At 72.4% G+C, this 56,323-nt stretch carries 52 protein-coding genes, 1 tRNA gene and 4 pseudogenes (1 of these 57 cut by a window edge); 29 read left to right on the top strand and 28 right to left on the bottom strand.

Annotated elements, in window-relative coordinates:
* The 4 genes in view from RM555_RS27130 to RM555_RS27115 are tightly spaced (at most 55 nt apart) and all read right to left on the bottom strand, a layout consistent with a single transcriptional unit that may run on beyond the window.
* Window positions 1-198, bottom strand: the 5' portion of a protein-coding gene (locus RM555_RS27130; RefSeq protein WP_311414397.1) for a 2-hydroxymuconic semialdehyde dehydrogenase. Its footprint begins 1,284 nt before the window's first position; 198 of the gene's 1,482 nt are visible here — the first part of the coding sequence; its start codon is at window positions 196-198; its stop codon lies off the left edge, out of view.
* A 23-nt stretch (window positions 199-221) separates the two neighbouring features.
* On the bottom strand, window positions 222-1,559 hold the full coding sequence (locus RM555_RS27125; RefSeq protein ID WP_311414388.1) for an FAD-dependent oxidoreductase: 1,338 nt from the start codon (window positions 1,557-1,559) through the stop codon (window positions 222-224).
* 55 nt (window positions 1,560-1,614) lie between these two features.
* Window positions 1,615-2,925: a kynureninase gene (gene kynU / locus RM555_RS27120; RefSeq protein WP_311414387.1), complete on the bottom strand. Its 1,311-nt coding sequence runs from the start codon at window positions 2,923-2,925 to the stop codon at window positions 1,615-1,617.
* 20 nt (window positions 2,926-2,945) lie between these two features.
* The gene (locus RM555_RS27115) at window positions 2,946-3,845 is read right to left on the bottom strand and encodes a tryptophan 2,3-dioxygenase (protein WP_311414386.1); all 900 of its coding nucleotides are present in this window, start codon (window positions 3,843-3,845) and stop codon (window positions 2,946-2,948) included.
* A gap of 179 nt (window positions 3,846-4,024) precedes the next feature.
* Between RM555_RS27115 and RM555_RS27110 the strand changes: the two genes are divergently transcribed.
* From RM555_RS27110 to RM555_RS27100, 3 genes are all read left to right on the top strand, one after another.
* Window positions 4,025-4,480, top strand: coding sequence for an Lrp/AsnC family transcriptional regulator (locus RM555_RS27110; RefSeq protein WP_311414385.1), 456 nt, complete (start codon window positions 4,025-4,027; stop codon window positions 4,478-4,480).
* A gap of 89 nt (window positions 4,481-4,569) precedes the next feature.
* Complete coding sequence (locus RM555_RS27105; RefSeq protein WP_311414384.1) at window positions 4,570-5,091, top strand: hypothetical protein; 522 nt, start codon at window positions 4,570-4,572, stop codon at window positions 5,089-5,091.
* 12 nt (window positions 5,092-5,103) lie between these two features.
* On the top strand, window positions 5,104-5,955 hold the full coding sequence (locus RM555_RS27100; protein WP_311414383.1) for a class F sortase: 852 nt from the start codon (window positions 5,104-5,106) through the stop codon (window positions 5,953-5,955).
* A gap of 43 nt (window positions 5,956-5,998) precedes the next feature.
* On the opposite strand, the gene RM555_RS27095 is transcribed toward RM555_RS27100, so the two are convergent.
* From RM555_RS27095 to RM555_RS27085, 3 genes are all read right to left on the bottom strand, one after another.
* Window positions 5,999-6,556, bottom strand: a complete 558-nt coding sequence (locus RM555_RS27095; protein WP_132239323.1) for an HNH endonuclease — start codon at window positions 6,554-6,556, stop codon at window positions 5,999-6,001.
* A 961-nt stretch (window positions 6,557-7,517) separates the two neighbouring features.
* Window positions 7,518-8,159: a hypothetical protein gene (locus RM555_RS27090; RefSeq protein WP_311414382.1), complete on the bottom strand. Its 642-nt coding sequence runs from the start codon at window positions 8,157-8,159 to the stop codon at window positions 7,518-7,520.
* Between the two features lie 17 nt (window positions 8,160-8,176).
* Window positions 8,177-8,869: a papain-like cysteine protease family protein gene (locus RM555_RS27085; RefSeq protein ID WP_311414381.1), complete on the bottom strand. Its 693-nt coding sequence runs from the start codon at window positions 8,867-8,869 to the stop codon at window positions 8,177-8,179.
* Window positions 8,870-9,310: 441 nt separating this feature from the next.
* On the opposite strand from RM555_RS27085, the gene RM555_RS27080 reads away from it, so the two are divergent.
* The 3 genes from RM555_RS27080 to RM555_RS27070 all read left to right on the top strand — a co-directional run bounded on the left by RM555_RS27080 (window position 9,311) and on the right by RM555_RS27070 (window position 12,516).
* On the top strand, window positions 9,311-10,384 hold the full coding sequence (locus tag RM555_RS27080; RefSeq protein WP_396888851.1) for a mechanosensitive ion channel family protein: 1,074 nt from the start codon (window positions 9,311-9,313) through the stop codon (window positions 10,382-10,384).
* Between the two features lie 232 nt (window positions 10,385-10,616).
* Complete coding sequence (locus RM555_RS27075; RefSeq protein ID WP_311414380.1) at window positions 10,617-12,029, top strand: MFS transporter; 1,413 nt, start codon at window positions 10,617-10,619, stop codon at window positions 12,027-12,029.
* A 97-nt stretch (window positions 12,030-12,126) separates the two neighbouring features.
* The gene (locus RM555_RS27070; protein WP_192581484.1) at window positions 12,127-12,516 is read left to right on the top strand and encodes a globin; all 390 of its coding nucleotides are present in this window, start codon (window positions 12,127-12,129) and stop codon (window positions 12,514-12,516) included.
* A gap of 88 nt (window positions 12,517-12,604) precedes the next feature.
* On the opposite strand, the gene RM555_RS27065 is transcribed toward RM555_RS27070, so the two are convergent.
* The 4 genes from RM555_RS27065 to ettA form a co-directional block, all read right to left on the bottom strand.
* Window positions 12,605-13,192 carry a type III secretion system chaperone family protein gene (locus RM555_RS27065; RefSeq protein WP_311414379.1) on the bottom strand — a complete coding sequence of 196 codons (588 nt, stop codon included), beginning with the start codon at window positions 13,190-13,192 and terminating at the stop codon, window positions 12,605-12,607.
* A 149-nt stretch (window positions 13,193-13,341) separates the two neighbouring features.
* Window positions 13,342-14,067, bottom strand: a complete 726-nt coding sequence (locus RM555_RS27060; RefSeq protein ID WP_396888849.1) for a hypothetical protein — start codon at window positions 14,065-14,067, stop codon at window positions 13,342-13,344.
* Window positions 14,064-14,510, bottom strand: coding sequence for an acyl-CoA thioesterase (locus RM555_RS27055; RefSeq protein WP_311414378.1), 447 nt, complete (start codon window positions 14,508-14,510; stop codon window positions 14,064-14,066). The genes RM555_RS27060 and RM555_RS27055 overlap by 4 nt, the downstream gene beginning before the upstream one ends.
* Window positions 14,511-14,531: 21 nt before the next feature.
* Window positions 14,532-16,208: an energy-dependent translational throttle protein EttA gene (ettA, locus tag RM555_RS27050; RefSeq protein WP_311414377.1), complete on the bottom strand. Its 1,677-nt coding sequence runs from the start codon at window positions 16,206-16,208 to the stop codon at window positions 14,532-14,534.
* Between the two features lie 332 nt (window positions 16,209-16,540).
* On the opposite strand from ettA, the gene RM555_RS27045 reads away from it, so the two are divergent.
* Together RM555_RS27045 and otsB are read left to right on the top strand one after the other, a co-directional pair.
* Window positions 16,541-17,941: an alpha,alpha-trehalose-phosphate synthase (UDP-forming) gene (locus RM555_RS27045; protein WP_132239329.1), complete on the top strand. Its 1,401-nt coding sequence runs from the start codon at window positions 16,541-16,543 to the stop codon at window positions 17,939-17,941.
* Between the two features lie 38 nt (window positions 17,942-17,979).
* The gene (gene otsB, locus RM555_RS27040; RefSeq protein ID WP_396888850.1) at window positions 17,980-20,541 is read left to right on the top strand and encodes a trehalose-phosphatase; all 2,562 of its coding nucleotides are present in this window, start codon (window positions 17,980-17,982) and stop codon (window positions 20,539-20,541) included.
* 139 nt (window positions 20,542-20,680) lie between these two features.
* On the opposite strand, the gene cobA is transcribed toward otsB, so the two are convergent.
* The 3 genes from cobA to cobC form a co-directional block, all read right to left on the bottom strand.
* Window positions 20,681-21,964: a uroporphyrinogen-III C-methyltransferase gene (cobA, locus tag RM555_RS27035; RefSeq protein ID WP_311414375.1), complete on the bottom strand. Its 1,284-nt coding sequence runs from the start codon at window positions 21,962-21,964 to the stop codon at window positions 20,681-20,683.
* Between the two features lie 76 nt (window positions 21,965-22,040).
* A complete protein-coding gene (locus RM555_RS27030; RefSeq protein ID WP_311414394.1) occupies window positions 22,041-23,207 on the bottom strand; it encodes a nicotinate-nucleotide--dimethylbenzimidazole phosphoribosyltransferase in 1,167 nt (388 codons plus the stop codon).
* Entirely contained in the window at window positions 23,207-24,280 is a 1,074-nt protein-coding gene (cobC, locus tag RM555_RS27025; RefSeq protein ID WP_311414374.1) for an Rv2231c family pyridoxal phosphate-dependent protein CobC, read from the bottom strand. The genes RM555_RS27030 and cobC overlap by 1 nt, the downstream gene beginning before the upstream one ends.
* A gap of 121 nt (window positions 24,281-24,401) precedes the next feature.
* Here cobC and RM555_RS27020 point away from each other — a divergent pair, with 121 nt between their 5' ends.
* A complete protein-coding gene (locus RM555_RS27020; RefSeq protein WP_311414373.1) occupies window positions 24,402-26,534 on the top strand; it encodes a transglycosylase domain-containing protein in 2,133 nt (710 codons plus the stop codon).
* A 52-nt stretch (window positions 26,535-26,586) separates the two neighbouring features.
* Here the strand turns inward: RM555_RS27020 and RM555_RS27015 are convergent, their stop codons facing one another.
* On the bottom strand, window positions 26,587-27,156 hold the full coding sequence (locus RM555_RS27015) for a GNAT family N-acetyltransferase (RefSeq protein WP_311414372.1): 570 nt from the start codon (window positions 27,154-27,156) through the stop codon (window positions 26,587-26,589).
* Window positions 27,153-28,541 (bottom strand): cobyrinate a,c-diamide synthase, encoded by a 1,389-nt coding sequence (locus tag RM555_RS27010; protein WP_311414371.1) that lies wholly within the window; start codon window positions 28,539-28,541, stop codon window positions 27,153-27,155. Before RM555_RS27010 ends, RM555_RS27015 begins: the two co-directional genes overlap by 4 nt.
* A gap of 211 nt (window positions 28,542-28,752) precedes the next feature.
* On the opposite strand from RM555_RS27010, the gene RM555_RS27005 reads away from it, so the two are divergent.
* Window positions 28,753-29,580, top strand: coding sequence for an SURF1 family cytochrome oxidase biogenesis protein (locus RM555_RS27005; protein WP_311414370.1), 828 nt, complete (start codon window positions 28,753-28,755; stop codon window positions 29,578-29,580).
* Window positions 29,581-29,590: 10 nt separating this feature from the next.
* Here RM555_RS27005 and RM555_RS27000 read toward each other — a convergent pair whose 3' ends face one another.
* The 4 genes and pseudogenes from RM555_RS27000 to RM555_RS26985 all read right to left on the bottom strand — a co-directional run.
* Entirely contained in the window at window positions 29,591-31,171 is a 1,581-nt protein-coding gene (locus tag RM555_RS27000) for an ATP-dependent DNA ligase (protein ID WP_311414369.1), read from the bottom strand.
* A gap of 86 nt (window positions 31,172-31,257) precedes the next feature.
* The gene (locus RM555_RS26995) at window positions 31,258-31,464 is read right to left on the bottom strand and encodes a hypothetical protein (protein ID WP_121399432.1); all 207 of its coding nucleotides are present in this window, start codon (window positions 31,462-31,464) and stop codon (window positions 31,258-31,260) included.
* Between the two features lie 77 nt (window positions 31,465-31,541).
* Entirely contained in the window at window positions 31,542-32,894 is a 1,353-nt protein-coding gene (locus RM555_RS26990) for a dipeptidase (RefSeq protein WP_311414393.1), read from the bottom strand.
* Window positions 32,884-33,612: pseudogene (locus RM555_RS26985) on the bottom strand (hypothetical protein); the annotation flags it as partial. The pseudogene RM555_RS26985 and the gene RM555_RS26990, both read right to left, overlap by 11 nt.
* Before the next feature lie 190 nt (window positions 33,613-33,802).
* Between RM555_RS26985 and RM555_RS26980 the strand changes: the two are divergent.
* On the top strand, window positions 33,803-34,204 hold the full coding sequence (locus RM555_RS26980) for a rhodanese-like domain-containing protein (RefSeq protein WP_311414368.1): 402 nt from the start codon (window positions 33,803-33,805) through the stop codon (window positions 34,202-34,204).
* 220 nt (window positions 34,205-34,424) lie between these two features.
* Here the strand turns inward: RM555_RS26980 and RM555_RS26975 are convergent, their stop codons facing one another.
* From RM555_RS26975 to RM555_RS26965, 3 genes are all read right to left on the bottom strand, one after another.
* Window positions 34,425-35,969, bottom strand: coding sequence for a cobyric acid synthase (locus RM555_RS26975; protein ID WP_311414367.1), 1,545 nt, complete (start codon window positions 35,967-35,969; stop codon window positions 34,425-34,427).
* Entirely contained in the window at window positions 35,966-36,979 is a 1,014-nt protein-coding gene (locus tag RM555_RS26970; RefSeq protein ID WP_311414366.1) for a cobalamin biosynthesis protein, read from the bottom strand. Before RM555_RS26970 ends, RM555_RS26975 begins: the two co-directional genes overlap by 4 nt.
* A gap of 167 nt (window positions 36,980-37,146) precedes the next feature.
* On the bottom strand, window positions 37,147-37,782 hold the full coding sequence (locus RM555_RS26965) for a single-stranded DNA-binding protein (protein ID WP_396888848.1): 636 nt from the start codon (window positions 37,780-37,782) through the stop codon (window positions 37,147-37,149).
* Between the two features lie 100 nt (window positions 37,783-37,882).
* On the opposite strand from RM555_RS26965, the gene RM555_RS26960 reads away from it, so the two are divergent.
* The 3 genes from RM555_RS26960 to RM555_RS26955 are packed head-to-tail and all read left to right on the top strand — an operon-like array spanning window position 37,883 to window position 39,593.
* Complete coding sequence (locus RM555_RS26960) at window positions 37,883-38,170, top strand: hypothetical protein (RefSeq protein WP_311414365.1); 288 nt, start codon at window positions 37,883-37,885, stop codon at window positions 38,168-38,170.
* Between the two features lie 2 nt (window positions 38,171-38,172).
* Window positions 38,173-38,799, top strand: coding sequence for a helix-turn-helix domain-containing protein (locus RM555_RS31095; RefSeq protein WP_396888847.1), 627 nt, complete (start codon window positions 38,173-38,175; stop codon window positions 38,797-38,799).
* Window positions 38,796-39,593, top strand: a complete 798-nt coding sequence (locus RM555_RS26955) for a hypothetical protein (protein WP_311414364.1) — start codon at window positions 38,796-38,798, stop codon at window positions 39,591-39,593. Before RM555_RS31095 ends, RM555_RS26955 begins: the two co-directional genes overlap by 4 nt.
* A gap of 254 nt (window positions 39,594-39,847) precedes the next feature.
* Here RM555_RS26955 and RM555_RS26950 read toward each other — a convergent pair whose 3' ends face one another.
* Both RM555_RS26950 and RM555_RS26945 read right to left on the bottom strand, forming a co-directional pair.
* Window positions 39,848-39,994, bottom strand: coding sequence for a hypothetical protein (locus RM555_RS26950; protein ID WP_311414363.1), 147 nt, complete (start codon window positions 39,992-39,994; stop codon window positions 39,848-39,850).
* A gap of 1,056 nt (window positions 39,995-41,050) precedes the next feature.
* Window positions 41,051-41,236 carry a helix-turn-helix transcriptional regulator gene (locus RM555_RS26945; RefSeq protein WP_311414362.1) on the bottom strand — a complete coding sequence of 62 codons (186 nt, stop codon included), beginning with the start codon at window positions 41,234-41,236 and terminating at the stop codon, window positions 41,051-41,053.
* 336 nt (window positions 41,237-41,572) lie between these two features.
* Here RM555_RS26945 and RM555_RS26940 point away from each other — a divergent pair, with 336 nt between their 5' ends.
* The 8 genes from RM555_RS26940 (at window position 41,573) to RM555_RS26905 (ending at window position 46,686) form a co-directional block, all read left to right on the top strand.
* Window positions 41,573-41,872 (top strand): hypothetical protein, encoded by a 300-nt coding sequence (locus RM555_RS26940; RefSeq protein WP_311414361.1) that lies wholly within the window; start codon window positions 41,573-41,575, stop codon window positions 41,870-41,872.
* Complete coding sequence (locus tag RM555_RS26935; protein ID WP_311414360.1) at window positions 41,872-42,129, top strand: flavin reductase; 258 nt, start codon at window positions 41,872-41,874, stop codon at window positions 42,127-42,129. Before RM555_RS26940 ends, RM555_RS26935 begins: the two co-directional genes overlap by 1 nt.
* A gap of 521 nt (window positions 42,130-42,650) precedes the next feature.
* Window positions 42,651-43,640, top strand: a complete 990-nt coding sequence (locus RM555_RS26930) for a hypothetical protein (protein WP_311414359.1) — start codon at window positions 42,651-42,653, stop codon at window positions 43,638-43,640.
* 286 nt (window positions 43,641-43,926) lie between these two features.
* The gene (locus RM555_RS26925) at window positions 43,927-44,169 is read left to right on the top strand and encodes a hypothetical protein (RefSeq protein ID WP_311414358.1); all 243 of its coding nucleotides are present in this window, start codon (window positions 43,927-43,929) and stop codon (window positions 44,167-44,169) included.
* Between the two features lie 93 nt (window positions 44,170-44,262).
* Complete coding sequence (locus tag RM555_RS26920) at window positions 44,263-45,258, top strand: hypothetical protein (protein WP_311414357.1); 996 nt, start codon at window positions 44,263-44,265, stop codon at window positions 45,256-45,258.
* A 458-nt stretch (window positions 45,259-45,716) separates the two neighbouring features.
* Window positions 45,717-46,076 carry a hypothetical protein gene (locus tag RM555_RS26915; protein WP_311414356.1) on the top strand — a complete coding sequence of 120 codons (360 nt, stop codon included), beginning with the start codon at window positions 45,717-45,719 and terminating at the stop codon, window positions 46,074-46,076.
* Window positions 46,073-46,411 carry a hypothetical protein gene (locus tag RM555_RS26910; protein WP_311414355.1) on the top strand — a complete coding sequence of 113 codons (339 nt, stop codon included), beginning with the start codon at window positions 46,073-46,075 and terminating at the stop codon, window positions 46,409-46,411. Before RM555_RS26915 ends, RM555_RS26910 begins: the two co-directional genes overlap by 4 nt.
* A gap of 29 nt (window positions 46,412-46,440) precedes the next feature.
* A complete protein-coding gene (locus RM555_RS26905; RefSeq protein ID WP_311414354.1) occupies window positions 46,441-46,686 on the top strand; it encodes a hypothetical protein in 246 nt (81 codons plus the stop codon).
* A gap of 632 nt (window positions 46,687-47,318) precedes the next feature.
* Here RM555_RS26905 and RM555_RS26900 read toward each other — a convergent pair.
* Both RM555_RS26900 and RM555_RS26895 read right to left on the bottom strand, forming a co-directional pair.
* Entirely contained in the window at window positions 47,319-48,872 is a 1,554-nt protein-coding gene (locus RM555_RS26900) for a recombinase family protein (RefSeq protein ID WP_311414392.1), read from the bottom strand.
* A 21-nt stretch (window positions 48,873-48,893) separates the two neighbouring features.
* A pseudogene (locus tag RM555_RS26895) lies at window positions 48,894-49,058 on the bottom strand (single-stranded DNA-binding protein); the annotation flags it as partial.
* Between the two features lie 374 nt (window positions 49,059-49,432).
* On the opposite strand from RM555_RS26895, the gene RM555_RS26890 reads away from it, so the two are divergent.
* Window positions 49,433-49,849 carry an HPF/RaiA family ribosome-associated protein gene (locus RM555_RS26890; protein WP_311414353.1) on the top strand — a complete coding sequence of 139 codons (417 nt, stop codon included), beginning with the start codon at window positions 49,433-49,435 and terminating at the stop codon, window positions 49,847-49,849.
* A gap of 97 nt (window positions 49,850-49,946) precedes the next feature.
* Window positions 49,947-50,984: an alpha/beta hydrolase gene (locus RM555_RS26885; RefSeq protein ID WP_311414352.1), complete on the top strand. Its 1,038-nt coding sequence runs from the start codon at window positions 49,947-49,949 to the stop codon at window positions 50,982-50,984.
* A 27-nt stretch (window positions 50,985-51,011) separates the two neighbouring features.
* Here the strand turns inward: RM555_RS26885 and RM555_RS26880 are convergent, their stop codons facing one another.
* On the bottom strand, window positions 51,012-51,713 hold the full coding sequence (locus RM555_RS26880; protein ID WP_311414351.1) for a hypothetical protein: 702 nt from the start codon (window positions 51,711-51,713) through the stop codon (window positions 51,012-51,014).
* 164 nt (window positions 51,714-51,877) lie between these two features.
* Here RM555_RS26880 and RM555_RS26875 point away from each other — a divergent pair.
* From RM555_RS26875 to RM555_RS26855, 5 genes and pseudogenes are all read left to right on the top strand, one after another.
* Window positions 51,878-51,950 (top strand) — tRNA-Arg (locus RM555_RS26875).
* 102 nt (window positions 51,951-52,052) lie between these two features.
* A pseudogene (locus tag RM555_RS26870) lies at window positions 52,053-52,678 on the top strand (tyrosine-type recombinase/integrase); the annotation flags it as partial.
* Window positions 52,679-52,752: 74 nt separating this feature from the next.
* Window positions 52,753-53,583 (top strand): IS5 family transposase, encoded by an 831-nt coding sequence (locus RM555_RS26865; RefSeq protein WP_311414391.1) that lies wholly within the window; start codon window positions 52,753-52,755, stop codon window positions 53,581-53,583.
* A 34-nt stretch (window positions 53,584-53,617) separates the two neighbouring features.
* A pseudogene (locus RM555_RS26860) lies at window positions 53,618-54,334 on the top strand (GntR family transcriptional regulator); the annotation flags it as partial.
* Window positions 54,335-54,389: 55 nt separating this feature from the next.
* On the top strand, window positions 54,390-56,132 hold the full coding sequence (locus RM555_RS26855; RefSeq protein ID WP_311414349.1) for an ATP-dependent nuclease: 1,743 nt from the start codon (window positions 54,390-54,392) through the stop codon (window positions 56,130-56,132).
* Window positions 56,133-56,323 lie beyond the last annotated feature (191 nt).

Genomic DNA, 56,323 nt, shown 5'->3' with positions numbered 1-56,323 from the left:
CCGGCCCCACGGCCCGCGCAGCGCGGCCCGCGCGGCGGCGACGGCGTCGTCCACACACCCCTGGTCGGCCTCCACCACCTCGAAGACCGGCTCACCGGTGACCGGACTGCGCTTCGTGAACCGCCGCCCCACATCGACGAACTCACCACCGACGAAATTGCGCAGGAGCGGCGGGCCGTCGGGCGCCGTCCCGGCCATCAGCCGCGGATCCCAGGTGACGGTCATCGACGCCTCCCTCGGTTGATCGCCACGCCGACCGCGCCGGCCAGCAGCGCCACGGCGCCGGCCGCCACCGCCCCGAGCAGGCGGTGCTGCCGGCGGACCCGGCGACGCACCTCCGCGTACGGGGTGGTCGAGAAGGACACCAGCTCGTAGCGGGAGACGTACCGGCCCGGCAACACCCGCTCCAGCGCGTGCTCGACCTTCCGGCCGGCCTGGAACAGCGGCGAGGCGACCTTGTCCCGCATCTCCACGAAGTTGGCCAGCGCCATCTGCGCGATGGCCTCGGCGTTGTCCTGCCGGCGCTGCTGGAACAGCGGCAGCGCCTCGGACCAGTCGTCGACGCACTCGTCCAGGCAGCGGTCCAGCTCGACGACGTCCTCGAAGGCGCAGTTCGCGCCCTGGCCGTAGAACGGGACGATGGCGTGCGCCGCGTCGCCGAGCAGGCCGACCTTCCCGTACGCCTGCCAGGGGGTGCAGCGGACGGTGCCGAGCACGCCCACGGGGTTGTGCTGGTAGTCGTCGACGAGGCCCGGGGCGAGCGGCGGCAGGTCCGGGTAGTGCTCGGCGAAGTGCCGCTCGATGGCCGCCGGGCTGCCCAGCGAGGCGAAGCTGGCGGTGCCGTGGGTGGGCCAGAAGAGCGTGCAGGTGAAGGAGCGGTCCGGGTTCGGCAGCGCGATCATCATCGAGGTGCCGCGCGGCCAGATGTGCAGTGCCTCCGGGTCGAGGGCGAAGTCCCCGCCCAGCGGCGGGATCGTCAGCTCCTTGTAGCCGTAGTCGAGGAAGTCCACGCTCTCGGTCAGCAGCCCGTACGCCAGCAGCTGCCCGCGCACCGCGGAGCCGGCGCCGTCGGCGCCGAGGACGACCGACGCGGTGGCCGCGACCGTGCCCTGCGGGGTCTCGAAGGTCATCTCGCCGCTGGTCGGGTCGAGCCCGACGAGCCGGTGGTCGAAGGCGACCCGCACCCCGGGCAGGCTGGTGGCCGCGTCGAGCAGGGCGTTGTTCAGCGCGCCCCGGCTGATCGAGTTGATCGCCCGGTCGCCGGCGGCGCTGTACGACTGGAACTGCGCCTCGCCGTCGACGGGGTGGATCATCCGGCCGCGCATCGGCAGCCCGTCGGCCAGCACCTGCTCGTCCAGGCCGATCCGGCGCAGCGCGTCGAGGCCCCGCTCGGAGAGCGCCAGGTTGATGGAGCGTCCCCGCTCCACCGTGCCGGCGCGCGGGTCGGGCCGCCGCTCGTAGAGCGCCACCGGGTAGCCGCGCCGGGCCAGGAAGCAGGCCAGCAGGCAGCCGGCCAGGCCCGCGCCGACCACCGCGATCTCGTCCCGCTTGTCGGTCATGAGCTCATCTCCGTTCGCGACTGCGGGGCTCGCAACCCCGGCTCACTCCTCGCGCTCACCATGAGTTCACCTCCACCGTGGCGGCCAGCGACCCGGCCACCCGCCAGCAGTCGTGGAACGTGGAATAGAGCGGCACCGGGGCGAACCGGATGATGTCCGGCTCCCGGGCGTCGGCGATCACGCCGTGCTCGTGCCGCAGCCGTTTGGCCAGCCCGGCCGCGCTGCCCGCGCCGATGCGCACCGAGAGCTGGCAGCCGCGCCGCTCCGGCTCGCGGGGGGTGACCACGGTCAGCGGACGGTTCGCGGTCACCTCGTCCAGCAGTCCCGCCAGGTAGGCGGTGAGCCGGACGCTGCGCTCGCGCAGCGCGGGCATCCCGACGGAGTCGAAGAGCTCCAGTGAGGTCCGCACCGGGCCCATCGCGAAGATCGGCGGGTTGGAGATCTGCCACGCCTCGACGGTGGCCGGCGGCCGGGAGACCGGGGTCATCTCGAACCGGGTGGCCGCCTCGGTGCTCCACCAGCCCTCGAAGCGGGGCAGGTCGGGGTCGCCGAGGTGCCGCTCGTGCACGAAGACGCCGGCCAGCGCGCCGGGGCCGGAGTTCAGGTACTTGTAGGAGCACCAGGCGGCGAAGTCGACGTCCCAGTCGTGCAGGGCGAGCGGGACGTTGCCGGCGGCGTGCGCGAGGTCCCAGCCGACCACGGCCCCCGCCGCGCGGCCGGCGGCGGTGATGGCCGGGATGTCCATCAGCTCACCGGTGAGGTAGTTGACCCCGCCGAGCAGCACCAGCGCCACCGTGTCGCCCTCGGCGGCCAGGTAGGCGGTCACGTCCTCGGTGCGCAGGGTGTCCTCGCCGGCGCGCGGGCGCAGCCGGACGACCGTGGTGTCCGGGTCGAGGCCGTGGAAGCGGGCCTGGCTGCGCACGGCGTAGCTGTCCGAGGGGAAGGTGCTGTCCTCGATGACGATCCGGGTGCGCGCCCCGGCCGGCCGGTAGAAGCTGACCATCAGCAGGTGCAGGTTGACCGTCAGGGAGTTCATCACCACGACCTCCGCCGGGGCGGCGCCGACCAGTCGCGCGGCCGGCGCCGTCAGCAGCTCGTGGTACGGCAGCCAGGGGCGCTCGCCCTCCAGGTGTCCCTCGACGCCGAGGCGGCTCCACGCGTCCAGGTCGGCGGCGAGCTCGTCGCGGGTGGCCCGGGGTTGCAGGCCGAGGGAGTTGCCGGCCAGGTAGGCGGCCTCGGGGTACCGGCCGCCGTCGGCCGGCGGCACGTGGAACAGGTGGCGGTGCCCGGGATCGGCGGCGTCGAGGCGGCGCGCCTCGGCCTCACCGGCGGCGAAACCGGACGGATCGGATGCGGGGGTGGTCATGGGGTCGTCTCGCTCTCGGGTCACATCGCTGTCCGGGCCGACCACAGCTCGGGGAAGACCACCCGGGCCATGCTCCGCTGCAACCACGCCAGTCCGGCGGAGCCGCCGCTGCCCACCTTGGCGCCCATTGTGCGCTGCACCGCCTTGACGTGGTGCTGCCGCCAGTCGCCGAACTGCTCGGCCACCTCGGTCAGCGCCTCGCCCAGCATCCGCAGGTGGTTCTCCGGCCCGGGCTCGGCGTAGATGCGCACCCAGGCGGCCTCCACGGCGGCGTGCGGCTGGTGCTCGGCGTTGACGTCCCGGTCCAGCAGGTCGGCCGGAACCTCGTGGCCGTGGCGGGCCAGCAGGGCGACCACGTCGTCCCAGAGGCTCGGTGCCGCCAGGGTGGCGCGCAGCTCGGCGTACACGTCGGTCTGCCGCCGGAACGGCCGGATCAGCGTCTCGTCGCGGAGGCCGAGCAGGAACTCCAGGTGGCGGTACATCGCCGACTGGAAGCCGGAGCCCTCGCCCAGCAGGTTGCGGAACCGGTTGAAGTCGGCCGGGGTCATCCAGCGCAGCCCGTTCCAGGCCGCGTTCAGCCCCTCCAGGTGCAGCGCGGCGCGGCGCAGCGGGGCCAGCGCGTCCCACACCCGGTCGGCCCGCAGCAGCCGCTGCGTCTCGCGCAGTTCGTGGCAGGTCAGCTTGAAGTACAGCTCCATGATCTGGCTGACCATCAGGAAGGACATCTCGCCGGGGTCGTCGCTCAGCGGCTGCTGCAGCTTGTGCAGCGTGCTGGCGTGCACGTACGCGTCGTACGGCACCCGCTCGGCGAACTCCAGCGTCGGTTCGCCGCCGTTGCGGGCGGCGCGGGCCGCGCGCTGCCGCGGGGTCACCGGGCGCACCGCCGCCTTGGCGGGTACGCGCACGTCCGTCTGCTCCACCGGTGGCCTCCCTCTGCTCCGTCACCCGGGACGGCCGACGGTCGGCCGTTTTCGGGATGTCGACATGATCTCTCGGCGGAACCCCCGGATGGAATGCCGGATCAACGGCGCTCACCCCGTCTGACCTGCTACGCAGAAGGCATGAGCCGGATTCGGCTTCGAGAAAGTAAGGTCGCCTCATGGACGACATGGACTGGGCGCTGCTGCGGGAACTGCAGGCCGACGCGCGCCTCTCCTTCAGCGAACTCTCCCGACGGGTGCACCTGTCGCCGCCGGCCGTGGCCGAGCGGGTGCGCCGGCTGGAGGAGTCCGGGGTGATCACCGGCTACCACGCCCACGTCGACCTGACCCGGGCCGGCCGCACCGTGGTCGCGCTGATCCGGATGTCCTGTTACGGGGCGCGGTGCATCCTGCACGACCCGGACGTGGCGAACTGGCCCGAGATCCTGGAGATCCACCGGATCACCGGCGACGCGTGCAGCATGCTGAAGGTGGCCGCCGGGTCGATCGGTGACTTCGAGGGCGTCATCGACCGGCTCGCCCCGTACGGCCAGCCGTCCAGCACGATGGTGCTCTCCACCCCGCTGGAATGGCAGCCCGTCACCCCGCTGCCCCCCGCCGACCGGCCGCGCTGACCTGCCCCGGGTTTGCCCCCCGGCCAGCGGGAAAGCAGGCCCCTGTTGCCCGGGGAGGATTCCGGTGATCGTCACCGGAAGGGGGGATCATGCCGGTGCTCACAGCGTTCCAACGTGCCCTGACCCGCGCTCTGACCGTCTTGGGGCTGGTCGGGGCCTTCGTCCTGACGACCGTCGCACCCGCCTGGGCGGGTGAGAACACCTTCGTCGAGGTGGTGCCCAACAGCGCGCAGGCCGGCACCCGGGTCAGCATCCGGGCCGGTTGCGACAACGCCAACAACCGCCAGGCCGACGTGCACTCCGACGCCTTCGGGCGGGTGATGCTACGACCGGACAACGGCTTCCTGACCGGCCAGGTCGCCATCCCGGGCAGCAAGGAGCCCGGCGACTACCCGGTGGACCTGCGCTGCGACAACGGCAAGACCGCGACCACCACGCTCACGGTGCTGAACATGGAGCAGCCGAGCAAGGGCCCGGCCACCGGGGGCGGCGGCACCGCCGGCGTCTCGGGCACCGGCTCGATGCTGATGATCGGTGGCCTCGCGGTCGTGGCCCTTGCCGTGGGCTTCGGCTTCTTCGGCAACCGCCGCCGGACCGGGTCCGGTTCCTGACCCGCCGTCGCCATGGCCGGCTCCCTGAGGCGTACCAGGCGATCGGATCCGGGCCGGGTCCGGGCGACCACCCGGCGGGCGCTGCGGGCGTCCCGCCGGGCGGCGGCCGCGACCGCCCGCCGGCTGCGCCGGGTGGCCGGGGAGGCGGTGTCGGCGAGCGTCGCCACCACCGACCCGGCCGCCGGTCCGCTGCCCGCCCGGCCCCGGTACCGCCGGATCCCGGTCGGCCGCCGCCGGCTGGCCCCGGGGCGGGGGCCGGGCCTGCCGGTCCTGGTGATCGGGACGTTGATGGCGCTGATCGTCACGATGCTCGGCGTGGAGCGGATCGCCGGCGTGAGCGTGCTGCCGGAGCGGTTCCTCGCGGGGCTGCGACCCGCGCCGAAGAAGTTCCCGGTGCTGCCCGCCAGCCGGCCCGTCGGCATCGCCATCGACCCGATCGACGTCCGGGCGCCCGTGCACGGGGTCGGCATCGCCCCGGACGGCAGCATCGCGGTGCCGGACGCCGCCCGCGCCCAGGAGGCCGGCTGGTACGACCAGGGGCCGACCCCCGGGCAGTACGGCCCGGCGGTGATCGTCGGGCACGTCGACACGACCAGCGGGCCGGCGGTCTTCCACAGACTGCGGGACCTGGACGACGGCGACCGGATCGAGGTCGCCCGGCAGGACCGCTCGGTGGCCGTCTTCGAGGTGGACTCCGTCGAGCGCTTCGACAAGGACCGGCTGCCGGTGGACGAGGTCTTCGGCGACTTCGACCGCCCCCGGCTGCGCCTGATCACCTGCGGCGGGCGCTGGGTGGGCGGGCAGACCGGGTACGCCGACAACGTGGTGGTCTTCGCGTCCCTGGTCCGGGCGCGCACCGCCTGACCGGCCCGCCCGCGCGCCGCGTCGTGCGGGCGCGGGCGACGGGTCAGGCGGCCTCTGGCTCCCGGCTCAGGCGGCCTTCGGGCTCGCGCAGGTCGAGCCAGTCGGACCAGCGGGGGTCCGGCGCCCGGTGGCCGAGCACCCGCCAGGCGGTGCCCTTCGGGGCCGCCGGCAGCGCGTGCAGCCGCCAGCCCAGCTCGGCCGGCGTCTTGTCGCCCTTGGTGTGGTTGCACCGGGCGCAGGCCGCGACGACGTTCTCCCAGGCGTGCCGGCCGCCCCGGCTGCGCGGGAAGACGTGGTCGATGGTCTCGGCCGGACCCCGGCAGTAGGCGCACCGCCAGCCGTCCCGGGCGAAGATGGCGCGGCGGGAGAGCCCGACGTGGGTGCGGTAGGGCACGCGTACGAAGCGGGTGAGACGGACGACCGACGGCACCGGCAGCGCGTCGCGGGCGCTGTGCAGGATGCCGTCGCCGTCGGCGACGCAGACCGCCTTCGCGGAGAGCACGAGAATGGCGGCGCGGCGCACCGACACGACACACAGCGGCTCGTAGGTGGCGTTGAGGACCAGCGCACCGGAGCCCACCGTGGGTCGTATGTCAGGCATCGCGTTCACCCTCCCGGTTCAGCGGCCCCCTGCTCGCCACCGCCGACCGGAAACGGGCGCAGTCGCCCACCACGGCCGACGCCGGCCGGATCACCGACGTCCGTGCGCCCATCGTCCCTGATCGGCTCCCGGATTGCACGCACTAATGTGACAAGCCAAGTGAGCATCACCCGGAAACGGGCAGATCTGGCCCCTGAGCAGGGCGGGGCCCTCAGCGACTCTCGACGTTTTACACCCGTTTTCGATCTCACGTTGTGCCGGACCTCTGCCCGACGATCTTGCTTATGCATTGAAGTTGATAAGATTGATCAAGCCAAGTCAAGATCACTGGAGTGCCTGACGTGAAGAGGCAAGCCCCCTCGAAACGCTGATGTCAAGATCCGCTAGCCCCGCTGGTCGCGGTCGCACTCCGCCTGCCCCTAGCGTGCTGCTGTGGGCGTGGTTCAGAACAGCGGAAGCGTACGTCTGCGCAAGATCGAACGCCCCCGAGGCGTCTAGTGGTTGGATCTCCAGCAGGTCCTTCAGGACCGTGACGGGACGTGGCTGCGGAGCCGGCCGGTTCACCATGGGGTGCTCCGCACGACAGTGGCACTCTTCCGGTACCCGTCGTGGTGTTGCTCGCGGCGCGGATGACGCCAAGCTCGCACGCTCCACGGCCGAAGATCGCGCCAGGGCACTCCGACGCCGGGACGAGCCCAGCCGGCTCCACCCCGGCGCACCCGTCGTGTCCACCGCCGCGCACGTCCGGTCGAGGCTGGCGCCAGAACTGCTCGTGCTCCCGGCGGTGATCGCCGCCGGCCCGGCTGCTCGCAGCCGTGTCCATGCCTCTCCAATACCGCGCCGCGTGCGCCGGGACGTGACCGGCCGCCAGGCCGCATGCGCGGACCGGAGCTGACGCGGCGGCGGGCCGCAAGCGGCCCGCCGCTTGACCAGGTGAAGGAAATCCGAACACACGCTCCAGCTAACGACCCGGTAGACCCGGGTTCCTATTTCTACCTGCCGGCGGCTGTGGCGTTCGTGGGCCGTCTCCGGGGCTGGGGACTCGGCGGGCTCTGTAATCGCGGGCCGCAGCGATGAGTTCCCGGAAGAACACGGATGGTGGTGTGATCTTGCCTTCGTTTCCGATTGGGGAGGGTGCTAGCGGTATGAGCAGGTCGGTGTGGGGCGAGTGCAGCCACAGGGCCATCTGGTAGAGCTCCGGGATCCGCAGGAGTCGCAGGTCGAACCCGGCCGCTTCGAGCTGCGGCAGGGCCCGCGCGGCTTTGATCGCGGTGGCAGTGGCTCCCACCGATGAGCTTCGGTAGAAACTCGGCGGGAAGGTGCGTTCCGGCGTCTCGGAGACTTCGGCGCCGGCGATCACGTTGCCGCCGGACTCCAGCAGGAAGCGCCACCCTACCGGCTGCGCCCGCTCCAGACCGCCATCGGCCTCGATATCGTCGGGTGCCAGGACGAACACCTGGTGCGGGGTGGACACCTCCACGTCTTCCGGGGCGACCTCGCCCAGCAGTTTCGGACCGCCCCCGCCAGCCCTGGCGACATCGCCGAGCTTGGAGCGCGCTTCCTCCCGGATCCGACCCGGCGGCTCAGGCATGTTCAACGGCATTGCGAACCTCTCTTGGGCTAGTTTCTCCGAGTCTTGAAAGTTCGGTTCCATGTGCCGTTCACGCCGCCTGGATACCCGCCGAAAAGCGTGTCCCATTCGACCCAGAGGATGGGGCTGTCTTCCAAGCCGTCGTGCTGCCCTCCCGTGTCCTCCCAGGGGTCATGCACGAATACGTGTACCAGTTCGTTGCTGCCTGCTCGGTAGCTGTACCCCCAGATGTTGACGATGTGGCCGCTGAGCCCACCGCGCCAGCCTATGTTCATGACGATCGGGCGTCCGGCGTCTATCTCCGCCTTGACCTCTTCCTTCGTCAACGCGTTGAACCTTTTGAGCTCACCCCAGGTGATGGTGTTGGTGTCACGGGAGAACTTGTCAGGGTCTTCACCGGCGGGAACCGGAACATCGTGCCCGGCCACTCGCAGCGCCGCCTCGTCCGGCCAGTGGCCGTTGTTGCAGTCCCAGGGGCCGCCGTCAGGCGCACAACAGTCGTACGTCGGCTGATCAGGGTGTTGTGCGTGCCATTCAGCAAAGATCTGGTCCATCACCGGGGTGGCGAGCTGGCACTGGGTAAAACGCTCTGCGGCGGCGTAGTAGTTCGCGACGCTGACCGTCGTCGCGTTCCAGCACCAGTTGGTCTTCTTTTGGAATTGCATCCAAGACGAATACGGGCCGATGAACTTGACCATCACGTCCGTGTCCAGCTGTGGCATACGTCGTCCCTTCGCTGCGCCGGTTGTGCCGTCGCCGGGGTTTCGGGGTTCTGACGGTAGAGCGCGGAAAGAGGGTAGTCAATACATCACAGACAGTGGCCGGATTACGGGCGAAGCCCACATCGGACAAATCGCCGGGCGATTGTCCTAGATCCGATACAACGTCAAGCGTCAAGTAAAGAGGTTCTGTCACAGTTACTGCAAAGGGCTCCGTAGGCCCACGGCCTACCTGCGACCGCCTCCGACAAGGGTCTCAGCGAGAATCTTTGCAGCGGCGTTAACCTTGTGCACTTTCTCCGCGGATTGTGGCGGGCACCGAAGTGGGTGCCAACCGAGAATGAGGTACTCAAGGTTATTGCGGTGGCACCTGAGGCACGGCGCCGTGACCCCGGGCCGCCGGGCGAAGTCACGCCGCGGAGGGTCGGCGGGATCCGGCCCCGCCTGGTGGGGTACGAAGACAGCGTGACCGCTGTCAGCCTGACGCCGCCCGCCCTGCCCGCCGTCGAGGCGCCGGATCCGGCCCCGTCGCCGACCTGCCTGGACGACGCCCTCTGCAAGAGCGTCTACGACATGACCGGCTCGGTGTGGTTCGCCGAGGGCAGCTACTGGATCCTGCTCAAGCCGCTGCGGATCGTGATGATCCTGCTGCTGGCGGTCGCCGCCCGGTGGCTGGTGCACCGCACGATCCGCCGGCTGGTGCGCACCACCACCGACGCGGGCGTGCCGACCATGCTGCGTCCGCTGCGCGAGCGGATCCCCACCGCCGCCGTCGAGCCCGGCGAGTTCGTTCCGGAGCGGCGCCGGCAGCGGGCCGAGGCGATCGGTTCGGTGCTGCGCAGCCTGAGCACCGCGTTCATCTTCGGCATCGCGCTGCTGATGATCCTCAAGGAGTTCAGCTTCGACCTGGCCCCGCTGCTGGCCAGCGCCGGCATCGCGGGCGTGGCCCTCGGCTTCGGCGCGCAGAGCCTGGTCAAGGACCTGATCGCCGGCCTGTTCATGCTGATCGAGGACCAGTACGGCGTCGGCGACACCGTGGACCTCGGCGAGGCGACCGGCGTGGTGGAATCGGTCGGGCTGCGGGTCACCACCGTCCGCGACGGGCGGGGCGTGCTCTGGTACATCCGCAACGGCGAGATCGTCCGGGTGGGCAACAAGAGCCAGGGATGGGCACTGGTGGTGGTCGACCTGCCGATCGGCTTCGCCGGCACGGAGGAGGCCACCGCCGTGCTGCGTACCGCCGCCGCCTCGGTGGCGATCGACCCCGACCTGGCGCCGGAGATCGTCGAGGCGCCGGAGGTGCTGGGCGTCGAGCAGATGACTGTCGACGGCGCGGTGATCCGTACGGTGGTCAAGACGACCGCGGACGGGCAGTTCGCCGTCGGCCGGGAGCTGCGTCGCCGGCTCGCCGAGGCGCTGGAGAACTCCGGCATCACCGCGAAGATCGCCGCCGCCCGGTTCTACCCCGGCATGCCGGTCCCCACCCCCGGCGAGACCGGGCAGGGCGGCGCCACCTGAGGCGCCCAGAACGCCGGGCGGCGGGGGTCGCGAGCCGGGTGGCCCCTCGGGTATCGTCCGTTCGTTCAGTCGGAGATGCGACGATCAACCCCTTCGCCCTAGCCACTCGTCGGACGATCGGGCAAAATCCGGTGCAACGCGCTCCCCCGGAGCGTGATCACGTCCTCGCTGATCCGTAGATCTGACGACGGTTCCCGGGCCGTCCATCACGAGTGGCCCGCTCAGGGGAACGATGGAGGCGACGGTGCCTGACGAGCGACCATCCCCGGAAGGGCCGGCAACCTTCCGCGAGGTGTTCGCCAACCGCGAATACGGCGCCGTCTTCACGGCCAGCGCGCTCTCCTGGATCGGCGACTACATCGCCAAGGCCGCGGTCACCCTGCTGGTCTACGAGGAGACCCGGTCCGTCGCGCTCTCGGCCGCCGCCTTCGCGGTGAGCTACCTGCCCTGGCTGGTCGGCGGCCCCCTGCTCGCCACCCTCGCGGAGCGGCACCGCTACCGGCAGGTCATGGTGATCTGCGACCTCGTCCGGATGGTGCTGATGGTGTGCATCGCCATCCCCGGCGTGCCCGTCCCGATGATCCTGGCCCTGCTCTTCGCCACCACGCTGGCCAACCCACCGAGCCAGGCCGCCAAGTCGGCGCTGATCCCCCTGGTCCTCACCGGGGACCGCCTGGTGGTCGGGCTCTCGATGATCAGCAGCGTCGGCCAGGCCGCCCAGGTCGTCGGCTACCTGGCGGGCGCGGCCATCGCCGCCTTCAACCCGACCACCGCGCTCCTGGTGAACGCGGCGACCTTCGCCCTGTCGGCCGCGCTGGTCCGCTTCGGCGTGGCCGACCGACCGACGGCGATGACCGCCGCGCACCGCAGCCACCTGCTGCGGGAGACCGCGCAGGGCTTCCAGATCGTGTTCGGCACCCCGGTGCTGCGGGCCATCGCCGTGCTGGTCTTCGCCGCCATGCTCTTCTCCGTGGTGCCGGAGGGCCTCGCCGCCGCCTGGGCGAGCGAGCACGCCGGCCAGCTGGACGCCGGCGCCGCCCAGGCGATCATCATGGCGGCGAACCCCGTCGGCTTCATCCTCGGCGGCCTCGTCGTCAGCCGGGCGTTCGGGCCGGACCGCCGGCTGAGCCTGATGCGGCCGTTGGCGGTGCTCTCCCCGCTGGCCCTGGTGCCCGCCCTGCTCGACCCGCCGCCCCTGGTGGTGGCGCTGCTCGCCGCGGCCTGCGGGTTCGCCGTCGCCGGCATGCTGCCGGTGGCCAACGGGCTCTTCGTCCGGGCGCTGCCCGACGGCTTCCGGGCCCGCGCCTTCGGCGTGATGGCGACCGGCGTCCAGGTCATCCAGGGCATGGCCGTCCTGGTCACCGGGTTGCTGGCCGAGCGATACTCCATCCCGCTCGTGGTCGGGGTGTGGAGCGCCGTCGGGGTGCTGCTGATGACGCTCGCCGCCCTGCGCTGGCCGAGCCGGTCGACGATCGACGCGGCGATCGAGGCGGCTCAGCAGGCGGGCGGAGCGGCCCCCCGGCAGGCAGCCGGTCCCGCCGCCCCGGCGGGCGCGTCGGGGCGGCCCGCGGAGGAAGGGTCCGGCGGGCCGGCGGGCCGTTGGGCGGTCGCCCCGGCGAGGCGGGACGGCGGCGGCACGCGGTGACCCGACCCACAGCCGGCACCCCCCGCTGCCCCGACGTGGCACCTGGCAGGATGGAACGGTGAATGCCGCAGGTGAGTCCGACCGTCCCGGTGCGTCGATGACCCTCTTCGAAGCGGTCGGCGGCGAGCCCACTTTCCGCAAGCTGGTGGACGAGTTCTACGCCGGGGTCGCCGACGACCCGCTGCTGCGCCCCATGTATCCGGAGGAGGACCTGGGCCCGGCCGCGGACCGGTTGACCCTGTTCCTCATGCAGTACTGGGGCGGCCCCAACACGTACTCGGCGCAACGGGGGCACCCGCGGCTGCGGATGCGCCACGCGCCCTACCGGATCGGCGCCGCCGAGCGGGACGCGTGGCTGCTGCACATGCGCCGCGCCGTGGACCGGCTCGACCTGCCGCCGGAGATCGCCACCGCGCTGTGGGACTACCTGGAGCGGGCCGCCTACTTCATGGTCAACGCGATGGAGGACCCGGCGGGGCCGGCCTGACCGGGCCGCCCCTCGGGTGCCCGGCGGATGCCGGGCGCTCCCTCGGCGTTCGCACGGGCACCGGATCGCCCGGCGGGCGTCCGGCGCCTCAGAGCAGGGCGCCCTCGTCGTGCAGCCAGTCCACGAAGCTGGTGGCGACCGCCGCGCCGCAGTCGAGCATCTCGACCAGCAGCGCGTCGTGCGCCCCGGCGCCGAACGGCACCTGCAACTCCGCGTAGATCGGCAACTGGCCGCGCTCGGTCGGGTCGCCGATGTAGGCCTTGCAGAAGCGTCGGGTGTGGTTCCACTCGTTGACCACGCGGTAGGCGCGGTCGGCCCAGTCCGGCGGCACCGTCGCGTGTGGACGGGCCCGCATCACCAGGATCTCGTCCTCCGGACCCTCCAGTGTGACCAGCACGGCGTGCCGCTCCCACATGGCCAGCAGGTTGCCGTCGCCGTCGGCCAGGTAGCGCACGTCGAGCCTGTCGAGTGCGTCGCAGATGCGGCGTAGGGTGACCGGTTCGACCGTGGCGGACATGTCCGCGATCACGGCTCGCTCCGTCGGCGGGCAGTCGTCTCCCGGCTGACGTGGGGTCGGTGGTCCGACCCGGACGGTGCTCTCCACTGTGATCCCGCTCCGCCTTTCCGGGTCGCCGCCGCCGTTGGCGGGACCGGGGCGCCATGACCACCACGGCATCGCTCGCGCACCTCACTCCCCAGCGGATCCACTCGCCTACGGTGCGTTGGATCCGAGGATGGACGGTACCCGGACAGCCGAGTTGAAGCACCCCCCCAACGGCAGCCCCAGGACAGAAGAATGACCGAGGGTCAGCCGAACGGATGAATTCAGAGGGGCCGCACGGCAAGTTCGGTGGCCTTCTGCGACCATATCGCTCCGTACGGTCCCACCAGGCCGACCCATCGGCCAGCCGTTCGCACCTGGACGTCGCCCCCGCCGACCGTCCCGGCGGACCCCTCGGCGGGTCCCAGGAAGCCCATCCGGACCAACCCCTGGACCATCCGCTGGGTCACCTCGACCGGCTCGCCGGGCGGGTCCTCCGGGGTGACCACCACGGGCACGTGGTCGAGCAGCGCGTCCCGCAGCGCCCGCTGCCCCACCGCACGCCCGCCGACGCCGTGGGTGCTGGCGTCACGCAGGGCTCCCGCCGCCGCCGCCGCGATCCGCCGCAGTTCCACGCCCGGCAGCGTCTCCACCCGGCGGCTCGCCGCGGGCGGCAGCGGCCACCGCCACCGCTCGTCCCGCCGCGTCGGCAGGGCCGAACCGCCCGCCGCCAGCTCGGCCAGCAACTCGCGGGCCGGGACCGTGGCGTCGCCGGGGCCGTCGCCGGCCACCGTGCGGACGACCAGCACGCCCCACGGCAGACGCCCCCAGAGGGCCGTACGGCCCGTCGCGCCGGCCGACCTGAGCCGGACCGGCGCGTCGCCGTCCAGCCGGACGAGGCGGGCCAGGAAGGCCCCCGCGTCGGCCGCGTCGGCGATCCCGTGCCCACCGGCGACCGTCCCGCCACCACCGGCCCCCGCCGGGGCGACCGGCCCGCCGGGCGCCGTCACGCCACCCCGCCCTGCGGCGCGTACGTGAGCAGGAACGTCCGCTCCTCCGGGGTGATCCGCCGGGGCCGCTGCCGGGTCAGGTCGAACGGCACCAGCACCGAACGGGCCCGGCTGGCCAGCACGTCGCCGTCGAAGAGCTCGTAGGCGACGGTGAAGGACGCGCCCCGGATCTCCTCCACCCACAGCTCGATGCGCACGGTGGGGGCGGCCTCCGCGGTGGCCCGGCCGAGGGCGTACTCGACCGGGCGCACGTAGTCGATCTCGTGCCGACTGATCACGACGCCGTCGGCGAACGAGCCCACCCCCCACGCCCGGCCGCCGGCGAACATCAACGCCACCCGCGCCTCCTCGTAGAGGGTGAGGAAGCGCGAGTTGTTGATGTGGCCGTACGCGTCCAGGTCGGACCACCGCAGGGTGCAGTGGTAGACGAAGCGGTCGCTCATGATCGGCTGCGGTCCGCGCTCTTAGTCACGGGTCAGCTTGCGGTAGGTCACCCGGTGCGGGCGGGCCGCCTCCGCGCCGAGCCGGTCGATCTTGTTCTTCTCGTACGCCTCGAAGTTGCCCTCGAACCAGAACCACTTGGCCGGGTTCTCGTCGTCGCCCTCCCAGGCCAGGATGTGCGTGGAGACCCGGTCGAGGAACATCCGGTCGTGGGAGATGACCACGGCGCAGCCGGGGAACTCCAGCAGCGCGTTCTCCAGGCTGGAGAGGGTCTCGACGTCCAGGTCGTTGGTCGGCTCGTCGAGCAGGATCACGTTGCCGCCGATCTTCAGCGTCAGCGCCAGGTTGAGCCGGTTGCGCTCGCCGCCGGAGAGCACCTTGGTCGGCTTCTGCTGGTCCGGCCCCTTGAATCCGAACGCCGCGATGTACGCCCGCGACGGCATCTCGACCTTGCCCACCATGAGGTAGTCCAGGCCGTCGGAGACGACCTCCCAGACGCTCTTGTCGCCGTCGAGGCCCTGCCGGTTCTGGTCGACGTACGACAGCGAGACGGTGGGGCCGACCCGGACCTCGCCGCCGGTCGGCTGCTCCAGCCCGACGATGGTCTTGAACAGCGTGGTCTTGCCGACGCCGTTGGGGCCGATGATGCCGACGATGCCGTTGCGCGGCAGCGAGAACGACAGGTTGTCGATCAACAGCCGGTCGCCGAAGCCCTTGCTGAGGTTCTGCGCCTCGATCACCGTGTTGCCCAGGCGCGGGCCCGGCGGGATCTGGATCTCCTCGAAGTCGAGCTTGCGGGTCTTCTCCGCCTCGTTGGCCATCTCGTCGTAGCGGTCGAGTCGGGCCTTGGACTTGGTCTGCCGCGCCTTGGCGTTGGAGCGGACCCACTCCAGTTCCTCGGTGAGCCGCTTCTTCATCTTGGCGTCGCGGCGGCCCTCGACGGCCAGCCGGGCCGCCTTCTTCTCCAGGTAGGTGGAGTAGTTGCCCTCGTAGCCGATGGCCCGGCCGCGGTCCAGCTCCAGGATCCAGCCGGCCACCTTGTCCAGGAAGTACCGGTCGTGGGTGATCGCCATGACGGTGCCCGCGTACTTGGCCAGGTGCTGCTCCAGCCAGGAGACGCTCTCCGCGTCCAGGTGGTTGGTGGGCTCGTCGAGCAGCAGCAGGTCGGGCGCCTCCAGCAGCAGCTTGCACAGCGCCACGCGGCGGCGCTCACCACCGGAGAGCTGGGTGACGTCGGCGTCCGGCGGCGGGCAGCGCAGCGCGTCCATCGCCAGTTCGAGCTTGGAGTCGATGTCCCACGCGTCGAGGTGGTCCAGCTCCTCCTGGAGCCGGCCCATCTCCTCCATCAGCTCGTCGGAGTAGTCGGTGGCCATCTGCTCGGCGATCTTGTTGAACCGCTCCAGCTTGGCCTTGGTCTCGGCGACCGCCTCCTCGACGTTGCCGAGCACGGTCTTGGCGTCGTTGAGCGGGGGCTCCTGGGCGAGCATGCCGACGGTGTAGCCGGGCATGAGCCGGGCCTCGCCGTTGCTCGGCTTGTCCAGCCCTGCCATGATCTTGAGGAGGCTGGACTTGCCGGCGCCGTTGGGGCCGACCACACCGATCTTGGCCCCCGGCAGGAAGCTCAGCGTCACGTTGTCGAGCACGACCTTGTCGCCGTGCGCCTTGCGCGCCTTTTCCAGGACGTAGATGTACTGGGCCACGGTGCGGGCTACCTCCGTAGGGTTGCGACTGGGGTCGGCGGGCGCGGGCGCGGGCTTCGACCTCCGCCCGCCGCCGCCGGCCGGTGGCCGGCCGCACGCACGCCATCCTCAATCCTGACAGGTACGCGGCGTCGCGCCCACATCACCCCGCCCCCGACGCTCCGGACCCGTCGTGCCACCCCTGCTTCCGAGCAGGGGTATCGACAAGATCACCCCGAGGGTTGGACCATCGTGGGAAGGGTAGGTGACTCCGGCACGGGGCCCCAGAAGCCGCAGCTACGCTCAGTACGCTCATTCGCGGTTGACCCGTCAGCACCCGGAGGTGGCCGAACGTGACCGTCCGCAGCTCCTTTGTCGTAGTGGCGAACCGGCTACCCGTCGACGAGGTGAGCACCCCCGAAGGACGGCAGTGGCGTCGCAGCCCCGGGGGGCTGGTGACCGCACTGCACCCCGTCCTCGCCGAGCACCAGGGCACCTGGGTCGGCTGGGCCGGTGGCACCGGCGCCGCCCCCGAGCCCTTCGACCTGGAGGGCATCCGGCTGCACCCGGTGCCGCTGAGCGCGGAGGAGCTGGAGCGCTACTACGAGGGCCAGTCCAACGCGACGATCTGGCCGCTCTACCACGACGCCGTGGAGACGCCCGCCTACAAGCGCCGCTGGCGCGAGGCGTACCGCCTGGTCAACGCCCGCTTCGCGGAGGCCGCGGCGGAGGTCGCGGCCGAGGGGGCGACGGTCTGGGTGCAGGACTACCAGCTCCAGCTCGTGCCGGCGATGCTCCGCGAGCTGCGGCCCGACCTGCGGATCGGCTTCTTCCTGCACATCCCGTTCCCGCCGATCGAGCTGTTCATGCAGATGCCGTTCCGCACCGAGATCCTGCGCGGCCTGCTCGGCGCCGACCTGGTCGGCTTCCAGCAGCGCCTCGCCGCGCAGAACTTCGTCCGGCTGGCCCGGCACCTGCTCGGGCTGCGCTACGAGGGTCAGATGATCCAGGTCGACGGGCGCCAGGTGAAGGCCGGCGCGTTCCCGATCTCCATCGACACGAAGGAGATGGAGCGGCTGGCCGCCGACCCGGCGATCCAGGCCCGGGCGAAGGAGATCCGCGAGGAGCTGGGCAACCCGAAGACGATCATCCTGGGCGTCGACCGGCTCGACTACACCAAGGGCATCGAGTTGCGGCTCAAGGCCTTCCGCGAACTGCTGGCTGACGGAAAGTTGACAGTTCCCGACGCGGTCATGGTGCAGGTCGCCACGCCCAGCCGTGAGCGCGTGGAGCACTACCAGGCACTACGCGTGAAGGTGGAGCGCGAGGTCGGCCGGATTAATGGCGAATTCGGCAGGGTCGGCGTGCCGGCGGTGCATTATCTGCATCAGTCGTACAGTCGCACTGAACTCGCCGCGATGTACGCCGCCGCCGACGTGATGATGGTGACCCCGCTGCGAGACGGAATGAATCTGGTAGCCAAGGAGTACGTCGCATCGCGCGCCGACCAGGGCGGTGCACTCGTGCTCAGCGAGTTCGCCGGCGCCGCCACCGAGCTGCGTCAGGCGTTCCTGTGTAACCCGCACGACCCTGACGCGGTCAAGGACGCCCTGCTGAGGGCCGTGCATGTCGAGAAGCCGGAGGCACGCCGCAGAATGCGGACAATGCAACGCCATCTTCGCACCCACGACGTGGGGCACTGGGCGAAGTCCTTCCTCACCGAGCTCGGTGTGCCTCAATCGGAGGACGCGTGAACGCCGCCAGCGAGATCGTCACCCCGGCGGCCGGCACGATGGACCCGGAACTGCGGGCGGCCATCGGCCGCATCGCCCGGGTACCCCAGCTCCTGATCGCCTGCGACTACGACGGCACCCTGGCGCCGATCGTGGAGGACCCGAGCAAGGCCGTGCCGCTGCCGGAGTCGGTGGCGGCCGTCCGGGCGCTGGCCGCCCTGCCCCAGACCACCGTGGCGGTGGTCTCCGGGCGGGCCCTGCGCGACCTGGCCGCCCTCTCCCGGCTGCCCAGCGAGGTCCACCTCGTCGGCAGCCACGGCTCCGAGTTCGACATCGGCTTCGTCGAGCGGCTCTCCCCCGAGCTGATCGCGGTCCGCACCCGGCTGCGCGACGCCCTGCGCGAGATCGCCTCGGCCCACCCGGGCATCCGGCTGGAGCGCAAGCCGGCGAGCGTCGCGGTGCACACCCGCGGGGTGGCGCCCGAGATCGCGGCTGCCGCCATCGAGGCGGTCCGCAGCGGCCCCGCCACCTGGGACGACGTCACGGTCACCCAGGGCAAGGAGGTCATCGAGCTGTCGGTGGTCGCCACGCACAAGGGCACGGCCGTCGACCAGCTGCGCACCCAGCTCTCCGCCAGCGCGGTGCTCTTCATCGGCGACGACGTCACCGACGAGAACGCCTTCGGCAACCTGCACGGGCCGGACGTCGGCATCAAGATCGGCCCCGGCGACACCCGGGCCGGCTACCGGGTCGCCGAGCCGATCGAGGCCGCCCGCGCCCTCGGCCTGCTGCTGGAGACCCGGCGGCACTGGCTCTTCGGCGAGCGCGCGGTCCCCATCGAGCGGCACTCGATGCTGGCCAACGGGCGGACCGTGGCCCTGCTCACCCCCGAGGCCAAGGTCACCTGGCTCTGCCACCCCAAGCCGGACTCGGCGGCGATCTTCGCCGACCTGGTCGGCGGCAGCCCCGCCGGGCACTTCAGCGTTGCCCCGGAACGCGGCGGCATCCCGCTCGGGCAGCGCTACCGCTCGGGGACGATGACCGTCGAGACCCGGTGGTCGGGCCTGACCGTCACCGACTGGCTGGACAAGCCGGCCAGGGAGACCACGCCCGACGGCCCGGCCGTCGTGACCGGCGACTCGACAATGGTCCGGGTGCTCACCGGCTCGGGCCGGGCCCGGCTGGAGTTCGCGCCCCGGCCCGAGTTCGGCCAGGTCGCGGTGCAGTTGCAGCCGATCGGCGACGGCCTGCTGGTGCTCGGCTCCAACGAGCCGGTCGCGCTCTACTCGCCCGGGGTCGAGTGGCAGGTCACCAACGACGGCGGCTACGAGACGGCCAAGGCGGTAGTCGACCTCTCCGCCGCCGGCGGGCAGGTCGTGCTGGAGCTGCGCTTCGGCACGCACAGCCTGGAACACCACCGGATGTCGGTCCACGAGCGGCAGGCCCTGGCCGAGCAGCCCTGGAAGGACTGGGTGGCCACCCTGCGGCTGCCGAGCACCGCCCGCGACCTGGTGGTCCGCAGCGCGCTGACCCTGCGCGGGCTCTGCCACGAGGCCACCGGCTCGATCCTGGCCGCCGCGACCACCTCGCTGCCGGAGGAGCTGGGCGGCGTCCGCAACTGGGACTACCGCTACTGCTGGCTGCGGGACGCGGCGATGACCGCGCGGTCCCTGGTCGACCTGGGCTCGATCGAGGAGGCCGAGGCGCTGCTGCGCTGGGTCGACGGGTGCATCGAGCGCACCGGCGGGCACCCGGAACGGCTGCACCCGCTCTACACGGTGGACGGCTACGAGCTGGGCGCCGAGGCGGTCATCGACACCCTGCCCGGTTACGCCGGCTCCCGGCCGGTCCGGGTCGGCAACCTCGCCAACCACCAGCTCCAGCTCGACGTCTTCGGACCGATCGCGGACCTGATCGCGGCCGTGGCCGACGCCCGCGGCTCCGTCCGCGAGGACGAGTGGCGGGTGCTCGACAACATGGTCGAGGCGGTCCGCCGCCGCTGGCACGAGCCCGACCACGGCATCTGGGAGGCCCGCCTCCCCCCGCGGCACCACATCTTCTCGAAGGTGATGTGCTGGATGACCGTCGACCGGGCGCTGCACGTGATGCGCCAGCACGGCGGCGAGGACCGGCCGGAGTGGGTGGAGCTGCGCGACCGCATCGGCGCCAACGTGCTGGAGTACGGCTGGCACGAGACCGTCGAGGCCTACAGCGTGGCGTACGGGGACGAGGAGATGGACGCCTCGTCGCTGTGGATCGGGCTCTCCGGCCTGCTCCCCGGCGACGACCCGCGCTTCCTCTCCACCGTCCTGCGGATCGAGGCGGACCTGCGCAGCGGCCCGGTCGTCTACCGCTACCACTGGGACGACGGCCTGCCCGGGCGGGAGGGCGGCTTCCACATCTGCACGGCGTGGCTGATCGAGGCGTACCTGCGCACCGGGCGGCGTACCGACGCCGAGGAGCTGTTCTCGCAGATGGTGGACACCGCCGGCCCGACCGGCCTGCTGCCCGAGCAGTACGACCCGATGGCCGAGCGCGGGCTGGGCAACCACCCGCAGGCCTACAGCCACCTCGGCCTGATCCGCTGCGCCCTGCTGCTGGACAACATGCTCAAGCAGTGACCTGACGGACGCGCGACGGCGGCCGGGGACTGTGTCTCCGGCCGCCGTCGTCATCCCGTCCCACTCTGCCCGGTCGGACCCGAGCCGCCCCGCGGGCAGCGCCCACCGGGGATTTCCGGGCAGCCCGCTCGCGGAGGGATCAAGCCTGACCGCCCGGAGCGAGCGGGCTGCCCGGAAGTTCCTCAGGTCCGACCCCGGCGAGCGCGTCGACCACGTCCCCCAGCACCACCACCGCGGGCGGGCGCAGCCCGGCGGCCGCCACGTCGGCGGCCACCGCGCCGAGCGTGGAGCGGAGCACCCGCTGCGCCCCGGTCGTCGCCTCCTGCACCACGGCGGCCGGTGTCTGTGCCGGCTTGCCGTGCGCGATCAGCGTCGCGGTGATCGCCGCGAGGTTCTTCAGCCCCATCAGCACGACAAGCGTGCCGCGCAGCCCGGCCAGCGCCTCCCACCGGACCAGGGAGGCCGGCGAGTCGGGTGCGACGTGCCCGGAGACCACGGTGAACTCGTGGGCCACCCCCCGATGGGTGACGGGGACGCCCGCCGCGGCCGGAGCCGCGATCGAGCTGGTCACGCCGGGCACCACGGTCACCGGCACGCCGGCCGCCGCGCAGGCCAGCAGTTCCTCCCCGCCCCGGCCGAAGACGTACGGGTCGCCGCCCTTGAGCCGCACCACGAACTTCCCGGCCAGGGCGCGGTCCACGAGGATCCGGTTGATCTCCTCCTGGCCCCGGGACGGCCCGTACGGGATCTTGGAAGCGTCCACGAGCTCCACGTCGGGGCGCAGCTCGTCGAGGAGCAGCCCCGGGACGAGCCGGTCGGCGACCACCACGTCCGCCTCGGTGAGCAGCCGCCAGCCCTTGACGGTGATCAGCTCCGGGTCCCCCGGACCGGCCCCCACCAACGCAACCCGCCCGGCCGGTGTGTAAGGAAGGGACCCTTCCTCTACCGCAGGCGTTAACAGGGGGCCCTTCCTTACATCCAGGAGGGCGCGGACGGCGTCGCGGACGGCCATCGCCCGGCGCGGGTCGCCTCCGCCGAGCACCGCCACGGTCACCGGGCCGTGCCGGGTCACCGCCGGCGTCCAGGCGGTGGCGGCGGCGCGGTCGTCGGCGCGTACGCAGAAGATGTGACGCTCGGCGGCGGCGGCGCTGACCGACGCGGCGGCGAGCGGGTCGTCGACCGCGACCTGGACCAGCCACGCGCCGTCCAGGTCGTCGGGGGCGAACCGGCGCGGCGCCCAGTGCAGCCGTCCGGCGTCGACGTGCGCGCGCAGCGCCGGGGTCAGCTCGGGCGCGACGAGGAAGACGTGCGCGCCCGCGTCGAGCAGGGCCGGCACCCGCCGGGTGGCCACCGCTCCCCCACCCACCACGACCACCCGTCGGCCGGCGAGCCGCAGGCCGAGCGGGTACGGGTTGCCGCTCACACCGCCGCCCCGCCCTGCTCGCCGGCGGCGGGATGCGACACGCCTACGGGCCGGTCGGTGTGCTCGCTCCGGTCACTCACTTCTCGGCCACCCCCGCCGAGTCGAACGTGGCCACCTCGTGCAGCACCCGGACCGCGCCGGTGACCACCGGCAGCGCGAGCAGCGCGCCGGTGCCCTCGCCCAGGCGCAGCCCGAGGTCGATCAGCGGCTCCAGGCCCAGCCGGCGCAGCGCGACCGTGGCCCCCGGCTCGGCGGAGCGGTGCCCGGCCACCATGGCGGCCACGGCGTGCGGCGCGAGGGCTGCCGCGGCGAGGGCCGCGGCGACCGCGATCACCCCGTCCAGCAGCACCGGCGTGCGGCGGGCGGCGGCGCCCAGGATCAGCCCGGCCAGCGCGGCGTGCTCCAGCCCGCCGACGGCGGCCAGCACGCCCAGCGGGTCGGCCGGGTCCGGGGCGTGCCGGCGCAGCGCGGCCCGCACGACGTCGACCTTGCGGGCGTACGTCGGGTCGTCGACCCCGGTGCCCCGGCCCGTCGTCTCCGCCGGGTCGATGCCGGTGAACGCGGCGATCAGGGCGGCGGCCGGCGTGGTGTTGCCGATGCCCATGTCCCCGGTGAGCAGGATGCCCGCGCCCGCGTCGATCAGCTCGTCGGCCACCCGGATGCCGGTCTCGACGGCCGCGCGGGCCTCGTCGCGGGTGAGCGCGGCGGTCACCGCCAGGTCCCGGGTGCCGGGGCGGACGTTCGCCGCCACCAGCCGGGGCGCGTCGCGGGTCGGCGGGCTGCCCGCCGGGGACCGGGTCAGCGGAATCGCCGGCGCGCCATCGGCGGCCGGGGCACCCGCCGGGGCGTCGGTGAGCGGGGCACCCGCCGGGGTGCCGGTGGCCGGGAGCGGGGTGGCCACGCCGACGTCGACCACGGTGACCGAGGCGCCGGCCTGCCGGGCGAACGCGTTGACGACCGCGCCGCCGGCCAGGAAGTTGCCGATCATCTGCGCGGTGACCTCACGCGGCCAGGGGGTCACCCCCTGGGCGTGCACGCCGTGGTCACCGGCGAAGATCGCGACGGCGGCCGGCTCGGGCAGCGGCGGTGGGCAGTGCCCGGCCAGGCCGGCGAGGCGTACGGAGAGTTCCTCCAGGGCGCCGAGGGAGCCGGCGGGCTTGGTCAGCCGCCCCTGCAACTCCCGCGCGGCGGCCATCGCCGACTCGTCCGGCGGCCGGATCGCCGCGATCGTGGTCTCCAGCATCATGCCTCCAGGATCTCCGCCAGTACCTCGGTGAACGCGTCGGTGGTGGCCGGGTCGCGCACGGCGATCCGCAGCCAGTCCGGACCGAGGCCGGGGAACGTGTCGCCCCGGCGTACCGCCCAGCCGCGCTGCCGCAGGGCGACCCGCACGTCGGCGGCCCCGGGCAGGTGCACCAGCACGAACGCGCTGGCGGGGCGGCCGGCGACGCGTACGCCGGGCAGGGCCGACAGGCGGGCGACCAGGTGGTCGCGGTCGGCGGCGAGCCGGGCGGCGATGGCGCGCTCGGCCTCGACCGCGACGGGCGTGGCGCAGGCCGACGCGGCGGCCAGGGCGGGGGTGGAGACGGCCCAGAGCGGCTGGGCGGCGGCCAGCCGCTCCAGCAGCGCGGGCTCGCCGAGCAGGTAGCCGATGCGCAGGCCGGCCAGCCCCCAGGTCTTGGTGAGGCTACGGACCACCAGCAGGCCCGGCAGGTCCCGGCGGGCGGCCAGCGACTCCGGTTCGCCGGCCACGCCGGGGGCGACGGTGGTGTCAGCGAACGCCTCGTCGACCACCAGCACCCGGCCGGGTCGGGCCAGGGCGGCCAGGTCGCCGGCGGGGTGCAGCACCGACGTCGGGTTGGTCGGGTTGCCGATCATCACGAGGTCGGCGTCGGCGGGCACCCGGGCCGGGTCGAGCCGGAAGTCGTCGTCCGCGTCGAGCAGCACCCGCTCGACCCGGTGCCCGGCGGCGCGCAACGCCGCCTCGGGCTCGGTGAACTGCGGGTGCACCACCACCGGTCGGCGTACGCCGGCCAGCGCCCGGGCGAGCAGCACGAAGCCCTCGGCCGCGCCGGCGGTCAGCAGCACCTCGGCCGGCGGGCGCCCGTGCCGGGCGGCGACGGCGGCCCGGGCCGGCCCCGGGTCGGGGTACGCGGCGAGGTCGCCGAGCGCGGCGGTGATCGGGTCGGCCAGCCAGTCCGGCATCGCGTCGCGCCGCACGTTGACGGCGAGGTCGACGAGCCCCGGCCCCACCTCGGCGTCGCCGTGGTGGGTGAGGTCGGGTTCGGGGAGGGTCCCGGTCGGCTGACCACGCATGTCCGCGATCCTGCCGGGAAGGTGCCGCGCGGGACAGCGGATCCCGGCGTGGGCCGCATCACCACACGGGCGTTTATGAATATTTCTCAGGTACGAATCGGAAATGTCATAACTTGAGCGTGTGAGCAATCGACCCCTTGCTGCCGCCGGTCGTCTCGTTCCCCTCCTCCGCGCCGGACTGATCGCCGGGATCGTGGTCGCCGCCGTGGCGTACCCCGTTGCCGCCGCCACCGGCCTCGGCGCCAAGGTCACGGCGCACGCCATGGAACACAAGACCCAGATCCTCACCACCGCGCTGCCGGCCGAGACGTCGTACGTCTACGCGCCGGACGGCAAGACGGTGCTGACGATGTTCTACGAGGAGTACCGGCAGTACACGAAGCTGGCCGACATCTCCCCCAACATGCAGCAGGCGATCGTCGCCGCCGAGGACAACCGCTTCTACCAGCACCGGGGCGTCGACCCGAAGGGCGTCGCCCGCGCCTTCGTGGCCAACGCCCGCTCCAGCGGCGTCTCCCAGGGCGCCTCCACGCTCACCATGCAGTACGTGCGGATGGCGCTGCGGGACAGCGCGAAGACGCCGAAGGAGGTGCAGGAGGCCACCCAGCAGACCAGCCTGCGCAAGGTCCGCGAGATGCGGATGGCGATGGACCTGGAGAAGGAACTCAGCAAGGACGAGATCCTGGAGCGCTACCTCAACTCCGCGTACTTCGGGCACCGCGCGTACGGCATCTACGCGGCCAGCGAGATCTTCTTCTCCAAGGCCCCCAAGGACCTCAGCCCCGTCGAGGCGGCCACCCTCGCCGGCCTGGTCAAGTCCCCGTCCGAGTACGACCCGGCCAGCTCCGACCAGAAGGACGCCACCGGCCGGCGCAACTACGTGCTCGACCGGATGACCCAGCTCGGCTACCTCTCGCCGGACGCCGTCAGGCAGGCGAAGACCGAGCCGATCCGGCTGAAGCTGACGTACCCGCCGAACGACTGCGCCTCCGTGCCCGAGAAGTGGAACAGCTGGGGCTTCGCCTGCGACTACCTGAAGAACTGGTGGAGCGCGCAGCCCGCGTTCGGGGAGAACCGGCTGGAGCGGATGGACAAGCTGCGCCGGGGCGGCTACCGGATCGTGCTCAGCCTGGACCCCAAGATCCAGGAAGCGGCGGAGCAGAACGTCGGCACCAAGGAGAACACCGGCAGCCCCTTCGCCAACGGCATCGTGGTCTCCGAGCCCGGCACCGGGCGGGTCAAGGCGATGGCGGTGAACCGGACGTACTCGCTGGACCTGAGCGAGAACGGGCTGAGTTCCAACCCCGAGGCCGGGCCGAAGGTCAAGGCGAACTTCCCGAACACGGTGGCACCCCTGCTCGGCGGCGGCGATCTGCCCGGCTACCAGGCCGGGTCGACGTTCAAGATGTTCCCCATGCTGGCCGCGCTCGACGCGGGCATGCCGCTGTCCACCTCGTTCAACGCACCGCACCGCTACCGCTCCGAGGTCTACGACGGCTGGTCGCCGTCCAACGCCAGCGGCGCGATGAGCGGCAACCAGACCATGTGGTCCGGCTTCGGCAAGTCGGTGAACACGTACTTCGTGTGGCTGGAGGAGCAGGTCGGCGCGGACAAGGCGGTCCGCCTGGCCGAGCAGCTCGGGCTGCGCTGGCGCACCGACGTCGACCGGGAGCACGCGTCCCCGGCCAAGGCGAAACAGTGGGGCGCGTTCACCCTCGGCGTCTCCGACGCCACGCCACTGGAGATGGCCAACGCGTACGCCGCGATCGCCGCGGACGGCCGCTACTGCGAGGCGATCCCGGTGCAGGCGATCTACAACCGGGACGGCACGCCGACCACCTGGAAGACCGCCTCCGGGATCGAACGCGAGGTCGCCAAGCCGCGCTGCCGGCAGGTGGTGGACGCCGACGCCGCCCGCGCCGCCACCGACGCCGCCCGCTGCCCGACCGGCGACACCCCGGCCCGCGGCAGCTGCGGAGGCTGGTCGACCGCGGACAGCGTGCGGGGCACCGTCGGCCGCCCGGTGGCGGGCAAGACGGGCACCACCGACAGCACCCGGTCGGCCTGGTTCGTCGGCTACACCCCGGAACTGGCGGCGGCGAGCTTCATCTCCGACCCGGACAACCCGTTCAACGCGGTCGGCGACGGCCAGTCGCAGATCCCGATCAAGGCGGTGGCGCAGACCCTCCACGACGGCCTCAAGGGCCAGCCCACCCGCCAGTTCACCCCACCGTCGGACCGCATCGTCGGCTGAGCCGGGCCGCGCGGCCCCGTCCGGTCGCGGCGCCGCCCGGGCCGGGGGTGGGTCAGCGCAGGTCGGCGGAGACGAGGGACCAGACCTCCAGGTCGACCCGGCCGCCCCGGACGAAGCCGGCGTTGCGGAGCAGGCCCTCGTAGCTGAACCCGGCCTTCTCGGCGACCCGGCGGGAGGCCAGGTTGCCGGGAGCGACCCGCAGCTCGACGCGCTGGAAGCCGTGTTCGAGGATCAGCGCGATGGCCAGCGCGTCGACCGCCTCGGCCGCCAGACCGAAGCCCCGCGCGTGCGCCGCCATCGCGTAGGAGACCTCGGTGCACCGGGCGCCCCAGTCGGTGCGCCGCGTCCACAGGCAGCCCACCACCAGGTCGTCCTCCCGGCGTACCACCGCGTAGTGGTCGCCGTCGCCGCTGTCGCGTCGCTGCCGCGCCAGGTCGGTGCACCAGGCCAGCCCGTCGATCTGACCGGAGGTGTCGGCCAGCGGCAGCCACCGCCGGGTCTGCCGGTCGGCGAAGACCTCGTCGGCCGCCGGCGCGTCGGCCCCGGTCAGCGCGCGTACCTCGGTGCGGGGCGTGGAGACGGTCAGCGCCGGGAACCGGCGGACCGCCACCTGACCGATCACGCGGGCACCCCGTCGGGCCGGGCGGTCGCGGGGTCGGCCGCCGCCACCGCCGCGTCCACGAGGCGGGCCGCCAGCCGCGGGTACGCCGCCCAGTGCAGGGTGAGCTGCGAGGCGTGCACGCCCCGCCAGACGAACCCCTCGGGCGCCCCGCCCTCCCAACTCCACGCCGGCCGTGCCCCGGCGCGCGGGGTGAGCACGCCGCAGTGCTCCTTGTGCCCCGCCACCACCGTGCCCGCCGGCCCCACGAGACTGTCGGTCAGCGCGGTCGCCTGCCGGTAGCCCACCACCAGGCCGTCGCGGCGCGTCCCCACCGCGTCGAGCACGCCGCACATGGGCAGCCCGTCCAGTTCCCGGGCCAGCCAGAGCAGGCCGGCCCCCTCGGCGACGACCGGCCGCCCGGTGCGGGCCAGCTCGGCGACCGCGATGCAGAGCCGGCGGTTGGCGGAGAGCTGCTCGGCGTACGACTCGGGCAGCCCGCCGCCGACGACCAGCGCGCCGGTGCCGGCGGGCAGCGCCTCGTCGTGCAGCGGGTCGACCGTCACCACCTCGGCGCCGGCCGCCCGGAGCAGCTCGACGGTCTCGGGATGGCTGTAGCTGCCGCCCGGCGTCCCGGCGACCGCGACGACCGGGCGCGGCCCGGAGTCCTCCCGCCCGGCCTGCGGCGTCCAGGGCGGCGCGGGCAGGGGCGGCGCGGATCGGGCCAGGGCCAGCAGCCGGTCCAGCTCGACGGTGGCGGCGACCGCCTCGCCGAGCCGGCGGACCGCGCGGGTCGCCTCGTCGGTGCGGGCGAGCGCGGGCACCGCCCCGTAGCGGCGGGCGGGCAGCACGGACGGCAGGTCCTGGCGGCGCAGCGCGCCGTAGACGGGCACGCCGATGTCGTCCAGCGCCGCACGCAGCAGCTCCTCGTGCCGGGCGGACGCCACCCGGTTGAGGATCACCCCGCCGAGCCAGAGCTGCTCGTCGTACGACCGGAAGCCGTGCACCAGGGCGGCCACCGACTGCCCCGTCGCCGCGACGTCGACCACCAGCACGACCGGGCTGCGCAGCGCGGTGGACACGGCGGCCGTCGACTCGCTCTCCGGGCGGCCGGTGAGACTGTCGTACAGGCCCATGCTGCCCTGCACCACGGCGAGCCCGGCGCCGGCCGCACCGTGGCCGACGAGGGGGGCGATCCGGTCGGCGCCGACCAGCCGGGGATCGAGGGTCCGACCGGGGCGGCCGGCGGCCAGCCCGAGGTACGCGGCGTCCACGCGGTCGGGGCCGACCTTGAACCCGGCGACGTCGACGCCCCGGTCGGCGAACGCGGCGAGCAGCCCGATCGCCAGCGCGCTCTTGCCGTGGCCGGAGGACGGCGCGCTGAGCACCAGGCGCGGCACGACGGTCATCATCGACTCCCTTGCGGGGCGGCGGGGGGACCTGCGGCGGGCCGACCGCGCGGTCCGCCCGCGTGACGATAGCCGAAGCGGCCGCCGCGCGGTCGCCGCCGAACGGGCCCACCGGCGGTGTCGGGCGTCGCCGGGCGGAGTCGCCGGCACCCCGCCCGGGCCCGCGATGGGGGCTGTCGAAGCGAGTGCCTCCGGTCACAGGGGTAGCCTCGTGGGCGTGTACCGGTTCCTGCTGACGCCGCGCTGGCTGGGCATTCTCGCACTGACCCTGGTCGCCTCGGCGGTGATGGTGCTGCTCGGCAACTGGCAGCTGGACCGCTACCACGGCCGTACGGAGGTCAACGAGCGGATCGACGCCGGCCTGCGGATGGCCCCGGTGCCGCTGCGGGACGTGCTGCCCGCCCCGACGGGCGGCAGCGGCACGGCCGGCCCCGCCCCCGTCGCGGAGAAGGCCTGGACCAAGGTCACCGTGACCGGCCGCTACGACCCGGCGAACGTGGTCCTGGTCCGGGGTCGCTCGGTGGACCGCACGGTCGGCTTCGAGGTCGTCACCCCACTCGTGCTGGCCGACGGCACGGCCGTGCTGGTGGACCGGGGCTGGATCCCGCCGGCCCGGGGCGGCGACGCGACCGTCCAGCCGGAGGTGCCGGCCCTCCCGCCCGGCGAGGTCACCGTGACGGGGCGGGTGCACCTGAGTGAGAGCGGCTCGGTCGCCGTGACCCGGCGTGACGGCAAGCTGGAGACCCGGCGGATCGGCGTGCCCCGGCTGGCCCGGGAGCTGCCCTACCCCGTGCACGGCGCGTACCTGCTGCTCGACGAGCAGACCCCGGCGGCCGAGCCCGCGTTCAAGGACGTGCCGGTCGGCTACACCAACAACTGGCAGAACTTCGGCTACGTCGTGCAGTGGTGGATCTTCGCCGCGATGACCCTGTTCGGCTACGGCTGGGTGGCCCGCCGGGAGGCCCGCCGGCTGGCGGGCGTGGGACCGCGGCAGCCCGTCGACCGCGCCGCCGAGCCCGCGCCGCAGGGCGCCGCCTGACCCGCCCCGCTCAGCCGGTGACGCGGCCGGCGTGGATGGCGCGTACGGCGTCGATGGTGTCGGCCTCCGCCGCCGTCTTGTCGTCGCGGTAGCGCACCACGCGGGCGAAGCGCAGCGCCATCCCGCCCGGGTAGCGGGAGCTGGTCTGCACCCCGTCGAAGGCGATCTCGACCACCTGCTCGGGGCGGACCCGCACCTCCCAGTCGCCGTGCTCGACGGCGAGGGCGAGGAAGCGCTCCGTCTGCCAGCGCAGCAGCTCGTCGGTGAGGCCCTTGAACGTCTTGCCGAGCATGACGAAGTCGCCGGTGCGCGGGTCGCGGGCGCCGAGGTGCAGGTTGGACAGCCAGCCCTCCCGCCGGCCGCTGCCCCACTCGACCGCGATCACCACCAGGTCGAGGGTGTGCCGGGGCTTCACCTTCACCCAGGCGGATCCCCGCCGGCCGGCGTCGTAGGGTGCGTCGGGCGCCTTCACCACCACCCCCTCCTGGCCGGCGTCGATGGCGGCGGCGAACGCCTCGCCGGCCCGCTCCGGGCCGTCGACCTCCACCCGGCCGACCACGAGCGAGGCGTCGACCGCGGCGTCGAGCGCGGCCCAGCGCTCCCGGCCGGGCAGGTCGATCAGGTCGTCGCCGTCGAGGTGCAGCAGGTCGAAGAAGTACGGCGTCAGCACGGTCGCGCCCGTCGCCCCGGCGGCGGCCACGGCCGGGGCGACCGGGGCGGCGCCGGTGCTGCTCGGCGTGGTGCGCCGCGCGGCCCGGCTCGACGTCTGCTGGAAGGGCAACGGCCGGCCCGTCTCGTCGAGCCCGATCGCCTCCCCGTCGAGCACCAGCTCGCGGGCGGGCAGCGCCCGCACGGCGGCGACCACCTCCGGCACCCGGGCGGTGATGTCGTCCAGGCTGCGGGTGAACACGGCGATGTCGTCGCCGGAGCGGTGCACCTGGATCCGGATGCCGTCGAGCTTGACGTCGACCACGGCGGGGGTGCCGGTGGCCGCGAGCGCCTCGTCCACCGAGGGCGCGCTCTGGGCCAGCATCGGCGCGAGCGGGCGGCCGACCTGGAGGCCGAAGGCGCCCAGCGCCGCCGCGCCCCCGTCGAGCGCGGCCACCGCGACCGCGCGCAGGTCACCGGCGAGCAGCAGCGCCCGGCGTACGGCGGTGAGCGGCACGTCGGCCGCCCGGGCCACCGCGTCGGCGAGCAGCCCCGCCTGCGCGCCCTGGCGCAGCTCACCGCTGAACAGGCCGGTCAGCAGCCGCTGCTCCTCGGCGGTGGCGGCGGAGTAGAGCGCGCCCAACAGCGCCCGGCGGCGGGCCTGGGAACCCGGCCCGTGCACGGACGCGATCTCGTCGATGGCCGCGTCGACGGCGGCGACGGTCAGGGTCGGCTCGGCGGCCGGCGGCGGCAGGTCACGCAGGCTCGCCCAGCCGACCCCGGTCTGCCGCTGGCGCAGCTCGCCGGCCAGCCAGCCGGCGCCCGCCGGGACCTCGGGCGGGTCGAGCGCCCGCAACGCGGCGGCGAGCAGCTCCACCTTGGTCCGCCGGGCCCGGGTGGCGCCGACGGCGGCGGAGGTGGCTGCCAGGTCGAGGAACCGCACGGCTCCATCCTGCCAGCCACCCCCGACACGACCCGGGCATTGCCGTGCCCGGGCGCCGGAAAACCTCCGCCCGCCGGGGTGGCGGGTCAGGCCGAGACGGGTTCCTCGATGCGCAGCCCACGGGCGCGGATCTCCTCGGCGACCCGGGAGAGCACCGTGTCGAGAGCGACCAGCGCGGCGGACAGGTCGCCGAGCTGTTCCTTGAGCGTGTCCTCGGACCACGCGGAGACGTCGACGTCCCCCAGGGCGCTGACGGCGGCCTCGAGCCGGCCCATCACCTCATTCGTACGCATGTTCGAGAGGCTATAACAACCCGACCGGCGACACACCGCAAACTCCCACATCCACCCGGAAGTTACGGTTCCGACACCTAACGCCCGTCGACGCCCGCCTCGGCGACCTTCTTCAGCAGCAGCGCCTCGGCCAGACAGACCCGGGCGAACTCCCCGAGGTGCAGGCTCTCGTTCGGGCCGTGCGCCCGGGCCTGCGGGTCCTCCACGCCGGTCACCAGGATCGCCGCGCGCGGGAACATCTCCTGGAAGGTGGCGATGAACGGGATCGAACCGCCGATGCCGAGGTCCACCGGGTCGGTGCCGTCCCAGGCGGTCCGGAACGCCGAGCGGGCCGCGTCGAACATCGGCCCGGACGCGTCGATGACGCACGGCGCGCCGTCGTGCTCGAAGACGACTGTCACCCGCGCGCCCCATGGGGCGTGCTTCTCCAGGTGGGCGCGCAGGGCCGCGTACGCCCGCTTCGGGTCGTCGCCCGGCGCCAGCCGTACGCTCAGCTTGGCCCTGGCCGCCGGTACCAGGGCGTTCGGCGCCTCGGCGGTGGACGGGGCGTCGATGCCGAGCACCGCGAGGGCCGGCTTGGTCCAGAGCCGCTCGGTGATCCGTCCGGTGCCGATGAGGCTGACGCCCTCGGCCAGCCCCGCCTCGGCGCGGAACCGGTCCTCCGGGTAGTCGACGCTCGCGCCCTCCCGGGCGACCAGCCCGTCGACGGCCACGTCCCCGGCCTCGGTGTGCAGGGTGGCCAGCAACCGCGCCAGGGCGGTCAGCGCGTCCGGCACGGGACCGCCGTAGACGCCGCTGTGCACGGCGTGGTCGAGGGTGCGCACCTCCACGAAGCAGTTGACGATGCCGCGCAGGGACGTGGTCAGCGCCGGTACGCCGATGTCCCAGTTGGTGGAGTCGGCGATCACGATGACGTCCGAGGCGATCTCGTCGCGGTGCTCGGCGAGCAGCCGCTCCAACGAGTCGGAGCCGTACTCCTCCTCGCCCTCGACGAAGAGCACCACGCCGACCGGCAGCGCGTCACCGTACGCGCGCAGCGCCGCCACGTGCGCCATGATGCCCGCCTTGTCGTCGGCGGCGCCCCGGCCGTAGAGCCGGCCGTCGCGCTCCACCGGCTCGAACGGGTCCGACTCCCACAGCGTCAGGTCGCCGACCGGCTGCACGTCGTGGTGGGCGTAGAGCAGCACCGTCGGCGCCCCGGGCAGGGCCGCCTTCCGCCCGATCACGGCCGGCTGGCCGCCGGAGCGCACGATCTTGACGTCGAGACCGCAGCCGCGCACCAGCTCGGCCACCGCCTCGGCGGAACCCTCCACGTGCGAGTGGTCGAAGCCCTCGAACGCGATGCCGGGAATGCGGACGAGGCGTTCCAGGTCGGCGCGGACGCCGGGCAGCTCCCGCTCGACGGCGGCCCGGACCTCGGACTCGGACATGATCGGTGTGGTCATGACCGGCATCGTATGCCGGCCTTACCGACCACCCCGTCCGAGGCCGGCGCGAAGGGTCGGTCCCGGCCGGCCCGGCGGCTCAGCGGCGGCGCACGTAGTAGCGGTCGGCGTCGTGCGGCAGGCCCGGGGCGCCGTCGACCACCAGGTCCGCGCGCGCCTCGGTGCCGTCGGCGACGAAGTGCGACCGCTCCCCGAGGTGCCAGCGACGCAGCTCCGGCAGGATCTCCGGGCCGTCGCGCTCGATCGCCCGGGCCAGCCGCAACGGCGCCGGGGCGGTGACGAAGACGGCCAGCGTCAGGTCCGCGGTGGCGGCGGCCCGCGCCGCGCTCACCCCCTCGACCAGGAGCACCGGCGCGACCGGGACCGGCACCGGGCGCGGCAGGAAGGCCCGCCGGACCCAGCTGAACCGGCGGTACGCCCCCGGCCGGCCGGCGCGCAGCGGCCCGAGCACCCACTCCTCCAGCCGGGGCCAGAAGGTGAGCTGGTCGTCCCAGCCGTCGAGCAGGTCGTCGGTGTGCACCACCGGCGGCGGGCTGCCGCCGGGCTGGGCGGCGAGGGCGTCCGCGAGCCGCGCCGCGAACGCGCTCTTGCCCGCGCCGCTCGGCCCGTCCACCGCCACCAGCCGGGTCCGCCCCAACCGCGCCGGCCCGGCGAGCACCCGCCGGGCCAGCCGGTCGTACGCCTCGACCACCGCCACCGCCACGTGCCCGACGGTATCCAGGCCGGTCCCCCTGCCACGGAGCGGGCCTGCGGTGGCGGGAGGCCCGGCGTCGGCGGGCCGCGGGACGCTCCGATCGGGGGTCGCCCGAACGAGCGTTCGTCGGGTGCGGCCGGGCGTTCGGCGGGCGGACCGCGCGACGGAGCGGGATGATCTGCTGGTGTCCCACAGCGTGATGAGTCCGGGCGTAGACGCCCTCCTGGAACAGGCCCGCGCCGGGGTACGCCGGCTGACCCCGCACCAGACCGTCGAGGCGGTCCGTACCGGGGCGTTGCTGATCGACACCCGCACCGACACGCAGCGGCAGGAACAGGGCGACCTGCCCGGCGCCATCGTGATCGACCGGACGGTGCTGGAGTGGCGACTCGACCCGGCCAGCGCGTGGCGGATCCCGGAGGCCACCGCGTACGACCAGCGGATCGTGGTGGTGTGCCGCCAGGGCTACAGCTCCAGCCTCGCGGTCGCGAGCCTGCGGGCGCTCGGGCTGCACCTCGCGACCGACATGATCGGCGGCGTGCAGGCCTGGCGCGAGGCGGGGCTGCCCATGTCCGACCGCCCCGCCGACATCCGCCGCTGACCCCACCGCCCCGGCCGCTCGCAGCTCACAGCCCCGCAGCCCACAGCCCCGCAGCCCACAGCCGAGGCGATGACCAAGAGGTTTGCGCCCCCTGATTCGAGCCTCCACAGGACGCAAACTTCTTGATCACCCCCGCGAGACGTGGCACGCGGGTGCGAGGGCGGGGTGCGGGCGGGGTTGGCAGGGCAGAGGTGGTGGGTTGGGGATTCCTGGGGTTCGGTCAGGGGGTCCCCGGGGCTCCGGGCGGGATGAAGGGGAGGCCGGCGGGCGGGCCGGACTCGACGAGGCGCCAGAGGGCCTCGGTGTCGAGGTGCTCCTCGACCAGGTCGCCGAGCAGGTCCAGGGAACGCTCGCGGGCGGCGGCGAAGGCGGTGTCGGGGGCCACCGTGAAACCGGTCCGGCCGGCGAGCCGGGCCACCTCGGTCAGGAACCGGCGGCGGAACCCGTCGGACTCGAAGGCGCCGTGCCAGTGGGTGCCGTGCACGGCACCGACCACGGCCCCCTCGCCGCTGCCGTCCGCGCAGGTCAGCAGCGGGGTCAGCGCCGGGTCGGCGTGCGAGACGTACCCGTGGTGGATCTCGTAGCCCTGGACCGGGACGTCGCCGCGGGCGGTGCCGACCGACTGCCGGACGGTCTTGCGCGGGTCGAAGGTGACCTCGATCGGCAGCAGGCCCAGCCCCGGTACGCTGCCCTGCCGGCTCTCCACCGGGTCGTGGATCGCCCGGGCCAGCATCTGGAAGCCGCCGCAGATGCCGAGCAGCGGCCTCCCGGCCGCCGCGTGCGCCAGGACGGCGTCGGCCAGGCCGGTCCGCCGCAGCCAGGCCAGGTCGGCCACCGTCGACTTCGAGCCGGGCAGCACGACCAGGTCGGCGGCGGCCAGTTCGGCCGGCTCGACGGTCAGCCGGACCCGCACGCCCGGCTCGGTGGCGAGCGCCTCGACGTCGGTGGCGTTGGAGATCCGGGGCAGCCGGACCACGGCCACGTCCAGCCACTCGGTGCCGCGCGGGGCGGCCGGTCGGCCGAGCACCCGGCCGTACGCGAGCGAGTCCTCCGCGTCGAGCCAGAGGTCGAGCGCCCAGGGCAGCACCCCGTACGTCGGCCGGCCGGTGACCTGGCACAGCATGTCCAGCCCCGGCCGGAGGAGCCCGAGGTCGCCCCGGAACTTGTTGATCACGAAGCCGGCGATCAGCGCCTGGTCGGCCGGGCCCAGCAGGGCGAGGGTGCCGAACATCGAGGCGAAGACCCCGCCCCGGTCGATGTCGCCGACCACGATCGCGGGCAGGCCGGCGTGCCGGGCCAGGCCCATGTTCACGTAGTCGCCGGCCCGCAGGTTGATCTCCGCGGGGCTGCCGGCGCCCTCGCAGATCACCACGTCGTACGCGGACCGCAGCTCGGCGAGCGCCGCGTACGCGGTCTCGGCGAGCCGGGGACGCAGCTCGCGGAAGTTGCCCGCGGTGACCGTGTCGACGGCCTCGCCGAGCAGCACCACCTGGCTGGCCAGATCGCTGCCGGGCTTGAGCAGCACCGGGTTGAACCGCAGGTCGGGGGCGAGACCGCAGGCGGCGGCCTGCATCGCCTGCGCCCGTCCGATCTCGCCGCCCCGGCCGTCCGGGCCGACGACGACGGCGGAGTTGTTGGACATGTTCTGCGCCTTGAACGGCGCCACCTTCACGCCCCGGCGGTGCAGCCATCGGCAGATGCCGGCGGTGAGCACGCTCTTGCCGGCGTCGGAGGTGGTGCCGGCGACCAGCAGGCCACCGCTCACCGGCGCCCCTCCCGCCCGGCGGCGACGCTCCACTGCGCGGCCCGGCGGCCGACGGCGCCCACCAGCCGGCCGAGGGTCAGCGGGTACGTGGCGGCCAGCCCGAGCGCGGCCAGCCCGACCGCACCCGAGATCCGGGCGGCCCGCTTGAGGTGCCGCGCCTCGGGACGGGGACCGTCGCCGAGGAACGGGCGCACCTCGGAGCGCCCGAAGTAGACGTTGCGCCCGCCCAGCCGTACGCCGAGGGCGCCGGCCATCGCCGCCTCGCACTGCCCGGCATTCGGGCTGGGGTGGTCGTTGCGGTCCCGGCGCCACACGCGCCACGCCCGGTCCCGGTCGCCGTGCGCGGTCGGCGCGACCGCGACGGTGAGCAGGCCCGTCAGCCGCGCGGGCACCAGGTTGAGCAGGTCGTCGAGGCGGGCGGCGGGGGTGCCGAACCGGGCGTACCGCGGCGAGCGGTGGCCCACCATCGCGTCGAGGGTGTTCGCCGCGCGGTACCCGAGCAGGCCGGGCAGCCCCGCGACGGCGCCCCACAGCAGCGGGGCGACGACGGCGTCCGAGGTGTTCTCGGCGAGCGACTCCACGGTGGCGCGGGCCAGCTCGGGCTCGTCGAGCGCGGACGGGTCCCGGCCGCAGAGGTGGCCGAGCCGCTGCCGGGCCGCCGGGAGGTCGCCGGCGCGCAGCGCACGCCCCATCACGGTGGCCTCGCGCCGCAGCGTGCGCCCGCCCAGCACCGTCCAGGTGCCGGCGGCAACCAGAACGGCGCGGGCCACCGGCCGGCGCCGGGTGGCGACCGTGGCGGCCACGCCGAGCAGCACCGGCGCGCCGACCGCCAGCGCGGTGAACGCCGCTCCGGCAAGCCGGTCCGGGCGGTACGTCCGCCGCTCCAGTGCCCCGGCGGCGCGACCGAAGCCGGCCACGGGGTGGTACCGGCGGGGGTCTCCGAGGAGCGCGTCGAGGGCGTACCCCGCGACCAGCCCCGCCGCGGTCGCCACCGGCGTCGCCTGTCGCACCCGTCACCACCTCCGGCCGGCCAGCCTAGCCGAGCGCCCGGCCGGCCTCCGGCACGTCCGCGACCCGTGCCGCCGGCGGGGTGACCGCGCGCCGCCGGGTGGCACGCGGGGTGACGCCGGTGCTGCCGACGCCACCCCGCCCCCGTCGTGCCACCCGGGACCGGTGCTCACGCGGGCTGCGGCACCCGCCCCCGGCCCCGTCGACCACGGCCGGCCGGCGAGACGCCCGGCTCGGCCTCCTCGGACGACGGGCCCGGCTCCCCCACGGCCACGTCGCCCCGACCACCCCGGGCACCCGGGGCGTCCTCCGGTGCATCGGTCACCGGCGTCCGGCCGTCGGCCTCCGGCTCCGGCCCGTCGGGCTCCCCGCCGTGGGGGTCGTCCGCCGGGTCGTCGAAGGGGTCGAGCGAGCCGTCGACGGCGGGGTCGGCCGGCAGGCCGCGGCCGGCGGGGTACGCGCCGAAGTCGGGCTCGAAGTCGTCGTCGAGCGGACGGCGGTCCGGCAGGACCGGAGCCTCCTCGTCGGGCACCGGCTCGGTCGCCTCGCCGTGCACCCGGTGCTCGGCCTCGGTGTCCTCGACGGTGCTGGTCGTCATCGTCGGCCGGGTGCGCTGGAACCGACCACGGCCCCGCGACAGGTCGTGGCCGACGGCGACCGCCTCCAGTTCGTAGAGCGAGCGGTGGTTGCCGGCGTCGTCCGTCCAGTCGCGGGTGTAGAGCCGGCCGCAGACCACCACCGGGTCGCCGACCATCACCGAGGCGGCCACCCCCTCGGCGAGCTTGCGCCAGCAGTTGACCCGCACGCGGGTTGTGAAGCAGTCCCACACGACTCGCCGACATAAACGAACGCCCCGGCGGGTGCGGGAACACCCCCGGGGCACGGATCAGGAAGAGGCCCTGACCATGCGCAAGCCTACCGCTTACCTCGCAGCCCCCGCCCACTCTGCCACCGCGCTCGCCGCCGCCGTTGTGGCCCTGCTCGCCGCCGGCTGGCTGGTCACCACGGCGACCGTTGCGGACACGATCGACGTTGACGACCTGGTCGCCGTGATGGCCGACGACCTGGACGCCGCCCGGACCGCTGACGTCGTGGTGACCCTGCCCGGCGCTGAGGCGTTCCCCGAGCCGGTCTACGCCGCGCTTCACGGCGTGCCGGTCGTGGCCCTGGCCGACGTGCTCGCGGGGGTCTGAGCGTGTCGATCGAAGCCGTTTCGTGGGCGCTGAACGACGCCCCCGACGTCCCGCCGCAGTGTCTTGCCGTTCTCCTCGGTCTCGCGAACCACGCGCACGCGAACGGCCGCGCCGCGTTCCCGTCGCAGGACCGTCTGTCCCACTACGCCCGTAAGTCGGTCCGCTCCGTCCGCCGCGACCTGGACGAGTTGGAACGCCTCGGCCTGATCCGCCGTGGCGACCAACGGCACACGGCGTTTCTCCCGGCGGACCGGCGCCCGGTCGTGTGGGACCTGGCCGTCGAGCGGCGCCGGCCGTTGCCCGCGAGTCTCGACCCGTTCGCCGAGCCGCAGTCGGGCCGCCCGACCGAAGCGCCCGAGCCTGTGGATAACCGGGCGGACGTACGCGTCCCCTCGGTAGGGGACCGGGCGGACGTAGGCGTCCGAACGACCGGACGTACACGACCGAGCGGCCGGACGCATACGTCCTACAAACCGTCCTTAACCATCAATAACCAAGAGCGCCCGCGCTCGCTTCGCGGCGCCGCGCTCCCCGCCAACCCCGCCGCCGCTCACTGTCCGAAGCACCGGGGAAGCCCTGCCCGCAACTGCGGCCCGTGCCGCGCTGAAGCCCTCGGGGGTGTCGCATGAGCCGCGCCGAGCGCGCCGAGGGTGCGCTACTGGTTCTGATCCTGCTCGTTGTCGGCGCGGCGGCCGGCTGGGCGTCGTTTACACACGTCCACGACTGGACGATGGCGAACAGCCCCACCGGCACGCCGGACGCGTTCGGCTGGGTCAACGCCTGCGTCAGCGAGTTGGTCCCCGTGGCAGCGCTGCTCGAAATCCGACGGCGCCACCGGGCGGGAGCGCCGACCGGCTACCCGCTGGCGCTGCTGATCGGCGCGGCGTGCCTGTCGCTGGCCGCACAGCTCGCGGTCGCGAAGCCGGGAGTCTCGGGGTGGCTGCTCTCGGCGGTGCCCGCCCTGGCGTTCATGGCGTTGGTGAAGCTGGTCTTCGCCCGGACGCCAGCGGTCGCCGCGCCAACCCACCGCCAGGCGCCCGCAGACGCCCCGGCAGAGCCGACCCTGACCGAGGACACCCCCGGCCCCTCCGAGGCCTTCCCTGGTCCTGTCTCGACCCCCGCGCCGCCTGCCGTCGCGCCGCCGCCCCGACCGCGACCGCCGGTCATCCCGCCCGGCGTCCGGACGCTGACGGTCGTCGCCCGTGTCGGCACGCCGCCGGCCATGCCTGATCCGGTGGCGGCGCCGCTGACGACCGCCGACAGGGTGTCGGCAGTGCTGACCGAGACGCCGGACGCGACGCCCGCACAGATTGCGGCGCGGCTGGGCGTCAGCGAGCGGACCGTCCGCCGGTACCTGCCTGCCGACAAGGTGCCGACACGGCGTCGGCGACCGGCGAAGGTGCCGGCACCCGCGACCGCCTGACCCGCCCCGGGGCCGACCGGACACGCGCCGGTCGGCCCCGACTCGTCGAGAGAACTCCCATGCCCTACCGCGAACAGCCCATGTCCGCCGTCTGGCCGCCGCCCGGTCCGATCCCGCGCCGGATGCCCGATGGCGCGATCCTGGTCCGGCGGATGACCCTCACCGCCGACGGCCCTGTGCCGGCCGGGTACGAGTTGCTACGGCCCAACGATGACGGCTTCGCGGCGTGGGCGTCCTTTCTGGACAACCTGCCGTCATCGGACTAGCAACGCGAGAAGCGCGGTCACCGCGCCGAGGATGCCGGCCAGGCCGCCGAGGACGCCCGGGACGGTCCGCAGGTATTCGAGGATCAGGCCGTGCCGGTCGCGCGGCGTGGTACTGGTCTGCTCTTCGGTCGTCACGCCCTGAGACGGTAGTGCCGCTGTCAGCTTCTGTCCGGCGGCCAACTAACGCTGTAGTTCACGCAAGGTTAGCGAGAATGCGCTTAGCGTGAATAGGTCGTGCCAGTAGGTGCCAGTCGGTGCTACAACCTGCTACAACCTGCCAGCCCGACTACCCGTCCGGCCGATGAGCGCGCTCAGCCGTTTTCGGTGCGCCATCTGCGCACTCGGACGCGCAAACGCTGTGCGTCGCGCCAGGCAAAGCGAAGCGCCCGCCCCCGGCGTGGGGACGGGCGCTCTCGCGCGCCGGGGCAGTCGACAGCGCCCCTCGGCCTGCGATGCCTACACCGCAGGGCGAAAATCTCCGCCACTGCGTTGACTCATTCCTGCGGGTAGGACCTACACTCGGGGTGTAGCGCGCTAAGCACTACAACGCGCTACACCGGAATAAGGGCCAGTCGCCTAGGTCCTGCGAAAACTCAAGGCGACGGCTTGCGGTTGCTGGCGTGGGCTCGTCAACCCGGTTGGGTCAGGCGGGTCCACCCCGCATGAAGTCCCTGATAATGCTGACGACCTTCAGCGCCCAGTACGTCACTTGCAGTAAGATCGCTGCGCCCATTCCTCCGCGCTGCCATTTGCTCAGCACAAAGGGCGGGCTCAGGACCATCCTTCTGCTCTGTCGCTTCCTCCTTCTGCTCGACTTGATCACCTCCCTTCGGCCCCTCCTGCACCTTTCGGCGCTGACGACCACGACGGGACAGGCGACGGCCTCCTTCGCACGAGCAGCACTTGCCGCCTTCGATACCGGCTCGGTAGTCGAACCCAACCTGTAGGCGACTTACGCTGTTTCCAGTGGTGTATCCATTCCAGACCGTCGCGGGTCGGAGGTCAAGTTGGTCGGTGCACCCGACGCGTCACCTGACGCTGTCGGAGCAGGCTCCGGACTGAATGGGAATGAATACGGCTGAACGGAGAGCCCTAGTCGGCGCCAGTCTGTGCCCGACATCACATGGCGCCCCGCCAGCGTGCAAGGGCTCCGCGATCGTCTCTGGCGGTGCGTCCGTCGGCTTTTTCGCCTCAGCCGGACTCTTCGTCCGCGAGCCGCTGTCCACGCCGCTGCGCGTACGCCCGGACCTCGGCGGCATCCCAGATGCGGCCCACGGTCAGCGTGTCGATGGGTGCGGGGAAGTCGGGCCGGTCAACCAGGATCGCGGCGCGCTGGCGCGAGACGCCCAGGTGGTGGGCAACCTCTGAAAGCGCCATAACTCGCACAGGCGGACCTTCCGGCGACAGGGGTAGGCAACTTGTCACCGAGGGGGTTGACTACCTGTCAACGGTCAGCCAACGTGACGGTATGCCCACGCGCCGTACACACAAACCCGTGCCGCTCGCCCCACGTCACCGCCGGACCTGGCGGTCGCTCTGGCGCCGTTGCTCGTGTGGCCTGTCGGCTCCCTGCCCAGACCGATTCGCACCTGCCCCGGCCCGCGCGACCGCCCGCGCCCCGCGCTGGAACGCCCCGACCCGCGAGGTCGACACCATCGGCCGCGCTGGGCGCCTGACCCGCGCCGGGGTCTACCGCGCGAACGGGGGCCGCTGGTGACCGCTCCCGCGCCCCTGCGCCGGCTGAAGGCCGGTGACGTCGTGTGGCTGACCCGCGAGGCGTCGCCGCAGTTCGTGACCCCGCTTCGCGTGCGCGTGATCCGCGAGATCCCGGAGCGCTACACGTACGACGGGTGGACGTGGTTCGAGGGCTATCAGCTCGACGGGAAGGGCGGCGCCGTCGCGAAGCGCGAGCTTTTCGTCCGGCGCGAAGGGGTCCGCTGGCTCGACGCCCCGCCCGCCCCCGCGAGAGCCGTCCGCCGGCCGCTCCCCCGCACGCCCGCGAGGGTCGGCTGATGGACCGCCCCCGCCGCGTCCTCCCGCACCTGCCGTCCCGCCCCACCTGGCGCTGCCAGTCGTGCGGGATCGCGTGGCCCTGCTCTCCGGCGAAGCTGCGTCTCCTCGGCGAGTACCGCGAGAACCGGACGGCCCTAATGGTCTACCTGGCGACGCTGAAGGCCGAGGCCGCCGAACATCTCGCCGAGCTGGACAGCAGCACGCCGCCGGCTGACCTTGATCGGCGCTTCCTTCACTGGGCGACGCCCGTTCTTTAACCCCTTGGCCACCCCGGGGCGACCCGTTTACATGCGCGCCGAGGCGGCGACGCCGAAGACGGGCCGGGACGTGAGTGATGGTTGTTGCAACAGAGCTAGGTTTCGTCATTCCCCTATCTCTTCTTTAGAGGAGGAGGAGGACGACTAGAAGCTAGATATAGCAGTGACGGAACCTAGCCCCGTTGCAACAACCATCACTGCGCGCTCGACGTGGCCCCGGGCAACCGCCCCCACCCCTCGCGGCCCCTCGGCCGCGTCCCGACTCACTTGCGGGAGCGCGACCGGCGCGGGCATGAACAGCCCGAGGCCGCCTGGCCCACTACCAAGAGGACGAGGAAACCCGCGCGGCCTATGAACAGCCCCAGGCGGCCTGGCCGACTCATACGGTGACCAACGATGCAACGTAGCCAGCCCTGAAGGGTCGCCCATGAACTGCGCCCGCGCCTCACCGTGACTCCTCGCCGCCCTATTCGATCAAGGAAAGGAGAGCTGTGACTGCCGTCGATAGCTCATCATCAGACATGGCCGCCGCGCGCCTGGCGGCCGTCACCACCGCCTACTACTCACCCCGCCCCCAACTGACCGACCCTGCGTACAGCAACCTCCTACGCCGGGCCGAGGTTCAGACCCTCGAAGCCGCCGGCCTCGGCCGCGCCCTCGCTCCGTTGTTCACGCGCGACTACGTCCAGCGCGTCACCGTCGCCGAGTACGACACGGACACCGTCGAGCGCCGCACGATCGCCCGCCGCAGCACGCCCGACGGGACCCGGGCCGACTACCTGCCGTCCGAGGAGTTCGCCGCCCGCGTCGCCCTGGTCGTGACGGACCTTCCCGACCCGTCGCCCGCAACGTCCCCCGGCTTGACCCGCGCCGTCCGTGATTCCCGCGCCCTCGCGGCGTTCGGTGCGCGGTCCCCGTGGGTCCGCGACGTCGCTCGCACGGTCGCCGCCGAGCTTCCGCACCTGGCCGATGTCGGCGCGACGCTCTATCGCGACGGCGAGCCCGAACGCCCGGCCGCCGGCTGGACGCCCGAGCGCCGCCGCGAGTACGACCGGGGCCGTCGGGTCCCGCGCGACGCATCCGAACAGGCGGCCCTCTGGCTCACCCGCTGGCGCGAGGTAACGGCGCCCGGCGCGCATCCGGCGCCCGAGGTCTTCCGGCGCTACGTTGCCGCCGCCGAGCGTCTGGGCGTCGACCGAGTAGGCCGGAACCAGTTTTACAAGCTGGCCGAGGAGGTTTTAGGCCCGCGTAAGCGCCGCGCCGCCGGTCCCGTGTTCGTTGTCCCCGAGGAGGTCGCCCCGATGGACCGCACGCAGCGCCGAGACCTGGCCGCCCTAATCGTGGACCGCCTGACCGAGGAATGGCGTACGGCCGCCCTCGACGGCCTCGCCGAGCTGGTCGCCGAGCACCAGGCCGAGAAAACCGCGGTTGGCCCTATGGCACCCGCCATCGGCACTCGCGGCCAGGTCGTGGACCTCGCCGCCCACCGCGCCCGCCGCCGGGTCGCATAGCCCCCACCCCGTACTGAGGAAGAGGCCCGGCCCGTGAGGCACCGGGCCTCTCTCCATTCCCCGCGTCAGCCGCCCAGGGGCGGTGTCGGCCGACGCGGTCAGCCGCCCCGGAGTCACACGGGCGCGGCTCCCCGTGGCCGGGGCCCGCGTGTGTCTCTTCCGCGCAGGCCCCGGCCCCGGGTCGACCCACCGCCCCGCCACGCCACGCCCCGTCGAGAGGTCCGCCATGCCCGCCCCACCCCGCCGCCCCGAACCCGGGACCGTCGCCCGCGTCCTTGCTCAGTACGTGGCCGGTTCCAACGCTGGAACAACGCACGCCAACACGTCACGCGTCGCGCGCCTGCTGCGCGAGCGAACAGGCTTTCCGTACGCCGCTGAGGACATCGCGCCGACCCTCCATCTGGCCGCCCCGATCCTGACCGGCACCTACGGCGTCCACGCCGACTACGTCCCAAAGGTCGCGGGCGGTTGGCGCTGGCGGTTGAGCGTCACGCCGTATGCCCCCGGGACAGGCCCCGAGACCGCCTGACCGTCCTTGCCCCACCTGGCCCCTCTGACCGCCCCCGACCGCCCCGTAGAGACCGTCTCTGCGGGGGTCGCAGCCCTACCCGAGGAGACACCCGTGACCGCCCCTGAACCGACGACCGGCCCCGCCCGAACGCCAGGGCTTCCGCAGCCGATGCTTACCCCTGGCGCGGGTGCTGCCTTCTACGACGGCCCCGCGTTCGACCCCGCCGACGTCGTGGCGCAGCTTCCGCCGCGCCCGCAGACCGGCACCTACCACGACCCGGGCGACTTCCGGGACCCAGCCGAGCCGATCGCCCCGCCGTCCGGTGTCGAGGTCCCTGCCGACCTGGCCGCTGCGCTGACCGAGTACGACGCCGCGCGGGCCGCGTGGGTGGCCGCCGTTGACGCCGTCGATGAGCACCGCGATGAAGCGCGGGCGTCCCGAGCTGCGCGCGAGAAGGCCATTCGAGACGCCGGCCAGGCTGCCGCCCGTGGCGCGAAGCGGCCGGCGATCCCCTCGGCGACTAGCGAGGCCGACGAAGAAGCCGAGGTCCGGATTCGGTCCGCTGTGGTCGAAGCCCGGCGCCGGGAGGCGAGTGATGCCGCCCGGAAGGCGGACCGCCTGACGATGACCTATGCCGCCGGCTGGGCCGCCGAGGTAGTCGCCCGCTTCGGCCCCGCCCTGGACGAAGCGACGGCCGCCACGCAGGCCGCCTACACGGCAGCCCAGCGCGCCGAGGGAATCCTGAACCAGGCTGCCCACTGGCGGGCGTTGGCGCTCGCCGCCGAGCTGGAAGCCAAGGGCGTTCGGGTCAGCGAGCATCAGCGGGGCCGCCTCCTCGGCGACCTGCTGGACGCGTCCCGCACCCATCACTACCGGACCGCCGAAGGTCAGCACCGCGCGCCGACGCAACTGCTGAACACGGTGCACGAAGCGATCGGCACCCTTCGCGGCTGCAATCCCGGCGCCGTCCCGCACCCCGACGCGGTGATGATCCCTGGCGACGTAGCCGAGGCTCGTGAGGTGTGGTGGGCCCTGTACGACAAGGCGAGCCCCGAGACCCAGCGGGCCTACCGCGAGCGGCACCCGCGTAGTTTCCCGCCCCGGTAACGCAGACAGGGAGGGGCCTCGGAGAACCCGGGGCCCCTCGCCGACCCCGGCCCCGTCAGCGCTACCGCCCCTCCCTGCCACTGGCTGTCCCGCGTCCGGTGGTTCCGTCGCCGGTTGGTCCCGTCCATCAGCCCTGCTGCCCCGCCCGTCCGGCGCCACCCGAATCAACGGCGGCGGTGTCGACGCCCGGCGCAGCTCTCGCCCGCCGGCCACCGCAGCCGAGGCACGGCGTGCCCGTCCGCGAGCACAGCGAACGCGCGAACCCGAGCGTCATCCTGGCTTGCTGTGACTCTGCGTGATTGTCACTCTGCGTGGAGGGGTGGCGGGGTGCCCCCTTCGACCTGCCCGGCAGGACCGAAGCGGCATAGCACCGCCCTGTGCATGCACGCTCGCTCCCAGTTTTCGATTACACACAGCTATCCGTATCCGCCTGCTTCTCGACGTTGGAGATCCGCCCCATGACCGCCGCACCGGAACAGCCCGCCCCGCTCCCCGAGAGCTGGACGACGGGCGCTCGCGAGACCTTCGAGGCCGTCACCGACGAACGCCCCGACCTGACCGCCGCCGAGGTCGCCGAACTGTTCCACGCCTGTGCGTTGGAGAGCGCCGCCGAGCGGCTGGACGCCGTCGCCCTGGCCGCCGGCATGGTTGCCCGAGGGTCGACCGGACAGCCGTGCGTACACCCCGGCGCAATCGAGGCCCGGCTAGCCCGGACGGCCGCCGCACAGATCCTCGGCCGACTGCACAAGCCCGCCCACGGAACCCCGTCCGAACGTGGCCGCCGCGCCGCCCGAGCCCGTTGGAGCCCTGCCGGATGACGAACCCGAAGATGCGACACCGCGCGCCGCGCCCCGCCAACGTCAGCGCCGTCCCCGTCGCGCTGGCCGGCGTGCCACTACCCGAGTTCGCCCCGAGCGAGTACGTCGGCCGCCCCGCCGACGGCTGGACGGTCGAGGCCGTCTGGCTCGCGGCCGTGCGGTACGCCCGCGCTCACGAGCTGCGCCGGGGCGGGGCCCGCGCGGCATGGCTGGCGTTCGCCTCGGCGTACGACGTGGCGACCGGCGCGAAGCTGAAGCGTGAAGAACTCCGGATGCGTCTCGCCGGCCACGACCCGGAGCCCGAGGCATGGGCGGTCGACCCGTGTGATCCGTGACGTGGACAGAGCCGACTAGCCTCGGCCGCGTGGTGAGAAGCATCAAGGACCTACGCGCGACGCCCGACGACGTTCTGATTGCGGAGCACGACCGGCACGCCCGCGACACGCATGTCGGCGCCGGCTACTACGTAGACGAGTTGGAACGCCGCGAGCGCCGCCGCGCCATCGAAGCGTCGGACCGGCTCGCCCGGCGTGCCTTGCGGCTCGCGTGGTCGAACACCCTTCTTGCGGCCGTTGCCGCCCTGGCCGCCGTCGTCGCCCTCTTCAAGTAGCCCAACGCAAAGGCCCCGCCCGGATCGACTCCGGTGCGGGGCCTTTCGGTGTTTAGGTGACGGGGGCTCCCGTCGGACAACGGAAGCCCCCGTCACGGGCAGAGGAACCGCCTGGGTCCTCGGCCGAACCTCAGTACCAGTGACCGGCTATGAGCAGAATCAGATAAGCGATCTTCAGCGCAGTCTCAATGACTCGTCCGACCTCGCTGATTCTCGGAAGAACCTGACCTCGCCCTGCCCTTTCCCGTCGCCGCACTGCCGGTTTGCGCGTAGAGCGCATTTCGGATCCTCCTCGGCCGCCGCCTCCCATCAGGGAATTGACGAACCCGGTCCGGCGCTAGCTGCCGGTCCGCCGCCTGGGGCCACGGCGAGAGGTGGTTCCTACCCCGCACAGCACTCTATCGGCGGGGTGCAAGTTGGACGGACCGTTGACGGGCTACCACGCCTCCTCGGCCGCGATCTCGGCGAGCCGCTGAGTCTCCCGCAACCGGCGCGGAACGCACGGACACGAGGAAGCCCCCGCCACGGACCACGTCCAGGCGGGGGCTTTCGTGCGTTTACACGCCTATGCGAAGCGCCCCGCTCCCGGTTCGCGCGCGGGGGCGGGGCGCGTGACAAGCATAACGGCTGTCCTAGCTGGACTCCTCGGCCGCGATCTCGGCGAGCCGGGCCGCCTCGGGGTCGGCGAACTCACCGAGCGCAAGTGCGATCCGCCCTTCCTCGAAGACCTTCCGGCCCGGTACCGACGCCCGCTTAACCGTGACGACGGCTCCCGCCCATTCCAGCAACACCCGCCGGCCGTCCACGTCCCGCGCTCCCCACGCTTCGGCGAAGGTCTGTCCAGTCTCAATCCGGCGCACCTCGGTCGGCGCCGTCGCGGGAAGCGCCTCGCGCTCGACGTGAAGCGCGGACAGTCGCGCCGCGAGTGCCGCCACATCCGCCCCGCGCTCGGTCATCTGCTGCGCCGTCGCCGAAATAGCCGCTTCGACGTCCGCCCGCCGCCCGTCATCAACGGCGACCGTCACCAACTCGACCAGTGGAAACCGCCCGACCATCGCGAGGAATTCACGCTCTACGTACTCCTCTACCGGCTCGGCCGAGACCGCGACGCCCTGGCACCCCTGCCCGTTCCGTCGCGCCGCACAGGCGTACGTCGGCACGTTCGCCCCGCTTCGATGCTTGCGCGAGGAGGCGTATAGCTTCCGCCCGCACCCGCCGCACCGCGCGACGCCGGAGAGCAGACGGGCGGCACGGACTCGCCGCCCACGTCCCTCTGCGCCGTCGCCGTTAGCCGCGAGGTTCGCGCAAAGCTGGTGCCAGGTGTCGAGCGGAAGGATCGGCGCCCAGAGTTGGCGCGGCATCCCGCTCTCGTCGCGGATCAACTCGCCGCGATGCACAGAGCGCCCCACGGTCGCCGGATTGGTGAGCACCTGGGAGAGCGTCTGCGTCGCCCACGGCGCGGGTTTCTCCCGCCGGGTACGGCCCTCGGCGATGAGCTTCGCGGACCGCGTCGGCACTCCGCGTGCGTTGAAGTCCTTCGAGATGCTGTACAGCGACTCGCCGTCTAGAACCCGGTCGGCCGCCTCGCGCACGATGGCAGCGGCTTCCGGCTCGGGCGCAAGGACGAAGCCCGGCCCGTCGGGCGCTGGTACTACCTGGAAGCCGTACGGGGCGGCACCGCCGGCCCACCTGCCGAGCTTGCGAGCCCCCTCGATACCCGCCGCCGTCCGCTCGGCGATCGTTGCCGCCTCCATCTCGGCGAACGCCGCGAGGATGGTTGCGACGAAGCGCCCCGAGGTCGTCGTCAGGTCGAGCGATTCGGCGACTGAGACGAGGGCCGCGCCGTTCTCTGCGGCTTCGTCGGCGAACGCCCGGAAGTCGACCACGTTCCGCGCGAGCCGGTCGAGCTTCGCGAAGATCACCACATCGACGTCGGGCCACCGCTCGCGGATCTCGCGCAGCCCCGGGCGGTCGAGCCGCAGACCCTTGTCTGACCCGCTGACGTCGAGATCTCGCACCACGTATGGATGCACGTCCCAACCCTTTGCCAGGCAATACGCCCGGCATATCTCTTCCTGGCGGGCGGGTGAGGTCGACGGGTCGATGTCGCCGCGATGGGACGAGAGGCGGATATAGATGATCGCGCGGACGCGCCCGATTGCGTCCCGCAGGGTGGCGTTCGTCATGTGGGACATGCTACGTTCCAGCACGCGCAGGCTGTTGCCGTCGACCCAGCGCCCGCTGTCGCGGTCGAGCCGGCGGGCGGTCGAGGCGACCTTGAAGTTGGCCACCAGGGTGTTGCTCTGGGTGGTGCGGCGCCACTCCGGCGCGGTCAGCACGTTGCCCACGATCGTGACGTAGGTGTCGAACATCGTCCCTCCAGGGGGAGATCGGGCTTGCCATCGCGAGTCGACTCGGTGCCGAGCCTGGGCCCTCGGCGCGGGCGCCGCCAGCACCGCGCCCCGGCCTGTGGACAACCGGACCGCCTGTGGACAAAGACCTGATCAAGGTCCCGGTGTGCTAGGGCCGGGCGACCCTGGGGAGCCCGACCGACCGGCTCGATGATCGGGAGGCGGGGCCACGCTTCCGGCACCGCCACGGGCGGGGCGACATGTCACGTTCCGGACGGAGCCCGGCGGGGTATGGATTCGATCAACCGCACCGCCGACAGCACGACGAACGAGAGGTCAGCGATCATGAAGATGACCAGCACCGCAGCCGCCATCGTCTCCGGCGAGGTGCGGCGATGAGCGCCGTCGCCAACCCGGCCACCGTGGCGGAGTGCCTGCGGGTCGGCGCGGGGTTCTCCCAGGGCGACCGGAACTGGATCGCGGAGCAGTTCGCCACGCTCGACTCCCGGCTGGCCGGGTTCCACGCCGACGCCACCGAGCTGGAGGTGTCGGTCAAGGACCGGGAGGCTAGGGGCCAGAAGGTCACCCTGGAGTGCTGGATCGCCGGTCGCCAGAAGATCGTCACCACCTCCGCCGAGGAGGACCTGCACGCCGCGCTCAACGACGTCCGGGACGACCTGCGGCGGCGGCTCAACGACTCGAAGACCAAGCAGGAGCCGCGGCACAACAAGCACCTGCGCGACGTGCCCCCGCCGGTCGTCGAGGTCGAGCCCGACACCGACCCGGCCCGCGCCGAGGCCGAGACCGTCTGACGCGTACGCCGAGGCCCCGTCCGCCGGGTGCGGGCGGGCGGGGCCGGGCGGCACCCAGGGCTACCGTCCGGTAGCTTCCCGGCGTACCGTCGCGGTCGTGGAACCGGACGTGCTGGGCCCGCCGTACGAGCGGCAGACGATCGACCTGGGCACCGACGACGAGGGACCGGTGGTCGCCACCCTGGTCCGTCGCCGGGCCGACCGCCCGACCGGGCGGGCCGTGCTCTACGTGCACGGCTTCACCGACTACTTCTTCCAGGGCCATCTCGGTGACTTCTTCGCCGAGCGGGGCTGGGACTTCTACGCCCTCGACCTGCGCAAGTACGGACGCAGCCTGCGGCCCCACCAGACGCCGAACTTCTGCCGCGACCTCAGCGACTACTTCCCCGAGCTGGACGCCGCCGCGCGCATCATCCGCGAGGACGACGGGCACGACACGCTGCTCGCGATGGGCCACTCCACCGGCGGGCTGATCATGCCGCTCTGGGCGCACGCCCGCCGCGACGCCGGGATCATCGACGGCCTCTTCCTGAACAGCCCCTTCTTCGACATCAACGCCCCGTGGCTGGTGCGCCGCCCCCTCGCCGCCGCCGTCGGCCGGCTGGGCCGCCGGGCGCCGCGCCGGGTGCTGCCGTTCGGGCTGGGCACGGTCTACAGCGAGAGCATCCACGCGGAGCACCACGGCGAGTGGAACTACGACCTGACCTGGAAGCCGCTGGCCGGGTTCCCCGTGCGGGCCGGCTGGCTGAACGCCGTCCGCACCGCCCAGCGGCAGCTGCGCGCCGGCCTGGACATCCAGGTGCCGGTGCTGCTCGCCTGCTCGACCCGCTCGTTCAGGGGCAAGATGTGGCACGAGTCGGCGGCCCTCGCCGACGCCGTCCTGGACGTCGAGCACATGGTCCGCTGGGCGCCCCGCCTCGGCCGGCACGTCACCCTGGCGCGCTTCGACGGCGGGATGCACGACCTCACGCTCTCCGGCACCGCCGTACGGGAGAAGGTCTTCCAGGAGGTCGGACGCTGGGCCGACGCGTTCTTCGACGCCGGGCCGACGGTCCGCGCCGGGGAGCGCCCACCGGCGAGCCGGCTGCCGGCGGACGACGCCGACCCGGCTGGTGCCCCGACGCAGGGCGGCTGAGCACGGGTCGCCCACCCGCCGCCGGCCTCACGCCGCCTCGACGGCCGCCCAGATGCGGTCGAAGGTGGCCAGCGGGTGGCCGCCGTCGCGGGCCGGCAGCACCAGGCCCAGACAGCGCAGCCCCACCTCGCCGTCGCCGCCGGCCTGCACGCCGAACACCGGCGCCCCCACGTAGCCGGCCGGCAGCTCCGCCAGGAGCCGGACGGCGTCGCCCACGCGCGCCACCCGCTCGATCGCCACCTCCAGCGGCCGGGCGCCGCCCGCGCCGACGCCGTGGGCGAGCACCACGGCGGAACCCGGCTCCACGCCGATCCGGGCGATCGCGTCCCGATCGGCCGCGATCGGATCCGGCACCTGCTGGGTACGCCACCGCCAGCCCTCCCCGGCGGCGTGCTCGTGCAGGCCGCCGGTGGGCAGGACGGCGACGCCGACGTCCTCGTGGTGCCGCCACCCGTCGGCGAGGTCGGGCAGGGCCACGGCGTCGGCGGCCACCCCGGCCGGCTCGGTCACGCTCGCCCGCAGCCCGATCTCCCCCGCCCCGGACCGGGTGAGCGCGTCAGCGGTCAGCAGGTACTCGCGCCCCTGCCCGGCGAAGAGGAACGCGGTGCCCTCGCCCCGGTCGCCGTCCCCCGCCCCGGCGTCGGTCCGGCGGATGGGCAGGATCGCGCGGCCGAGGAGTTGGCACAACTCGTACGCGACGTCGTTCTCGGTCTCCGGGTCAAGCAGCACCAGCCGAGGGTACGACCCGACCGTCCCAAGCCGCGCGGACGCCGGAACAGGGGTGACCGGCACCGGAGTCGCATGCGACCCTCTTGTGCGACGTGAGACGCGACCACCCGTTCCACCGGTCACCAGGTGGGCGGCGGTACCCTTCTCGCGCGACACGCACGCGCGCGCCCGTAGCTCAGCGGATAGAGCAGGGGACTTCTAATCCCAAGGCCGCAGGTTCGAATCCTGCCGGGCGCACAGGTACTTCTCTCGATCAGATGGCTCCCGTGGAGCTATTCGTGGAGCCATCGGCCTACTGTCGGCCCCGTGGCAGACGTCAAGCGGCAACGTGGCGAGATCATGAAGCTCCCCAGCGGATCACTCCGCGTGAGGGTCTACGCGGGCGTCGACCCGCTCACTGGCAAGCGGCACTACCTCACCGAGACCGTCCCGGCGGGCCGGAACGCCGAGCGAGAAGCGGAGAAGGTACGGACCCGCTTCCTAAACCAGGTCGACGAGAAGCGCAGCTCGCGCACCCGCGCCACCTTGAACCAGCTACTCGACCGCTGGCTTGAAGTGGCCGGCATCGAGCCGACCACCCGCATGGGCTACGAGAACAAACTGAACAAGCACGTACGGCCGGTGCTCGGCAAGCTGCCGGTCGGCCGGCTCGACGCCGAGACGTTGGAGTCGTTCTACGCGAGCCTGCGCCGCTGCCGTGACTGGTGCGGCGGCAAGGCGTACGTGAAGCACCGCCTGGAGGGCGAGCACACCTGCACCGCGAAGTGCCGGCCGCACGTCTGCAAGCCGTTCAGCGCGTCCTCTGTGCGACAAATCCACTGGATCCTCAGTGGCGCCCCAGCCGCGCCGTCCGGTGGCGCTGGATCGCCGTCAACCCCGCCAGCCAGGCCGAGCCACCTGCGCCGCCGCACTCTGACCCGCATCCACCGAACCCCGCCGACGCCGCGCGCATCATTAAGAGGGCATCTGATCCGTGTAGTGGCTGATTCACGTTCGGCCGTTGCGGTGATGGGGCTGGTTCGTTGATCGCCGCGTGGGCGTGCAGCGGCGTGGGTATCGGTCGGATTTATCGGACGAGCGGTGGGCGTTGATCGAGCCGGTCCTGACCGCGTGGCGGGCGGCGCGGGTGGGCCTGGGGATCAGCCGGCCGGTGCATGACCTGCGCGAGATCGTCAACGCGATCCTGTACGTGGCCAGGACGGGGATCGCGTGGGAGTACCTGCCGCACGACTTCCCGCCAGCGAAGACGGTCTACGACTACTACGCCAAGTGGGAAGCTGACGGGACGACGCAGCGGATCCACGATCTGCTGCGGGAACGGGTCCGGGTCGCTCGCGGCCGCCGCGAGAGCCCGTCAGCGGTGGTTCTGGACTCGCAAAGCGTGAAGACTTCCAGCAACGTCGGTGAGGACAGCCAAGGCATCGACGCGGCGAAGAAGATCAAGGGACGCAAACGGCACATCGCCACCGACACCCTCGGACTGCTCCTCGCTGTGATCGTCACCGCCGCGTCGGTGCAGGACTCCACCGCCGGCCGGCACCTGCTCACCAGCGTGTCCGCGGACCATCCGACCGTGGTCAAGGCATGGGTCGACGGTGGCTACAACACCGCCGTACAGGCGCACGGCGCCCAACTGGGAATCGACGTCGAGCGGGTGCCCCGCGCCGCTCGGAAGGGCTTCCAAGTCCAGCCCCGGCGGTGGGTCGTGGAACGGACCTTCGGTTGGCTGATGCAGCACCGACGACTCGTCCGTGACTACGAGACCCTCCCTCAACGCACCCGGGCGATGATCCATTGGGCGATGGCTAACACAATGAGCCGCTACCTCACCGGAGAATCCACCCCAACTTGGCGAAACGAAACCACCTAATCGGACCAACCTCACCAAGCGAGATCAGATGCCCTCTAAGACGCACCAGCAACGGCGAGTGGCGCTGGACCCGGAGACGATTGGAGTGCTACGCGAGCTACACGGTCGATACCTCGACCGCCTGGCGCAGCTCAGCGCGGACACTGACTCTGCCGATTACGTCTTCTCCCCGGAGCCTGACAACAGCCGTGGTTACCGGCCCGACACCGTTACCCAGCGATATGGCCAACTCGCTACCCGGCTCGGCATCGACAGCTACATCCACGCGCTGCGCCACTACTCGGCGACTGAGCTAATCAACGCGGGTGTCGACGTGCGGACCGTCGCTGGTCGGCTGGGTCATGGTGGCGGTGGGACAGCGACGCTCAAGGTCTATGCGGCCTGGCCGTCGGAATCAGACCAGCGAGCCGCTGGGACGTTGGCTGCACGAATGCCGGCGCGCCCGATCGCCGCGACGCAGCGCACCGTGGCGAGCAGCCCGTACCAGACGATTGCAGCCAAGCTACGCGAGCAGATCGCGACAGGCCGGCTGCAACCCGGTGGCCAACTTCCGGCGGTCGCCGAGCTGGCGACGGCACATGGCGTTTCGATTGGGACCGCTCACCGCGCCGTCGCGGTCCTGACCGCCGAGGGCCTGGTGAGGGTAACCCGCGGTCGCCGGGCAATGATTGCCCCTGACCGACCAGCGGCCGACGCTGCGCACGTTGATGAATGCAAGACACTTGGGCATCTAGCCAGACAGGAACGATGAGAGTAGCGTTCGAGGCTCCCCAATAGCTGCCAGACGAAAGCCGGACCATAGACCCATGATCGCGGAACTTCAGCTTAGCAACTTCAGGGCATTTACGGCATACAGAGTTCAATTCCGCAAGGAGAACGTCCTTGTAGGACCGAACAGCGCCGGCAAGAGCACACTCCTGATGGCGTTGCGATTCGCGAGAACGTGCGTTCGGCAGGCCTACAGAGTTAAGCCATCCGAGGCAAGGCAGCACCGAGGGAGCTGGATTCAATCCTACCCCGCCCCAATTCGAAACTTCAAGGTGTTGCGCGAGAGCGTCCGTCATGAGTTTCGGGATTCGGAGGAGGCAAGCCTGACACTCCGATGGAAAAACGGGGCGAGCATAACAGTAGTTTGGCCCGCAACATCCGAAGAAGATGAGGCTCCCTACTTCTATCTGCGAAACACCATTGGCAATAATCCGCGCAACATCGCCCAAGTGCGTGCTGAATTCCACGACATAGCAAGCATTCCGGCCCTGTCAACCCTTGAACACGAAGAGGAGGTGCTCGATAGCGAATACGTCCGGCAGCACCTGGATTCCCACAGAGCGAGCCGACACTTCCGCAATCAACTCCTGCAGCTAGCAAACACTGGACTGTGGGGCGAATTCTGCGAGTTTGCCGCACCCTGGATGGGCGGATTTGAACTGTCGGAGCCTACTGTGGCCTACGCCATCGGGGGCGAACCAGGAATTGATCTATTTTACCGAGAGCCGGGAAGCTCGAAGGAAAAAGAGGTTGTATGGGCGGGAGATGGCTTTCAAATCTGGCTACAACTGTTGCTACACCTTTACCGGAACCGACGCGAGCAGACGGTGTTGCTTGATGAGCCCGAAGTATTTCTCCACCCAGACCTGCAGCGCCGATTGATGCGGGTGCTGACGTCACTGGATCAGCAGTTCCTCTTCGCTACTCATTCAGCGGAGGTGTTGGCCGAGGTCGACCGAAGTTCGATTTTGTGGATCGACAAGACCAGAAAGCGGGCTATAAGAAACCCGCAGAGTGAGTCACTGGAGGCGATGAGTAGCCATCTCGGGTCATCCTTCAACCTAGCGTTGGCGAAAGCGCTCCGAGCCCGCGGGGTTCTCTTTGTAGAAGGAGAAGACGTCCGCCTTCTACGCTCGCTATCCGCCACAGCAGGCATGCCTAGCATCACGGCCGAAACCCGCCTGGCAGTTGTACCAATCGAAGGATTTTCCAATTGGCAACGCGCGGAGTACTTCGGCTGGATCGCTCAGGAATTCCTCAATAACGCCGTCTCCGGCCTGCTGATCGTAGACCGCGACTATCGCACGGAATCACAAGTTCAGGAGATTGAGGACCGCGTCCGACAAACAGGGATCACAGTGCACACCTGGAGCCGGAAGGAGGTAGAAAGCTACCTCCTCAACGCTGAGACCATCTCCAGGCTCAGCAAATGCCCAGTCGATGAAGTAACGTTCCTACTCGAACAAGCAACGGCAGCCGAAGAGCAGCAATGCTTTACGCAGCTAACAGCTCACCTGCTGCAATCCGAGAACAAGAGCAAGAAGAGTGCGGCAACCCTTATGAAGGAGTCACAAGACAAGTTCACCAAGAATTGGCCCGACCCTGAGTATCGGATAAGAATTGCACCGCCGAAGAGCGTGCTGGCCACCGTCAACCAGGGATTGCAAGCACGCGGCCACAAGGCCGCCTCCTTCACGGCAATAGCAAAACACATGCGGCTTTCGGAGATTGATCGCGAGATGCTATATGTGCTGGAGCGGATCGAGGATTTGGCGAAGTGACAGCCCGCCGTCAAGGTGTCGGGCCACATCCTGCTACGCATATTCCGAACCGCTGCGCCTGCCACTAGGCCGTGTCTTCAAAGGTTCATAACCATTGGAGTAGCGCGGCGATGGTGACCGTGGCCCGGTAGGACGTGGCGGTCTTGTCGTAACGAGTCGCGACGCTGCGGCACTGCTTGAGCCGGTTGAAG

Origin of the sequence: Micromonospora reichwaldensis, from assembly GCF_031845925.1 — a bacterium.
GTDB lineage: Bacteria > Actinomycetota > Actinomycetes > Mycobacteriales > Micromonosporaceae > Micromonospora > Micromonospora reichwaldensis.
This window is presented reverse-complemented; position numbering and strand designations above follow the sequence as displayed.

Excerpts from the sequence above, each read along its gene's own strand:
- RM555_RS27075 (WP_311414380.1), top strand. The coding sequence starts at position 10,617 with ATGGAGGCGACGGTGCCTGACGAGCGACCATCCCCGGAAGGGCCGGCA.
- RM555_RS26915 (WP_311414356.1), top strand. The coding sequence starts at position 45,717 with ATGACCGCCGCACCGGAACAGCCCGCCCCGCTCCCCGAGAGCTGGACG.
- RM555_RS26990 (WP_311414393.1), bottom strand. The coding sequence starts at position 32,894 with ATGTCCGAGTCCGAGGTCCGGGCCGCCGTCGAGCGGGAGCTGCCCGGC.
- RM555_RS26890 (WP_311414353.1), top strand. The coding sequence starts at position 49,433 with ATGAGCGCCGTCGCCAACCCGGCCACCGTGGCGGAGTGCCTGCGGGTC.
- otsB (WP_396888850.1), top strand. The coding sequence starts at position 17,980 with ATGGACCCGGAACTGCGGGCGGCCATCGGCCGCATCGCCCGGGTACCC.
- RM555_RS26960 (WP_311414365.1), top strand. The coding sequence starts at position 37,883 with ATGCGCAAGCCTACCGCTTACCTCGCAGCCCCCGCCCACTCTGCCACC.
- RM555_RS27030 (WP_311414394.1), bottom strand. The coding sequence starts at position 23,207 with ATGCTGGAGACCACGATCGCGGCGATCCGGCCGCCGGACGAGTCGGCG.
- cobC (WP_311414374.1), bottom strand. The coding sequence starts at position 24,280 with ATGCGTGGTCAGCCGACCGGGACCCTCCCCGAACCCGACCTCACCCAC.
- RM555_RS27100 (WP_311414383.1), top strand. The coding sequence starts at position 5,104 with ATGGCCGGCTCCCTGAGGCGTACCAGGCGATCGGATCCGGGCCGGGTC.
- RM555_RS27010 (WP_311414371.1), bottom strand. The coding sequence starts at position 28,541 with ATGACCGTCGTGCCGCGCCTGGTGCTCAGCGCGCCGTCCTCCGGCCAC.
- RM555_RS26930 (WP_311414359.1), top strand. The coding sequence starts at position 42,651 with ATGGCCGCCGCGCGCCTGGCGGCCGTCACCACCGCCTACTACTCACCC.
- RM555_RS26935 (WP_311414360.1), top strand. The coding sequence starts at position 41,872 with ATGGACCGCCCCCGCCGCGTCCTCCCGCACCTGCCGTCCCGCCCCACC.
- RM555_RS26910 (WP_311414355.1), top strand. The coding sequence starts at position 46,073 with ATGACGAACCCGAAGATGCGACACCGCGCGCCGCGCCCCGCCAACGTC.
- RM555_RS27055 (WP_311414378.1), bottom strand. The coding sequence starts at position 14,510 with ATGAGCGACCGCTTCGTCTACCACTGCACCCTGCGGTGGTCCGACCTG.
- RM555_RS27070 (WP_192581484.1), top strand. The coding sequence starts at position 12,127 with ATGACCCTCTTCGAAGCGGTCGGCGGCGAGCCCACTTTCCGCAAGCTG.
- RM555_RS26995 (WP_121399432.1), bottom strand. The coding sequence starts at position 31,464 with ATGCGTACGAATGAGGTGATGGGCCGGCTCGAGGCCGCCGTCAGCGCC.
- RM555_RS26980 (WP_311414368.1), top strand. The coding sequence starts at position 33,803 with ATGAGTCCGGGCGTAGACGCCCTCCTGGAACAGGCCCGCGCCGGGGTA.
- RM555_RS27065 (WP_311414379.1), bottom strand. The coding sequence starts at position 13,192 with ATGCCGTGGTGGTCATGGCGCCCCGGTCCCGCCAACGGCGGCGGCGAC.
- RM555_RS27105 (WP_311414384.1), top strand. The coding sequence starts at position 4,570 with ATGCCGGTGCTCACAGCGTTCCAACGTGCCCTGACCCGCGCTCTGACC.
- RM555_RS26855 (WP_311414349.1), top strand. The coding sequence starts at position 54,390 with ATGATCGCGGAACTTCAGCTTAGCAACTTCAGGGCATTTACGGCATAC.
- RM555_RS27125 (WP_311414388.1), bottom strand. The coding sequence starts at position 1,559 with ATGACCGACAAGCGGGACGAGATCGCGGTGGTCGGCGCGGGCCTGGCC.
- RM555_RS27110 (WP_311414385.1), top strand. The coding sequence starts at position 4,025 with ATGGACGACATGGACTGGGCGCTGCTGCGGGAACTGCAGGCCGACGCG.
- RM555_RS26955 (WP_311414364.1), top strand. The coding sequence starts at position 38,796 with ATGAGCCGCGCCGAGCGCGCCGAGGGTGCGCTACTGGTTCTGATCCTG.
- RM555_RS27095 (WP_132239323.1), bottom strand. The coding sequence starts at position 6,556 with ATGCCTGACATACGACCCACGGTGGGCTCCGGTGCGCTGGTCCTCAAC.
- kynU (WP_311414387.1), bottom strand. The coding sequence starts at position 2,925 with ATGACCACCCCCGCATCCGATCCGTCCGGTTTCGCCGCCGGTGAGGCC.
- RM555_RS26945 (WP_311414362.1), bottom strand. The coding sequence starts at position 41,236 with ATGGCGCTTTCAGAGGTTGCCCACCACCTGGGCGTCTCGCGCCAGCGC.
- RM555_RS27090 (WP_311414382.1), bottom strand. The coding sequence starts at position 8,159 with ATGCCGTTGAACATGCCTGAGCCGCCGGGTCGGATCCGGGAGGAAGCG.
- RM555_RS26900 (WP_311414392.1), bottom strand. The coding sequence starts at position 48,872 with ATGACGAACGCCACCCTGCGGGACGCAATCGGGCGCGTCCGCGCGATC.
- RM555_RS27085 (WP_311414381.1), bottom strand. The coding sequence starts at position 8,869 with ATGCCACAGCTGGACACGGACGTGATGGTCAAGTTCATCGGCCCGTAT.